The sequence below is a fragment of the Amycolatopsis camponoti genome, from assembly GCF_902497555.1.
GTDB classification, from domain to species: domain Bacteria; phylum Actinomycetota; class Actinomycetes; order Mycobacteriales; family Pseudonocardiaceae; genus Amycolatopsis; species Amycolatopsis camponoti.
The window spans coordinates 559,285-614,658 of sequence record NZ_CABVGP010000001.1 but is presented as its reverse complement, the minus strand read 5'-3'; the positions used below and the strand labels follow the sequence as shown (position 1 = coordinate 614,658).

Here is a 55,374-nt window from a genome sequence, read left to right as displayed (position 1 = left end):
CGGTCTTCTCCGACTTGTACAGCTCGGCGAGCTTGTCCAGCCGCGGGTCCGGCAGCGGGACCACGCCGACGTTCGGCTCGATCGTCGCGAACGGGTAGTTCGCGGCGAGCACGTCGTTGCGGGTCAGCGCGTTGAACAGGGTGGACTTGCCGACGTTGGGCAGGCCGACGATACCGAGGGTGAGACTCACGATCCCGCAGTCTACGTGTCTCGCCCGGTCGGGGGCCACGCGCCCAGCGCCGCGTCGGATTTCCGCCAGCGACGGCGCTGACCTGCTGGCATGCTCGAATCCATGGTCACGTCAACCGACGCTCCGGCGATCTGGCGGGACGCCGAACGCTGCTACCGGGTGGTCACCGCCCGCGACTCGCGCTTCGACGGCCAGTTCATCATGGCGGTGCGCACCACCGGCATCTACTGCCGGCCGTCCTGCCCGGCGTCGACGCCGAAGGTGCAGAACGTCCGCTTCTTCCCGACGTCGGCGGCCGCGCAGTCCAACGGCTTCCGCGCCTGCCGCCGCTGCCTGCCCGACGCCGTGCCGGGCTCGCCGGACTGGAACGTGCGCGCCGACCTCGCCGCGCGGGCGATGCGCCTGATCTCCGACGGGACCGTGGAGCGCGAAGGCGTCCCGGGTCTCGCGCGGCGGCTCGGCTACTCGGAACGCCAGCTCGGCCGGGTGCTGACCGCCGAGCTGGGCGCGGGCCCGCTCGCGCTGGCCCGGGCGCACCGCGCGCATTCGGCTCGGCTGCTGATCGAGGTATCGGGGCTGCCGCTGACGGACGTCGCGTTCGCGGCGGGCTTTTCCAGCGTCCGGCAGTTCAACGAGACGATCCGCGAGGTCTTCGCGACGACGCCGTCGCAGCTTCGCGCCTTCGCGGCTTCACGACGTGGACGTCAGGGCGACGTGGGTGGGACGCGCCTCAGCCTGCGGTTGCCGTTCAGGCCGCCTTTCGACGCTGCCGGGCTGCTTCGCTTCTTCGCAGCGCACGCGGTTCCGGGCGTCGAAGAGGTGACTTCGACGTCCTACGCACGGACGTTGCGGCTCGCACACGGCACCGGCATCGTCCGGCTGACGCCGGAGCCGGACCACGTGCGCTGCGAGCTGCTGCTGTCCGACCTGCGCGACCTCGGCAGCGCGGTCAGCCGCGTGCGCCGGCTGCTCGACCTCGACGCCGACCCGGCGGCGGTCACCCGGGTCCTCGCCGCCGATCCGGCGCTGGCCCCGGTGGTGGCGGCCGTGCCGGGGATGCGGGTCCCGGGCGCCGTCGACGGCGAAGAGCTGGTGGTTCGGGCCCTGCTCGGCGGCCGGGTTCCGGCTTCGTGCGGCGAAGAGGTGCCGGGCGAGTGGGGCGTGACCCGGCTCTTCCCGACGGCGGCCCAGGTCGCGACGGCCATGCCCGAGCACGCGGGAATCGTCGCGCTGGCCGAAGGGCGCCTGGACGTGCACGTCGGCCGTGACGCGGCGGAGCTGCGCGCCGAGCTGCGCGCGTGCCCCGGTATCGACAGCGCCACCGCGGACTACGTCCTGATGCGCGTTCTCGGCGCACCGGACATCCTCCTGGCAACGGACACCGCCGCTCTGCGTGGCGCCGAAGCACTGGGTATCTCGCCGGATTCGCTGCCGGAGCGAGTCCGGGAGTGGACTCCGTGGTGCTCCTACGCCGGGATGTACCTCCGGCGCGCCGCCTGACGCCGCGTCAGCCCTGCTCGCCGCGCCACAGGAGGGCCTGCGCGACGATCACCTGGGCGCCGTCGAAGGTTGCGGCCGGTGAGCCGTGCAAGTGGTAGCCCAGGTCGAGCGCCTCGCTGACTCGGTGGCAGAACTTCGCGTCGTCCGGGCCGGTGAGCAGGCGGTAGCGGGGCAGGCCGTTCGGAGGCTGGTCCGTCATGCCTTCATCTTGTCCTCAACCAGCACGCACCTCCACCGTCGAGCCCGTACGGGACTTCCGGACCCTCAGCCGCGTCGGGATGCGCTGCCGCAGCTCCTCGACGTGGGACACCAGGCCGACCACCCGGCCGCCCGCGCGGAGCTCGTCGAGGATGTTCATCACGACGTCGAGGGTTTCGGCGTCGAGCGTGCCGAACCCCTCGTCGACGAACAGCGTGTCCAGCAGCGCGCCGCCGGTCTCCCCCGCGACGACATCGGCCAGCCCCAACGCCAGGGCCAGCGACGCGAGGAACGACTCGCCGCCGGACAGCGTCTTCGCCGGGCGGATGGTGCCCGAGTAGTCGTCGAGCACGTCGATGCCGAGCCCCCCGCGGGTGCCGCGCGCCCCGGCCGCGTCCGAGTGCACGAACGAGTACCGCCCCTGGCTCATCGTCCGCAGCCGGTGGGTGGCGGCGACCGCCACCTCTTCGAGCCGCGCCGCCAGCACGTACGAACGCAGCGACATCTTCCGGCTGTTCTGCCCGCGCCCGTTGACGACATCCGCGAGCGCGCGCAGCTCGGCGTACGCCGCTTCGGCCGGTGCGAGGCCGGCGAGGGCCTTGTGCAGCAGGCCCGCCAGCCGGGTCAGCTCCTCGTGCTGAGCGGTCGCGACCCGCAGCGCCGCGTACGCGGAATCCGCGCGGGCTCGCGCGACCTCGGCCGCGTCGGCCGCGCGGTCGACGTCCGCGACGTCGTCCGGCGAGATGCCGAACAGGTCCGGCTCGGACAGCAACGCCCTGGCCCCCGCCGCGGCGGCCTCAGCCTCCGCGATGCCCTGTTCCAGCTTCTCGATCTGCTCGTCCGGCAGCATCGCGGCGCGCGCCTTCTTCAGCGACGTGAACCCCTTCGCCTCGACCGCCGCCTCGACCAGCGCGCGCTGCTGGGCGACGCGCTCGCGGGCGCCCGCGACGGCCGTCCGGGCCTCGGCGACCCCTTCGAGGGCCTCGGCCAGCCCGACCAGGTGTTCCCGCCGGGCACCGACGTCCGCGAACTCGCCGCGCCCGGCGACGAGCCGGCGTTCGCGCTCGGCCAGCCGCTCTTCCAGGGCCCGGACGTCGGTCGTGGCCTCGATCGCCGCCTGCTCGGCCCGGCGGCGACGTTCGGTCCGCAGCTCCAGGTCGCGTTCCAGGAGGACGACCTGATGGCCGAGCTTCGCCCTGCCGGCTGCCTGCTGCGTCAGCGACGTGACTGCCCCACGGGCTTCGGTCAGCTCGGCCGTGACCGATTCCGCGGTGCGCTCGCCCAGCCGTTCCAGCAAGCCCGCCAGCCGCGCCTTCGCTTCTTCGAGCGCGACGACGACCCGCTGCCGCACCGCGTCGGCCGCTTGCTCGGCCTCCTCGGCGGCGCGTTCCTCGGCGGGGTCGACGAGTTCGACGTCCCGGTTCGCCGGCGCCGGGTGCTCGGCCGAACCGCAGACCGGGCACGGCGCGCCGTCCGGCAGCGCGGCGGCCAGTTCGGCCGCCATCCCGTCGAGCCGCCGCTCACGAAGGTCGAGCCGGTGCTGCCGCGCCGCCTGGTGCGTGTCGACGACCTCGCGCAGCTTCGCCTCGCCTCGCGCGACTTTCGCGCGTGCCTCGGGCAGTTCGCTCGCGTCGCGCGCGAAGGCCCGCAGCTCCTCGACGCGCGCCTTCGCCCCGTCGAGCTTCGCCTCGGCTTCGGCCGCCTTGACGGCGTCATCCCGCAGCTTCGCCAGCTGGCCGGGAATGGCGGCCAGCTCGGCGGTCAGCTCTTCGACCTGCTGCCCGGCCGTGACGGCGGCCAACTTCCGGTCGTCCCGCCGCATGACGTCGAGCTGCTGCTGCTCGGCTTCGGCGACGAGCTCCGCGACCGCGCCGGCCTCTTCCCGCGCTGTGGCCGCGCGCGCCTTGAGGTCTCCGGTCGCCCGGGTGCCGAACTCCCGCAGCTCGGCGCCGCGTGCCTTCTCGGCCTGCTCGGCTTCGGCCAGCTCCGCCGCGCGCCGGTCCAGCAGGTCGGCCTCCACGGCGACCCCGGCGGCCCGCCTGGCGGCCGCCACCTCCTGGGCCCACTCGGCGCGTTGCGGCGCCTGCTCGGTGATCTCGAGGAGCCGCAGGTGCGCGGTGCGGACCCGGCGGATCTTCTCCACGTCGGCTCGCTCTTCCTGCAGGTGGACGTCCGCGCGCTGGGCCGCCGCGCGCGTGCGTTCCTCCTCGGCCGCGGCCTGTCCGGCGCGTTCGGCGGCCGCCGCCAGCACGGCGGCGACCCACTCGCCGACGCCGGTTTCGGGCGGGTCCTGCTGGGCCTCCTGGGCGTAGCGCGCCAGCAGCTCACGCACTTTTCCTTGCTGCTGCTCCAGTTCCCGGCCCCGCTCGGCCCGCAGGTCGGCGAACCAGCGTTCGACGTCGGCGAAGCGCTCGGTCCCGAAGAGCCGCTCCAGGAGCTTCTCGCGCTCGGCCGTGTCCGACCGCAGGAACCGGGCGAACTCGCCCTGCGGCAGCAGGACCACCTGGAAGAACTGGGCCGCGGTCATCCCGAGCAGCCGCTCGACGGTGCGCGCCACCTCCTCGATCCGGATCAGGCCCTCCGGCGCCAGCCCGGCCGGCGCGGTGCCGACCCAGCTCAGCGACACCCTCGCCTGCTGGGTGGTCGTGCCCTCGCCGCGCCGCTTCGGCCGCTGGTACTCCGGGTTCCGGACGATCTTCAGCCGGTGACCCTGCACGGTGAGCTCCAGCGCGACCTCGGTGACCTGGTCGGGCTCGGCCAGGTCGCAGCGCAGCCGCTTGGCCTCGTTGCGGGCACCGGGAACCACGCCGAACAGCGCGAACGCGATCGCGTCGAGCAACGTCGTCTTGCCCGCGCCGGTTTCGCCGTGCAGGAGGAAGAGACCGTCGGCGCCGAGCACGTCGAAGTCGACCACTTCGCGTGCGCAGTACGGCCCGAAGGCTTCGACCTCCAGCCTGTGCAGCCTCATTTCGCGAGCGCCCCCCGGTCGGCCGCTTCCAGGGCCTTGAACAGGAGCTGCTCTTCGCTCTCGGTCGGGGCGGCACCACGGCAGTCGTCGAGGAAGCTGCGCGAGATCTCGATGTCCGACCGGCCGCGCACGGCGTCGGAGTACCGCAGCGGGGCACCGCTGTAGCCGCCTTCGGGCTCCCACTCCAGGTGGACGGCGTGGGGGAACCGCTGCTTCAGCCGCCGCATCGCGTCCACCGGGCGGACCGGGTCGGTGACCGTGACCGACAGGAAGTGCTCGAGGAACTCGTCGTGCGCAGGGTCCGCGAGCAGGTCTTCGAGCGGACCGCGGAGCGTCGCCAGCGCCCTCGGCACCGGCAGTTCGTGCCGGCGGACCTCGCCGAGCCCGCTCGCGTCCAGGTCGACCAGCCAGACCGATTTGCGTTGCCGCGCCTCGGAAAACGAGTACGCCAGCGGACTGCCGGAGTACCGCAGGTGCTCGGCGAGCGCCTGCGGGCCGTGGAGGTGGCCGAGCGCCACGTAGTCGACGCCGTCGAAGACCGAGCCGGGCACCTGCTCGACGCCGCCGACCGCGATCGTGCGCTCGGAGTCGGTCGGCGCGCCACCGGTGACGAACGCGTGCGCGAGCACGACCGACCGCGTCCCCGGCCGGGTTTCGAGGTCCGCGCGGATCCGCCGCATGGCCTCGCTGAGCACGCCGGTGTGGCCGCGCGCGTCCGGCACGCCCAGCGCGTGACGCGCCGGTTCCGGCTCCAGGTAAGGCATTCCGTAGACGGCGACCGGGCCGTGGCCGTCCTCCAGGACCACCGGCTCGGCCAGCCCGCCGACGGTGGTCCGCAGGTGCAGCCCGCCCGCCGCCGCGAACTCGGCGAACGCGCCGAGCCGCGGCGCGGAGTCGTGGTTTCCCGGCGTGACCACCAGTTGCGCACCGGCGGCGCGGATCCGCGCGACCGCCGCGGTGGCCACCCGGACGGCCTCCGCTGACGGCACCGCGCGGTCGTAGATGTCGCCTGCCACCAGGACGGCGTCGATCGCCTCGCCGGCCACGAGGTCGGCGAGGTGTCCGAGCACCGCTTCCTGTTCCGCGAGCAGATCGGCGCCGTGGAACGTGCGGCCGACGTGCCAGTCGGAGGTGTGCAGGAATCTCACGAGGGCCAAGGTACGACCCGGCACCGACGAAACCGCGGCGACTCGCCGCTACCTCACTCGAACGTGTGTACGAACACTAGCAGGTGCCCAGTTCGAAGGCGAGGTCCCAGATCACCGCGGTGACGCCGAGATCCGCCGCCCGGCCGAGGTCCTTGACGGAGCACGCCATGACGTTCCCGCTCGTCGGCGTCGGCCTGCCGATCATCGAGCCGCTGGCCCGCCCCGGCGCGATCCGGCGGATCGCGCTCGCCGCCGGGGAACCCCGCGAGGGGGGCGGAGCACAGCGCCCGGATCGGACACGCCCCGCGAAAATCTCATTTGTTCGCAGGTCAGCTACCCAGAGCGACGGTTCGGCTGCGGTTTTTGTCGGTGCCGTCCGCCATGATGTCTGCGCGGTCCGGACCGGGCGGCCCGGAGGGAGGAGATGGACGTGGCGACAGTGCTGACCACCGCGGCGATCGTGCTCGCGGTCCTGTTGCTGTTCGCCGTCGCGGTGCTGTGGCGGCTCTACAACGACGGGATGCGCCGGGCGGACGCGGCGGCCCGGCAGGTGGCGGCCGAGCGGGCGAAGTCGGACCAGCAGCAGCTGGCGCTGCGCCGCTACGAGGTCGCGTTCGCCTCGATCAGCGGACGTGGCGAACTGGGCGAGCAGGTGCTGGTCGAAACCGCGCGGGCGCTCGGGCTGCGCGAGAATCTGCACTTCACCCTGCAGACGGACGTGGGCGGCGGCGGCTCGGCGAAACCGGACATGGTGCTGCGGGTGGGCGGCGACCGCACGGTGCCGGTGGACGCGAAGGCGAGCATGGCGATCTGGGCCGAGGCGGTCGAGACCGACGACCCGGCCGAGCGGATCGACGCGTTGCGCGCGCACGTCCGTCAGGTCCGCTCCCGGGCGGCCGAGCTGGCGGGCAAGGGCTACCAGCGCTGGGCCGACGCGATCTACGGAACGATCATGTTCGTGCCGTCCGACGCCGCCGTGGTCGCGGCTTTGGACACCGACCCGGAGCTGCTGCGCTGGCTCATCGACCGGCGGGTGTTCCTGTGCGGGCCGACCGGGTTCGGGGTGCTGGCCTCGGCGGCGCTGTTCGCGGCGAGCGACCGGACGCTGGAGGCCGACGTCGAACAGGTGCGGGCCGGGGCGGCGGCCGCGCACCGGGCGGCGGGCGGCGCGGTGGAGGCGCTGAACCTGTCGAGCACGCACCTCCAGCGGTTCCTCTCGGCGCGACGGCGGGAGGTGGAAGCGCTGGAGACGTTCCGGGCGACCGTGGCACCGCTGACGGACGCTTCGGGCAGCCCGTCGGCGGTTCCGCAGGTGCGGAAGGGGGACGAACTGGCAGCCAGCTGACCGTTCCTCGGGCTCGGGTCCCCGCGTTCGCCGGCGGGAAGCGCTCGCCGGCCGGCGAGAAGAGTCGGCGCAGTCACTCGTTTCGCTTTCGACGGCGGGCAGCGGTCGCGCGTCCGCCTGGTCCGTGCCCTCGACCGGCCGGCGGGGCGAACCGCGCGCAAGCCTCCGACCTGCGACGACCCTCGCGCCCCCTCGGTGAAAAGGCGACAAACCGGCAACGGCGGCAAAGGACTGGACCACACCACAGCAGCACCCGGCGGGCCACTCGGGTCACGCCGCCGGGTGGCGATACACCCACGTCGGCGGCGGTGCTGGCAAGATCTTCACAACCACGAGATACGGTGTTGTGCTGTGACCGCGATTCGCGATCGCCAGAGCGATCCAGATGCCGACGACGTCCCCGTACCGTGGGACGAGCGTCCAGTCGTCGGTTCGAGGCGCGGACTGCCGTGGTGGGCGGCGGTCCTGGTCGGCCTCGTCCTGGCGGTCGTGGGCGCCCTCATCGGCAAGCCGAGCCAGTCCAGCATCCCGGTGATCTTCACGGTCTGCTACATCGCCGGGGCCGTCATCGCGGTCTGCGCGGTGCGGCGCCGAGGGCTGTTCGGGCCGATGGTGATGCCACCGCTCGTGCTGGCCGTGACCGTGCCCGGCGTGATCCTGCTGACCTCGGGGTCGGCGGGCGACGACATGCTGTCGAAGGTGCTGAGCATCGGCACCCCGCTGATCAACGGCTTCCCGATCATGGCGATCACGACCGGGATCACGCTGCTGATCGGGTTCGTCCGGATCTTCCGCGAACGCGACCCGGACGCCCCCAAGAAGGGCAAAGCGGCCGACCGCCGCCGAGCGGACGAAGACGACGAGAAGCCGTCGACGCGCGCCGCGGCGACGTCGGCCGGTGGCCGTCCGCGGCCGCCGGGGTCGAACCGGACCGGCCAGACACCGCTGCCCTCGGACGCCCGTCGCGCCCGGGACGGCGAACCGCCGCGTCGCCCGCGCCCGCCCGCGGAGGGCGAGCGCCGGACCCCGCGCACCGGCGCCCCGGCCGAACGCGACCGCGGCGCACGCAAGCCACCGCCGGCGGGCCGCCGCACACCGCCCCCCGCGGACAGCGATCCCCGCCGACGCGGCGACGCCCCCCGGCGACGTCCGCGCCCCCCGTCGGAAGACGGCCGCGACACGCCCCCGCCTCGCCGCCCTTCCGGCGGCCGGAGCACCCCACCGCGCCGAAACCGTCCCTGGGACGACGAAGAGCGCTGATCACGACGGAAATGGCGGTCACCTTCCGCGGAAGGTGACCGCCATTTCGCGTACGCGGGTGCAGCGACTCGGTGGATCCGGAGAGACCGCGCGTGCTGCGGCCGCCCGCAACCGGCACCGGGGCGCGCGAGCGGCGGTGAGTCAGCGAGCAGCTGCGGAACGGCCGACGGCGAAGCTCATCGAGCCCGCAACGCAGTTCGGCGGCGAGCCGCAGCCGCGACCCACCGCCGAATCGGACCTGCGAACTCAGACCTTCCGAAGCTCCTTCGGCGGCGCGAAGGTGATCTTCTCGTTCGCCGTGGTCACCTCGTCGACGTCGCCGTAACCGCGCTCGGCCAGCCACGCCAGCAGCTCCATCACCAGCTCGTCCGGCACCGACGCCCCGGAGGTGACCCCGACCGTCGTCACCCCGGCCAGCCACGCCTCGTCGACCTCGTGCGCGAAGTCGACCAGGTACGACGCGCGCGCCCCGGCCTTCAGGGCCACCTCGACCAGGCGCTTCGAGTTGGACGAGTTCGTCGACCCGACCACCAGGACCAGGTCGCACTCCGCGGCCATCGCCTTGACCGCGACCTGGCGGTTCGTCGTCGCGTAGCAGATGTCGTCGCTCGGCGGGTCCGCCAAGCCCGGGAAACGCTCGCGGAGCTGGTCGACGCGCTCCATCGTCTCGTCGACCGACAGCGTCGTCTGGGAGAGCCAGATCACCTTCGACGGGTCGCGGACCTCGACCTTGTCGACGTCCTCCGCCTTGTCGACCAGCTGGACCTTGTCCGGCGCCTCGCCGGCCGTACCCTCGACCTCTTCGTGGCCCTCGTGGCCGATCAGCAGGATGTCGTAGTCGTCCTTGGCGAACCTGTTGACCTCCTTGTGCACCTTCGTCACCAGGGGGCAGGTCGCGTCGATCGTGCGCAGGTTCCGGTCCGCCGCCTCCGCGTGGACCATCGGCGACACGCCGTGGGCCGAAAACACCACCAGCGCGCCCTCGGGCACCTCGGACGTCTCGTCGACGAAGATCGCGCCGCGGTCGCGCAGCGTCTCGACCACGTGCTTGTTGTGGACGATCTCCTTGCGGACGTACACCGGGGCGCCGTAGACCTCGAGGGCCTTCTCGACGGCGATCACCGCGCGGTCGACGCCGGCGCAGTAACCACGGGGTTTGGCGAGCAGCACCCTCTTGCCGGAAGCGGTGCCGGTGATCGTCGGGGTACCCGCGGGCTCGATTCCGGGACTCGCTGAACTCATGGCACCCAGGGTACGGGCAGTCCCGAGACGAACTCGAAGTCCCTTTCGGGTGAGCTTCGTCCCTCTACCGAGCTGTGCCCGGGGTCACGCAACGCGCCCGAACCCACTCTTTCGGTTGGGCAGGATGGCGGATATGCGGCAGGCTGGACGCATGAAGCCATTCCCGCTCCCCCTCCGGGTCGCCGCGGGCCTCGCCGTCAGCACCGCCGAGCGGGTTCGCGAGCTTCCCCGGCAGCTCGCCGGGCTTCCGGTGACCGTCGTCAGCCAGGTGCTGCAGGCCTCCATGCGCGTCCAGCAGCACGTCACCGAGCTGGCGATCAAGGGCGACAACGCCCTGTCCAGCCTGCGGCCCGTCGAAGACGCCCCGAGCTGGGCGACCTTCGACGAAGACCTCGACGTCGCGCCGCGGCCGAACCTCACGCCGGTCGCCGACGTGCCCGAGCCCCGTTCGGAAATCAACGGTCACATTCCGTCAGCGGCCGAACTCGAAGCGGAACTGGGCGACCCCTGGGCCGAGGAGGAGCGCGCGCTCGCCGAGGACCACGCCGACGGCGAGAACGACGCACCGGAAGCCGAGAACAAGCCGCAGCCCGGCACGCCCAAGATCGACAAGAAGGCCAAGAGCGACATCCCCCGGACCAGCGCCGGCGGGTACGACGGCCCGGCCGGGCTCACCGGCTACGACCAGCTCACGCTCCCGCAGCTGCGGGCCCGCCTGCGCCAGCTGTCGATCCCCCAGCTCGAGACGATCCTCGAGTACGAGCGCGCGCACGCCGACCGCTCGTCCTTCACCGGGATGCTGTCCCGCCGGATCGCCAACGCGCGCAAGACCGAGCAGGCCAAGGACAGCGGCGAAGAAAACGACGCGGAAGGCCAGTGACCGAAACCGAAACGAGCACCGCCGAAAAGCCCTGGCCGGTCCGCACGGTCGCGCGCAAGATCGGCGACTGGATCCACCGGCTCGGCAGCGTCTGGGTCGAAGGCCAGGTCACGCAGGTCAACTCGCGGCCGAACACGCAGACCGCGTTCCTCACCTTGCGCGACCCGTCGGCGGACGTCTCGATGTCCGTGACCTGCCCCAACTGGCTGATCCGCGAGATGGAACCACCGCTGCGCGAAGGCGCCAGCGTGGTGGTGCACGCGAAGCCGTCGTTCTTCTTCGGCCGCGGCACGATCAGCCTGCGCGCCGACCAGATCCGCGCCGTCGGCATCGGTGAGCTGCTCGCCCGGATCGAACGCCTGAAGAAGCTGCTGACCGCCGAAGGGCTCTTCTCGGCGCAACGAAAGCGGCCGATCCCGTTCCTGCCGCAGGGCGTCGGGCTGATCACCGGCCGCGCGTCGGCGGCCGAACGCGACGTCCTGGTCAACGCCCAGACCCGGTGGCCGCACGTCCGGTTCAAGGTCATCAACACCGCGGTCCAGGGCTCGCAGGCCGTCCCGCAGGTCATGCGCGCGCTGCGCATCCTGGACGCCGACCCCGAGATCGACGTCATCGTCATCGCCCGCGGCGGCGGCAGCGTCGAGGACCTGCTGCCGTTCTCCGACGAGGCGTTGTGCCGCGCGGTGTCCGCGGCCGGGACGCCGGTGGTCAGCGCGATCGGGCACGAGCCCGACACGCCGCTGCTGGACTACGTCGCCGACCTGCGGTGTTCGACGCCGACCGACGCCGGCAAGCGCATCGTCCCGGACCTCCGCGAGGAGACCGAGCGCGTCCGGCAGATGCGCGACCGCGGCCGGCGCGCGCTGCACGGCTGGGTCGACACCCAGACGCGGCTGCTGAACCAGCTGCGCAGCCGCCCGTCGCTGGCCGACCCGCTGGGCCCGGTCCAGCGGCGCCAGGACGACGTCGACGTCCACCGTGAACGCGCGCGCCGCGCCATGCTGACGCTGCTCGCCAAGGACCAGGCCGAGCTGGCGAGCTCCCGGGCCCGGCTGACCGCGCTCGGCCCGGCCGCGACGCTGGCCCGCGGGTACGCGGTCGTGCAGTTCCTCGACGCCGAAGGCAACCTCCAGGTACTCCGCTCCGTCTCCGAAGTCGAGGCCGGTGCCCAGCTGCGCGTGCGCGTGGCCGATGGCGCGATCGGCGCGGTGGCGGAAGGAGAACAGGGGTGACGCTGAAGGCGGCGACGTTCCTCCCCCTCACCTTGGACGCGGCCCGGCGCTGGGGCTCGCGTCCCCTGCTGGACCAGGCGATCCGCACCGACCGGGCGGCCGCCGAGTGTTGGACGGCGCTGCTCGCCGGCTGCGGGGGCGCCGCCCGGCGCGACCTGGGCCCGCAGCTGCGTCGGCTGTCCGAAGCGACCTCGACGCAAGTCGGCTCGCGCTGGTGGTTCGCCGAGGGTGCCGGGCACCGCAAACGGGTGGCGGGCGCCCAGGAGAACCTCGAAGAGGCGATCGCGGAGGGTGACGGCCAGGAGTTCGCGCTGGCGTTCGTCGGGTACGACCACGCGATGGCGAGCGCGGTAGTGTGCGCCACCAGCAGCGCAAGCCGGAAGGTCGGAGAACGTCCAGCGTGAGTGAAGCAGCCAGCGAGGAACTCGGCTACGAGCAGGCCCGTGACCGCCTCGTCGAGGTCGTCCGGGAGCTCGAGGCCGGTGGCCTGTCCCTCGAGCAGTCGCTCGCGTTGTGGGAGAAGGGCGAGAAGCTCGCGAAGGTCTGTGAGCGCCATCTCGAAGGCGCGCGCGAACGCATCGAGGCTGCTCTGGCGTCCGTCGAAGACGAAACCGGCGACGGTCAGTGACGTTTGCCATGCTTTCGGCATCGGGAAACCGGACAGGGATCTGACAGACTGTTCACCCGTCAGTTCCACGATCCGGGAGGCCTGATGTCCACCGAGCCGCGACGCCGTGAAGCGCCCGACCGCAACCTGGCGATGGAGCTGGTCCGCGTGACCGAGGCCGCCGCGATGGCGGCCGGCCGCTGGGTCGGCCGCGGCGACAAGATCGGCGGGGACGGCGCGGCCGTCGACGCGATGCGCCAGCTCGTCTCGACGGTGTCGATGCGCGGGGTGGTGGTGATCGGCGAGGGCGAGAAGGACGAAGCGCCCATGCTGTTCAACGGCGAAGAGGTCGGCAACGGCGACGGGCCGGACTGCGACGTCGCGGTCGACCCGGTCGACGGCACGACGCTGATGGCGAAGGGCATGCCGAACGCCCTCGCGGTGCTCGCGGTCGCCGAGCGCGGCGCGATGTTCGACCCGTCCGCGGTGTTCTACATGGAGAAGCTGGCCGTCGGGCCGGAGGCGGCGGGCAAGGTCGAGCTGGGCGCGCCGATCGCCGAGAACATCCGGCGCGTCGCCAAGGCGAAGAACAGCAGCGTCGGCGACGTCACCGTGTGCATCCTCGACCGCCCGCGCCACGAGCAGCTCATCAAGGAGGTCCGCGACGCCGGCGCGCGGATCCGGTTCATCTCCGACGGCGACGTCGCGGGCGCGATCGCCGCGGCCCGCCCGACCACCGGCGTCGACATGCTGGTCGGCATCGGCGGCACCCCAGAAGGCATCATCGCGGCCTGCGCGATGAAATGCCTCGGCGGTGAGCTGCAGGGCCGCCTGTGGCCGAAGGACGACGCCGAGCGCGAGAAGGCCATCGCCGCCGGTCACGACCTCGACCGCGTGCTGCTGAACGACGACCTCGTGCGCGGCGACAACGTCTTCTTCTGCGCCACCGGCGTCACCGACGGCGACCTGCTGCGCGGGGTCCACTACCGCGAGGGCGGCGCGACGACGCAGTCCATCGTGATGCGGTCCAAGTCCGGGACCGTCAGAATGATCGACGGCTACCACCGGCTCACCAAGCTGCGGGCGTACTCCTCGGTCAACTTCGACGGCCACCTGGACGCGCCCGACGACGACGTCGTTCCCCCGCTGCCGTAGAAGGAGATCCGTGACCAGGCGCGTACTGGCCCTGCTGGTCCTGATGTTCGCCCTGGTCCCCGCCACCGCGTCGGCCGAACCGGCCATCGTCGGGGGCGCCGCCGCCGACCAGCCGTACCCGTTCGCGGTGTCGCTGCACTCGTCGACCGGCAAGCTGTTCTGCGCCGGGGCGCTGATCGCCCCCACGTGGGTGGTGACGGCCGCGCACTGCGCGTTCGACAAGGCCCCGGCCGGGATTTCCGTGCGGACGGGAACGAACGACGTGGGCCAGGGCGGTGAGGTCGACCAGGTCGCCGACGTCGTCGTGAACCCGGCCTTCAACACGCAGAGCCCGGCGGGCGACATCGCGCTGCTGCGGCTGGTCACCCCGGTCAAGGCGGCACCGGTCGCGCTGGCCACGTCGGCGGCACCGGGCACGGCCACCCGGATCCTCGGCTGGGGCCAGACCTGCCCGAAGATCAACTGCGGCCAGATCCCCACGACGCTGCAGCAGCTCGACACGCACATCGTCGAGGGAGCGAAGTGCACGTCGGTGTTCGACGGCACGGCCGAGCTGTGCACCGACAACCCCGGTGGCAAGGCCGGAGCGTGCTTCGGCGACTCGGGCGGCCCCGAGGTCGTCCGCGACGGCGACCAGTGGCTGCTCGTGGGCGTCACCAGCCGGCCGGGCAACAACGACCCGGTGTGCGCGTCGGCGCCGTCGATCTACACGTCGGTCGTCGCGTACGCGCCCTGGATCGCGGAGAAGACGAAAGCCTGACTTACTCGGCGTTGCTCGAGTGGCCTGGGAACAGGTGGGCGTCCGGGTCGAGGGCGACGGCGATGTTGTTGACGGCCGTCGCGGCCTCGCCGAAGCCGGTCGCGATCAGCTTGACCTTCCCCGGGTACGCGGCGACGTCGCCGGCGGCGTAGACGCGTTCGCGCGCGGTGGCCATCGTCGAGTCGACCGCGATGGCCCGGTGGTCGATCTCCAGGCCCCAGCTCTCGATCGGGCCGAGGTCGGCGGTGAACCCGAGGGCCGCGACGACGGCGTTGGCCGGCAGCCGTTCGTCACCGGCGCCCTTGATCGAGAGGTCGACGGCTTCGAGCGCACCGCTCTCGTTTTCGACGAACCGCGTGACCTCGGCGTCGGTGATGATCCGGGTACCGAGCTCGCGCGCCTGCCGGACGATCGACTCGGCGGCCCGGAACTTGGCGCGGCGGTGGACGAGCGTCACGCTCGCCGCGACCGGGTGCAGGGCGAGGATCCAGTCGAAGGCGGAGTCGCCCCCGCCGACGACCACGACGTGCTGCCCGGCGTGCACCTGCAGCGACGGCACGAAGTGGACCATGCCGCGGCCGAGCCAGCCGTCGCCGGCCGGCAGCGGGCGCGGGGTGAACTCGCCGATGCCCGCGGTGACGAGCACCGCGCGGGCCTTGAGGGTTTCGCCGCCGTCGAGGGTCAGCTCGACCCCGGTTTCCGTCGACTCCAGCTTTTCGGCCTTGCGCCCCAGCAGGTACTTCGGCTTGAACGGCGCGGCCTGCTTCACCAGGCCGTCGATGAGGTCGCGGCCGCGGACCTCGGCGAACCCGCCGACGTCGTAGATCATCTTCTCGGGGTACATCGCCGTCACCTGGCCGCCGGGCTCGGGCAGCGAGTCGACCACCGCCATCGAAAGGCCGCGGAACCCGGCGTAGTAGGCGGCGAAGAGGCCGGTCGGGCCCGCGCCGATGATCACGAGGTCGTAGGAGTCCCCAGAAACGTCAGTCATGCTCGCTCCAGCCAGTGGTGGATGGCGGTGATCGAGAACACATCCGATCCTAGCGGGATCGGAGTTCACTCGACGGCGTGCGACACAGGCGCCCCGACGACCGGCGGCCACCGTGGGGTGCGCGGCGGACGGCGCTGAGCGGAGCGGCGGCGGTCGTGGCGCTGCTCGGCTGGTTGGTGCTCGCGGTGTGGCTGGGACTGCCGTCGGCCGAACCGGTGGGCTTCCTCCCGTTCGTCTTCGGCGCGTTCGCGGCTCTGGTCGTGGTCGGCCGCTGGCTGGCGCGGACGGGCCTCCTGCTCGCGCTCCTCGCGCTGCTGCCGGTGCTCGCCGCGGTGCTCGGCGGCTGGACGGCGATCGGCGACGAGGTCCTGCTCGCGCGGGGAAAGCCGGTCGACGTGCTGGTGACCGCCGAACACGCGCACCGGCTGCGGGGTGGCCCCGCTTACACCTACGACGTGCGGAACCCGGACGGCAGCCCGGAATCGCTCGACCCGGGCGCCGGGACACGGCTGGCGGTGGGCGGCCGGGTGGACGTCGTCGAGGATCCGGCCGGGCTCGTCGCGACGCAGCTCGCCGGGCGGCAAGCGCCGGCGGTGCCGCTGGTGTCGGGGTCTCTGGGCGCGGCGTGCCTGGTGGCGGCGGTCGCCGTCACGGCGGTGGCCGGCGAACGGCGCAGGGTGCGCAACGCCACCACGCGGTGACTCGCGAACAGGTCCAGAATCGGTGTCATGGCTGACCAGGAATACCGGATCGAACACGACACCATGGGCGAGGTCCGCGTGCCGGTCGACGCGCTCTACCGGGCGCAGACCCAGCGGGCCGTCGAGAACTTCCCCATCTCCGGCCGGGGCCTGGAGCGCGCCCAGATCCGCGCGCTCGGCCTGCTCAAGGCCGCTGCCGCGCGCGTGAACCTCAAGCTCGGCGTGCTCGACGCCGACGTCGCGAACGCCATCGCCGAAGCCGCCGACGAGGTCGCCGAAGGTGCCCACGACGCGCACTTCCCGATCGACGTCTTCCAGACCGGCTCGGGGACGTCGTCGAACATGAACGCCAACGAGGTGATCGCCACCCTCGCCACCCGGGCCCTCGGCAAGGACGTGCACCCGAACGACCACGTCAACGCCTCGCAGTCGTCGAACGACACCTTTCCCACGACCATCCACGTCGCCGCGACCGAAGCCGTCCTCAAGGACGTCATCCCGGCGCTTGAGTACCTCGCCGGCGCCATCGAGGTCCGCGCCGCGGAGTGGACCGATGTCGTGAAGTCCGGTCGCACGCACCTCATGGACGCCGTCCCGATCACCCTCGGCCAGGAAGCCGGCGCGTGGGCCTCGCAGGTCCGCTTCGGCATCGAACGGCTGAAGTCGGGCCTGCCGCGGCTGGGCGAGCTGCCGATCGGCGGCACGGCCGTCGGCTCGGGCCTCAACGCGCCGGACGGCTTCGGCTCGAGCGTGGCGACCGAGCTCGCCACCGTCACCGGCCTGCCGCTGACCGAGGCCCGCGACCACTTCGAGGCGCAGGCGACGCAGGACAGCGTCGTCGAGACGTCCGGGCACCTGCGCACCGTCGCCGTGTCGCTCAACAAGATCGCCAACGACCTGCGCTGGCTGGGTTCCGGCCCGCGCACCGGCCTGGCCGAGCTGGCGCTGCCGGACCTGCAGCCGGGCTCGTCGATCATGCCGGGCAAGGTCAACCCGGTCATCCCGGAGGCGACGCTGCAGGTGGTCGCGCAGGTGATCGGAAACGACGCGGCCGTCGCCTTCGCCGGAGCCGCGGGCAACTTCCAGCTGAACGTCAACCTGCCGGTGATCGCCCGCAACGTCCTCGAGTCGGCGCGCCTGCTCGCCGCCGTCTCGCGGCTGCTGGCGGACAAGGTGTTCGACGGCGTCAAGGCCAACGTCGACCGCGCCCGCCAGTACGCCGAGGGTTCGCCGTCGATCGTGACGCCGTTGAACAAGTACATCGGCTACGAAGAAGCGGCTGCGGTGGCGAAGCAGGCGTTGAAGGAGCTGAAGACGATCCGCGAAGTCGTCATCGAACGCGGGTACGTGAAGGACGGCAAGCTCACCGAAGAGCAGCTCGACGAAGCGCTCGACGTCCTCCGCATGGCCCGCGGCGGCAAGTGACCCGCTACCGCCGGCGCAGGCGCGCGTCCGCCAGCGCCGGCGGGGTGTAGTCCTTCTCGGCCGGGTTCAGGTCCGTGCCCGGCGGGACGATCTCGTCGATGCGGTCCAGCACCTCGTCGTCCAGCACCAGGTCCGCGCCCGCCAGCAGGTCGTCGAGCTGTGACGGCGTGCGGGGGCCGATGATCGCCGACGTCACGCCCGGGTGGGCCCGGACGAACGCCGTCGCCAGGTGCGTGAGCGGCCGGCCCAGGTCGTCGGCGATCTTCTTCAGCTGCGCGATCGCCTCGAACTTGACGGCGTTCTCCGGCAGCGCCGGGTCGAACTTGTGCGCCTGCAACGTCCGGCGGCCTTCGGAAAGGTCCACATCGGACGGTTTCAGGTACTTTCCCGACAGCCAGCCGCTGGCCAGCGGGCTCCAGGTCAGCACGCCCATGCCGTACTTCCGCGCGGTCGGCAGCACGGCGGCCTCGATCGCCCGGTTGAAGATCGAGTACGGCGGCTGCTCGGCGCGGAACCGTGCCAGGCCGCGCTTTTCCGCCACCCACTGGGCTTCCACGATCTGCTCGGCCGGGAAGTCCGACGACCCGATCGCGCGGACCTTGCCCTGCCGCACGAAATCCGTCAGCACCGACAGGGTTTCCTCGATGTCGGTGGCCGGGTCCGGCCGGTGGACTTGGTAGAGGTCGACGTAGTCGGTGTCGAGCCGCCGGAGACTGTCGTCCAGGGCCCGGGTCAGCCAACGCCTCGAGAGCCCGCCCTGGTTGGGGTCGGCACCCATCTGGAAGAAGCCCTTGGTGGCCAGCACGACGTCGTCGCGGCGGCCCTTCAGCGCCTGGCCGACGATCCGCTCGTTCTCGCCGTCGCTGTACATGTCCGCGGTGTCCCAGAAGTTGACCCCCGCGTCGAGCGCGGTGTGCAGCATCCGGACGCCTTCCTCGTGGTCCGGATTGCCCCACTTGCCCAGCATCATCGCGCCGAACGCGTATTCGCTGACCGAGATGCCCGTGCCGCCCAAAGTTCGTCGTTTCATGCCACCACTCTGGAAGCGGCGAAGCGGACGGACCAGGTCACGCTCGACCTGGGTCTGGCAGTACCAGGCGGGAAACCGCCAGCCGGGAATACTGGAGGCATGAGTGACGCAGCCGAGCTGGGCGCCTTCCTGAAGGCGCGCCGCGCCGCACTGGACCCCGCCGACCTGGGCCTCCCGCCCGGGATCACGCAGCGGCGGGTCAAGGGCCTGCGGCGCGAGGAGCTGGCGCAGCTGTCCGGCATCAGCGTCGACTACTACACGCGGCTGGAGCAGGGCCGCGCGAAGAACGTCTCGGACGCGATCCTCGACGCGCTGGCCCGCGCGCTGCGGCTCAACGCCGGTGAGGAGTCCTACCTGCGCAACCTCGCCGCGCCCAAGCGCCGTGACGAGCGCGCGCCGCAGCGGGTCCGGCCCGAGCTGCAGCAGCTCCTGGACGCGATCCAGGCGCCGGCGTTCGTCTTCGGCCGGTACATGGACGTGCTGGCGTGGAACGCGCTCGGCGGCGCGGTCGCGTTCGCCTTCGCCGACCTGGACGAGCGCAACATGCCGAAGCTGATCTTCCTCGACGAGCGCGCGAAGCAGCTGCACCCGGAGTACGACGCGGTGTGCCGCGAGCTGGTCGCGAACCTGCGCGCGGAGAGCGGACGGCATCCCGGCGACCCGCGGTTCGCCCAGCTGATCGGTGAGCTGTCCCTGGCCAGCGAACAGTTCCGGAAGCTGTGGGCCGAGCACGCGGTGCTGGAGAAGGCGCAGGGGTGGAAGGTGCTGCGCAACCCCGTCGTCGGCGAGCTGCGGCTGCGCTACGAGACGCTCCGCCTGCCCCAGGACCCCGACCAGGGCATGGTCGTCTACCACGCCGAACCCGGGTCGGAGACCGAACGCGCGCTCGGCCTGCTGGCCAGCTGGGTCGCCGATGAACGACCGGTGAACACTCGGTCGTCGGAACCCCACGCCGGGTGAGCGCTCCTTAGGCTGCTTCACCTGGGGAGTCAGGGGTAGAGGAGCAGCACGGTGGGCGTCGGCGCGACGATGCAGTCACTCGCCGAAATCCTGAGCTCGGACTCCGGCAGCCTCGTCCTGGGCCTCGCCGCGCTGGTCGCGATCGCCGCGCCGTTCATCGACCGCTACTTCATCCGGCGGCGCCGGCTGACGTTCCGGGTGCTCTACAACTCCAAGATCGGGCTGTCCCCGATCGACCTGCACGACGGCGAAAACGGCTCCGCGCAGGCGGCCCCGCAGCTGGAGCAGGTCGCGCGGCTGCTCGACCGGATGAGCATCGTCGTCATCCGGGTGCACAACACCGGCAGCTTCGACATCGCGCCGGGCGACTTCGAAATCCCGCTCTCGTTCACCTTCGGCAGCCGGATCGTCTGGGACGCGCGCGTGTCCGACGCGACCGACGACGGCCTGCGCCAGCACGTCCGCGACGGCCTCGAGTTCTTCACCCGCGAGACGCCGCAGAAGCCGGTCGAAGCGGTGAAGCTCTCTCGCGTACGCGCGCTGCTGCCGAAACGGCTGGCCGGGCTCGCCGCGGCTGAGGCACCGCCCGAGGCGCCCGAGTGGCACGGCGTGCGGTTCGCGCGGCTTTCCTTGAAGCGCAAGGAAAAGTTCAAGCTGGTCGTCGTCCTGCGGGAGTCCGACGGGTACGAAGGCGAGATCAGCAAGGAGATCGACCACCACGCGCGGCTCGCCGCCGGCCGGATCAAGGACGACCGCAAGCAGCGCCGGTTCGGCTGGCCGGTCATCACGACGGCGGTCGGCGTGCTGCTGACCGGCGCCCTGCTCGCGACACTGCTGGTCTCGTGGTCCCGGCCGGGCGACTCCGCGCAGTGCGCCACCGGCAAGCTGTCGGTCGAGGGGTCGAGCGCGTTCGTCCCGATCATCGACAGCATCGCCGCCGAGTACCACGGCCAGTGCGACGGCGCGGCGATCACGACCCGCGCGACCGGCAGCGTCACCGGCGTTCGCGCGCTCGCCCCGGTCGACGCCGCCGGCAAGGACGAGCTGGCGGTGCTCTCGGACGGCCGGTCCGGCGAAGCAGGCCCGGACCTGGAGGCGAAGGCCGTCGCGGTGGTCGTCTACACGCTGGTCGTCAACCGCGGCGCCGGGGTCGACAATCTGACGATCCAGCAGGTCAAGGACATCTTCAGCGGCCGGGTGCGGAACTGGGACCAGCTGCGGCCGGGGCCGTCGGTGCCGATCGGGATCGTCGGGCGCGGGCAGGAGTCGGGCACGCGCAAGACCTTCGAGCAGAAGGTGCTCGGCGGCGCGGAGGACCGGCTGACGTCGGACTCGTGCCGCAAGCCCGAGCGCGACCCGGCTGCGGCGACCACGCGCTGCGAGCGCGGCACGACCGCCGAGGTGCTCACCGAAGTCGCCGCCGTGCCGGGCGCGATCGGGTACGCCGACGTCCCCGCGGCGAAAGCAGCAGCGGCCCGCAACCAGCTCGGCATCGTGCAGCTCGACGGCCACTACCCCGACGTCACGACCATCGACGCCGGGTATCGGTTCTGGACCGTCGAGTACCTCTACACCAAGGGCGTGCCGTCGAACGGGAGCGTGCTGAAGCGGTTCCTCGACTACCTGGCGAGCCCGACCGCGCGGGCGGAGCTGCAGGACGCCGGGTACACCCCTTGCGTGGCCAAGGACGGCCTGCTCGACCCCCTCTGCACCAGGCCGGACATCTGACCGTCCTGAAATTGTCGGTGGTCCGGGTCATGATGTCCGGGTGTTGCTGAGCGAGATAGTCCGGGCGTCCGCCGAGCTGGCGGCGACGAGGTCCAGGAAGGCGAAGATCGCCATCCTGGCCGCACTGCTGCGCGCGGCCGAGTTCACCGAGCTGGCCACGGTCATCGCCTACCTGACCGGGCAGACGGCGCAGGACCGGCTGGGTGCGGGCTGGCGCACCCTGGCCGGGCTCGGCGCGTCACCCGCCGCGTCGCCGGTGATCACGGTGCTGGAGGTGGACGCGGCCTTGACAGAGGCCGCCGGCGTAGCCGCGGGCACGGGCTCTTCGACACGACGGCAGGACGTGCTGCGGGAACTGTTCGCCCGGCTCACCGAGGAGGAGCAGCAGTTCCTGTTCCGGCTGGTCACCGGCGAGCTGCGGCAGGGTGCGCTCGAGGGCGTGATGATCGACGCGATCGCGGCGGCGGCCGAGGTGCCGGCCGTCGACGTGCGGCGCGCGTTCATGCTGTCCGGGAAGCTCGGCGTCACCGGCGTCGCGGCGCTGACCGGTGGGCAGGAAGCGCTGGCGGAGTTCCGGCTGACGCTGGGCACGCCGATCAAGCCCATGCTCGCGTCGCCGGCGGAGTCGCTGGACGAAGCCGTCGCCGAGCACGCCGAGGCGATCGTCGAGTACAAGATGGACGGTGCGCGGATCCAGGTGCACCGCCAGGGTGACGAGGTGCACGTCTGGACGCGGACGCTGCGCGAGATCACCGGGAGCGTGCAGGAGCTGGTCGAGCTCGTGCGGGCGCTGCCGTGCGAGTCCGTGGTCCTCGACGGCGAAACGCTGGCGCTGACCGACGCCGGGCGGCCGCGGCCGTTCCAGGACACGATGAGCCGGTTCGGCAGCACGCGCGACGAGCAGGTGAAGGCGCTGCTGCTGCGGCCGTACTTCTTCGACTGCCTGCACCTCGACGGCGTCGACCTGCTGGACGCGCCGCTGTCCGAACGCAACGCGGCCCTGCGCAAGGTCGCCGGAGCGCACGTGATCCCCGGCGAGGTGGGTGTGGCGGGAGCGGCCGCCGTGCTGGAGGCGGCGATGGAGGCCGGGCACGAAGGGGTGATGGTCAAGGACCTGGCGTCACCGTACGCGGCCGGGCGGCGCGGGCGGGCGTGGCTCAAGGTCAAGCCGGTGCACACGATCGACCTCGTGGTGCTCGCGGCCGAGTGGGGCCACGGGCGGCGCACGGGCTCGCTGTCGAACCTGCACCTGGGCGCACGCGACCCGGACGGCGGCCCGCCGATCATGGTGGGCAAGACGTTCAAGGGCATGACCGACGAGATCCTCGCGTGGCAGACGAGGACGTTCCAGGAGATCGAGACCCACCGCGACGACTGGACGGTGTACGTCCGCCCGGAGGTCGTGGTGGAGATCGAGCTGGACAGCGCCCAGGTTTCGACGCGTTACCCGGGCGGGCTGGCGCTGCGGTTCGCGCGGGTGGTCCGCTACCGCCCGGACAAAGACCCGGCGGAGGCGGACACGATCGACACCGTCCGCGGATTGCTGCACGGCGACCGCTCGGAAGGGAGCTGACGACGAAAGTATCGATCACGACATCGGGCGTCTCCGCGGTGCTTTCCTCGTAAAAGGAAAGACGAAAGTCGATGTTGCCCTCTCCCGCTCCTGAGCAGAGTGGCTGACGGAGTTTCCTTCAGCCAAGGGAGAAAGCATGAGAGTGCGCGCTGTGTCCGGTTTGCTCGCGAGCACCACCCTGCTCGTGACCGCGTTCGCCGTTCCGGCGTCGGCCACGCCGGTGCCGAGCACGCCGAACACCGGGCACCAGCCGTCGAAGCACCACTTCTCGGCGGCCGCGCAGTCGTTCGTCGGCGCCGACACCGTGCAGAAGCGCGTCGCCAAGCTGGAAGCGGCGATGGCGTCGCTGCCCAAGGAGAGCACCGCGTACAACGCGACGAAGCTGTGGAACGCCGGGATCACCGGCGCGGGCAGCACCGTCGCGACACTGGTGTCCTTCGGCGACGACCAGGTCAAGCAGGTTCTCGACACGTACTCGAAGAACCACGGCCTGCCGCCGGCGAACGTCGAGGTCATCGAGCCGTCCGGCGCGGTGCCCGCGTGCACCGACCCCGGCGTCGACACCGCGACCTGCCAGGGCTGGGGCGGCGAGACCGACCTCGACGTCACGATGATGCACGCCATGGCGCCGAACGCGAAGATCATCGTCGCGGCGACGCCCGTCGCGGAGACGCAGGGCTTCACCGGCCTGCCCGAGATGATGCACGCCGTCGACTACATGACCGAGCACAAGCTGGCCGACGTCATCTCGATGAGCTTCGGCACCACCGAAGAGAACTTCCCGTCGTTCGACTCGATCAAGACGCTCGACCCGGCGCTCGACCGCGCGAGCAAGGCCGGGGTCACGATGGTCGCCTCCTCCGGTGACGACGGCCCGACCGGCGGGTACCTCTACGGCCCGGGCAACTACCCGTACCGCGTCGCGAGCTGGCCGGCGTCCGACCCGCGCGTCACGACGCTCGGCGGCACGCAGCTGCACCTCGACGCGAACGGCGCGCGCACCAAGGCGGACGACGTCGTGAACGTCGCCGACAACGGTTTCTCCGAAGGCGCCGGGCTGTCGAAGACGTACGCGCGGCCGAACTGGCAGGACGGCGTCAAGAAGATCACCGGCAGCAAGATGCGCTCGTTCCCGGACATCAGCATGGAAGGCGTGTACGGGACGTCGCAGTCCGCGCCGCTGTTCGCCGGCGTGCTCGCGCTCGCGGTGCAGGCCAAGCACGGCAGGCTCGGCCAGATCAACCCGGCGCTGTACACGAAGCTCGGCCCGGCGGGCACGAAGGCGGGCATCGTCGACGTCACCGAAGGTGACAACAGCCAAGACGGTGTCACCGGTTTCACCGCGGCGAAAGGCTTCGACATCGCCAGTGGCTGGGGCACGGTCGACGCGTCGGTTTTCGTTCCCGCACTGGTGAAAGCACTGCGTTGACAAACACTGCGCTGACAATTTAACCGGAATCAGCGATATTCGGTTTATTCGACGCGGGAAATGACAGGAATTTTACCCACAGGACGCGGACCCGGTCGTCAGTACGATGCTGCTCCCTGAAGACCCGCTCAGTCCCCGAGCGGTCATGGAGGAGTACAAGTGGCAAGCAAGGAAGAGCTGAAAACGGCGATCCACGCCGCTTTCGACGGGGCCGTCGCCGACGGGACGAGCTACACCAAGGTGTACGCCGCGGAAATCAAGCAAAAGAACTTCATCGTTTTCCGCACCACCACCGTCAGCAATTTCGCGGTGGGTTTCCGGCCGGGGCAGACCGACCTCGTGATCGTGCCGCTCGAAGAAAAGAGCGGCACGGTCACGGCGGGCACCCCGCTGACGATCACGGACGCGAACCGGGCCTCGGTCAAGAAGCGTGACCTGCAGGGCCGGTTCGTGATCAAGACGACGGAAGGGCAGAGCTTCAAGCTCAGCATCCTCCCCTCCGTGCCGAAGCTGCTCGCCGCCAGTTACCAGCTGCCGGTGGACCAGAAGGCCGAGTACGAAGCGTTCACCGCGCTCCGGGACTCGCTCACCACGGCTTGACGACCGGGCGCCCCGGTGCCGCACAGCACCGGGGCGCGTCCGGCAACAGGCGCATTCGTCCACAGTGGAACTATCCTCCGGGGATGCGCAGCGAAAAGCTCACCCGCGCCTGGTTCGCGGTCACCGCCGTGGTGGCGCTGACCGGCCTCGTCTCCCAGGTGGTCGCGTCCGCGACGGATCCCGGCGGCCGGGTCGCGAACCTGCTCTGCTTCTTCACCATCGACTCGAACCTGCTGGTCACCGCCGCCTCGGTGCTCGTCGCGCTGGGTGCCATCCGCACGAAGCTGTTCGCCGTGCTCTGGCTCGACGCGCTCGTCGGCATCATCGTGACGGGCATCGTCTACCAGGTGGCCCTCGCCGGCCTGTCCGAGCTGCACGGCCTTTCGCTGTTCGCCGACACCATGCTGCACAAGGTCACGCCGATCCTGTTCGTGCTCGGCTGGCTCTTCGCGGGCCCGCGCGGCGTGCTGACCTGGCGCGCGGTCGGGTGGTCCCTGCTCTACCCGCTGGCCTGGCTCGCCTTCACGCTGCCGCGCGGCGCGATCACCGGCTTCTACCCGTACCCGTTCGTCGACGCCGGCGCGCTCGGCTACGGCCAAGTCACCCTGAACTGCGTCTTCATCGGCCTCTTCTTCACGGCCCTCGCCGCCGGCGCGTTCCTGTACGAGCGCCGGGTGCGACCCGTTTAGACCTGGTCTCAAAACTTAAGGGTGTGTCACTGCGTAACCCGCCGAGGGAGATCGATCTCCTGGAGGAGGCTGCAGCCGCGTTGCCGACGGCACCATCGACGGGGATGGACGAGCACTCTCGTCGGGAAGTGATCAGCCATCGGTGGGGCCGCCTCTTCAGAGGCGTTCGACGCGGTCGGCCTGCGGGCCCCGGTCGCTCTGACGCACCGCGTACCGGACCCGGTCACCCTTCTGCAGCGGCTCCGACCCCATGATCACGGACGCGTGGGCGAAGAGATCGTCGCCGCCGGCGTCCGGGGTGATGAAGCCGAAGCCGCGGTCGTCGTCGTAGCGCGCGACGACGCCCTCGCCGCCTCGTGCGGGCACGTCCCGCGCCGCCGGCCCCGCGGCCGCAGCAGGTGCCGACCGCTGCGGCGCCGTCTGGGGCTCGGCGCCCCGGACCAGGTGCACGTCGCGGGCCTGCGGGCCCTTGTCTCCACTGGCCACCTCGTAGGCGACGCGGTCGCCCTCCGCGAGCCACGTCAGCCCCTCGGCCAGGGCCCGGGCGTGTACGAAGACGTCCCCGGCGCCGGAGTCGGGGTTGATGAAGCCGAAGCCCTTGTCCTCGTCGTACCAGGCCACCGTGCCGTCGGCACCGTCCGCGATACCGGCCGCGGCGGGTGAGCCGGCCCCGGCTCCCAGCGGGATCACGTGCCCGGCCTGCGGGCCGCGCTCGCCTTCGACGATCAGGAAGGCCACCCGCTGCCCCTCGGTGACCACGCCGCCGGTCACGATGGCGGAGCTGTGCACGAAGATGTCGGCGCCGCCGCCGTCCGGCGACGCGAAGCCGTACCCCTTGCCCGGCTCGTACCAGTTGATGGTGCCGAGCAGGCCCACGGCGCTGCCGGTGGCCGCATCGGCGGTGACGCGAACGCGCAGCGCCTGGGGCCCGCGGTCGTTCTCGCCGACCTCGAACACGACGGCCTGACCCTCGCGGAGCATTTTCGCGCCGCCGTCCCCGACGATCTCGGAGGCGTGCACGAACACGTCCGGCGAGCCGTCCTCGGGCGCGAGGAAGCCGAAACCACGTTCGGCGTCGAACCAACGGACGGTCCCTTGCGGCATCAACGGCTCCAGGTCGAGAGGGCGGGCACTGGCCCCCAGTCTCTCTGACAGACCTCCGGTCCGTCTGGCCGGGCCCACAGGCGGGCGGTGCGGAGCCAGGGGCGGGCCGTTGGTTCACCTGGCGACACGCCGAGTTTCGGGACCAGGTCTCAGGCCCGGACGCGGCGGAACGCGTTGAGCCCGTCGGTCACCCCGGCCCGCACCAGCGTCGGCAGCGCGCCGCGCCGGTCGACCGGCTTGCCCGCGGCGATCCGGTGCATCTGCCGGGTGTGCCACTGGATCTCCAGCAGGCTGTCGGCCAGCCGGATCCCGGTCTTCGGGCACCGCCGTTCGGCGCGGACGTCGTCGCCGCGCAGCAGCCGCTCCGGCAGATCGGGAGCGACGACGAGCGGACGGCCGAGCCCGATGACGTCGAGTTCGCCGGAGCGCAGCGCCGCCGTCATGCCGTCCGGAGTCGCGAAGCCGCCGGTGACCATCAGCGCGACGTCGGAGACCGAACGCGCCTTCGCGGCGTAGTCCAGGAAGTACGCTTCGCGCGCTAAGGTGCTCGCCCGGCCCGAACCCATCATCGCGGCCTTCTCGTACGTACCGCCGGAGACTTCCAGCAGGTCGAGCCCGGCTTCCCCCAGCTCGCGCACGACTTCGAGGGACTCGTCCTCGGTGAAGCCGCCACGCTGGAAGTCCGCGCTGTTGAGCTTGACCGATAATGGCACGTCGTCGCCGACCGCCGTACGCACCCGCCGCACCACTTCGAGGAGGAACCGGCGGCGGCGGACGGCGTCGCCGCCCCAGGCGTCGGAGCGCAGGTTCGTCAGCGGGGAAAGGAACTGCGAGACGAGGTAGCCGTGCGCGCCGTGGATCTGTACGCCCGCGAAGCCCGCTTCGACGAACGTGCGCGCCGCGACGCCGAAGCGTTCGATGATCGCTTCGATCTCTTCGCTCGTGAGAGCGCGCGGAGCAGCGAAGGCGGTACGCACGCCTCGATCGCCGAAGGGCACGGCGGACGGCGCGACCGGCTGCCGGGACAGGTACCGCGGGCTCTGCCGGCCCGGGTGGTTCAGCTGCACCCACAGCCGCGTGTCCGTGCCGTCGACAGCCCGCGCCCACGGCCGGTAGACCACGGGATCGGGGGTCGCCGCGACGTTGCGCGGCTCGCCGAGCGCGGCGGGATCGACCATGACGTTCCCGGTGATCAGCGCCCCGGCGCCGCCGCGGGCCCAGGTCCGGTACAGCTCGAAGAGCTCGGGGGTGGGGGCGTTCCGGCGGTCGCCGAGCTGCTCGCTCAGCGCCGATTTCACCAGGCGGTTGGGCAGGACGGCGCCGCAGCGCAGCTTGAGCGGCTCGGCCAGCAGAGCACGGGACATCGCGCGGCACCCTTCGAACTTACCGTCAGTAAGATTACCCGAAAGTAGCATACCGTCGGTATGTCGTCGACCCGCACGATGACCATTAGGGTCGGGCGCATGACGGCGATCGTGCAGAACCTGGTGACTTCCGGTGTCTTCGAGCTCGACGGAGGCAGCTGGGACGTCGACAACAACGTGTGGATCGTGGGCGACGACACGGCGGTGATCGTGGTCGACGCGGCCCACGACGCGAAGGCGATCGAGAACGTCGTCGGCGAGCGGAAGCTGGCCGCGATCGTCTGCACCCACGCGCACAACGACCACGTCAACGCGGCCCCGGAGCTCGCCGCGGCCACCGGCGCGCCGATCCTGCTGCACCCGGACGACCGCGTCCTCTGGGACCAGACGCACCCGGACCGCGCGCCGGACGGCGAGCTGGCGGACGGCCAGACGATCACGATCGCGGGCACGGCGCTGCGCGTCATCCACACGCCAGGGCACGCGCCGGGCGCGGTGTGCCTGTACGCGGAGGACCTGGGCGTGCTGTTCACCGGCGACACGCTGTTCCACGGCGGCCCCGGTGCCACCGGACGGTCCTATTCGGACTACCCGACGATCGTGAAGTCGATCCGCGAGAAGCTGTTCACGCTCCCGGAGGCGACGAAGGTCCACACGGGCCACGGCGACGGCACGACGTTGGCCGCGGAGAAGGCGGCTTCGAGCGGCTGGGACGAGGCTTAGGACGTGTGCTTCCGGGCGACGAGGGCGAACTCCTCGATCGCCCGGTCGAACGCGGCGCTGGCTTGCCGGACCGGCGCCGGCAGGAACTCCCGGTCGAACTTCTCGTCGGCGTCGAGCTCCCACCGCGTGCGGTGGAGTTCCATCTCCTTCTTGCGGAGCAGGTTCGCCTGCTCCACCAGCTCGTCCGGCCCGCTCATCACGAGCAGCCCGTAGAACGCGCGTATTTCGGTGCGGGCCGTGTAGTAGCCGTCTTCGAACTCGACCTCCCGCTGCGCGTCCGTCTCCCGTTCCTTGCCGAGCGTCCGGCGGCGGTGGACCACGTTGATGTCGATGATGTGCTTGCGCGCCCGCGTCGCGGCCTCGATCAGTCCGGCGCAGCGGTCGGCGCGGTCCTGCCGCAGCTTCGCGCGTCGCGCCGCGTTGAGCTTCAGCGGTTCGAGCAGCGCGCCGAGCGTCACGCCGATCAGCGACGCCACCGCGGCGATGCCCGCGGCCCCGGCCGCGGTCAGCACGTCAACCGCGGCGACGTCGGCGACACCCGCACCCGCCTCTTCGCCTCTTCGGCCAGTGTGAGCGCCCACTCCTGCAGCCCGGCGACGTCGATGCCGTGCGGCGGCTCACGCCGGAACGGCTCGATGTTCGCCGCCCCGCGCTCCAGCAGTGACGCCGCCCCGGCCGTGTTGCCGCGCGCCGCGTGCGTCAGGCCGACCGCGAGCTGGGCCATCCCGCGCCACAGCTCGCGGTCGGGCCCGTCGGTCGTCTTCCACGCGTCCTCGAAGACCTCGTGCGCGTGGAACGGCTTGCCGTCGTCGAGGAGCTGCTGGGCCTCCGCAAGCGTTTGCGCCGGGGTCCTCGCGATGCCTTCCGGCTGGCGCTCGACGCCGTCGGCGCCGTAGGGCAGCGGCCGGCCGAGGCCATCGCGCGGCCGGGCGTTGCGGGCCCGTCCCTCGGTGTCGCGGTCGCGGCGGCTCATGCTCCGATCCTCCCACGTTCGCCGTCCGCGCCCGGGCCACGTAGCCTGGGGACTCGTGCGTTTCCTCGACGGCCACCGGCCCGCCCACGACCTGACCTACGACGACGTGTTCCTGCTGCCGAACCGTTCGGACGTGGAGTCCCGCTTCGACGTCGACCTCTCCACCGCGGACGGTACCGGCGCGACCATCCCGATCGTCGTCGCCAACATGACCGCGGTCGCCGGCCGCCGGATGGCCGAGACCGTCGCCCGACGCGGGGGCCTGGTGGTGCTCCCTCAAGACGTGGACAGTGACGCCGTCGCCGAGATCGTCGGCTGGGTCAAGAGCCGGCACACGGTGTGGGACACGCCGCTGGTGCTGACCGGCGGCGACGCCGTGGCCGACGCCCTCAACCTCGTCCACAAGCGTGCTCACGGCGCCGTCGTGGTCGTCGACGGCGAAGGCCGCCCGGTCGGCATCGTCGACGAAGCGGCCTGCGCGGGTGTCGACCGCTTCGCGCGTCTCGGCGACGTCGCGCAGCCGGCCGCTGTCGCGGTGCCGCTGACCACGCCGGCGCGCGAGGTCTTCGAGCGGCTGCACAGCAACGGCGCGACACTGGCGCTCGGCCTGGACGCCGACGGCCGCCTCGCGGGCGTGCTGACCGCCGTCGGCGCGCTGCGCGCGGACATCTACACCCCGGCGGTCGATGGCGACGGCAAGCTGCGCGTCGCCGCCGCGGTCGGTGTCAACGGCGACGTCGCGGCGAAGGCCGAAGCCGTGCTCGGCTCCGGCGTCGACGTGCTGGTCGTCGACACCGCGCACGGGCACCAGGAGAAGATGATCGCCGCGCTGAAGGCTGTGCGGTCGGTGTCGCCGCAGGTCCCGGTGGTCGCCGGGAACGTTGTCACGGCCGAAGGCACGCGCGACCTGATCCAGGCCGGCGCCGACGTCGTCAAGGTCGGCGTCGGGCCGGGCGCGATGTGCACCACGCGGATGATGACCGGCGTGGGCCGCCCGCAGTTCTCGGCCGTCGCGGACTGCGCGGCCGCGGCGCGTGAGCTGGGCAAGCACGTCTGGGCCGACGGCGGCGTCCGCCACCCCCGCGACGTCGCGCTGGCGCTGGCCGCGGGCGCGTCCGCCGCCATGGTCGGCTCGTGGTTCGCCGGCACCTACGAATCCCCCGGTGACCTGCGGTTCGACGAGCAGGGCCGGCCGTACAAGGAGTCGTTCGGCATGGCGTCGAAGCGCGCGGTGGGCGCGCGGACGCGCACCGACAACGTCTTCGAACGCGCGCGCAAGGCGCTGTTCGAGGAGGGCATCTCGTCGTCGCGGATGTCCCTCGACCCGGCCCGGCCGGGCGTCGAGGACCTGCTGGACTCGATCGGCTCGGGCGTCCGCTCGTCGTGCACGTACGCGGGCGCGCGCACCCTGGAGGAGTTCCACGAGCGCGCGCTGCTGGGCGTCCAGTCGGCGGCCGGCTTCGCCGAAGGCCGCCCCCTTCCTTCCGGCTGGTAAAAGCCGTGAAGGCCACCTCGAGCCGAGGTGGCCTTCACCGACTTCAAGCTCAGCCGTGGTCCTCCAGCATCTCGGTGACCAGGGCGGCGATCGGCGAGCGCTCCGAGCGCGTCAGCGTGACGTGCGCGAACAGCGGGTGGCCCTTCAGCTTCTCGATCACCGCCGAGACGCCGTCGTGCCGGCCGACGCGCAGGTTGTCGCGCTGGGCGACGTCGTGCGTGAGCACCACCCGCGACGCCGTGCCGAGCCGCGAAAGCACCGTGAGCAGGACGTTCCGTTCCAGTGACTGCGCCTCGTCGACGATGACGAACGTGTCGTGCAGCGACCGGCCGCGGATGTGCGTCAGCGGGAGCACCTCGAGCATGCCGCGGTCGAAGACCTCGTCGAGGACGTCCTGGCTGACCAGCGCGCCGAGCGTGTCGAACACCGCCTGCGCCCACGGCTGCATCTTCTCGCTCTCGGAGCCGGGCAGGTACCCGAGGTCCTGGCCGCCGACCGCGTAGACCGGCCGGAACACCACGACCTTGCGGTGCTGACGGCGTTCCATCACGGCTTCGAGGCCGGCGCACAGCGCGAGCGCCGACTTGCCGGTGCCGGCGCGGCCGCCGAGGGAGACGATGCCGACGTCGGAGTCGAGCAGCAGGTCGAGCGCGACGCGCTGCTCGGCGCTGCGGCCGTGCAGGCCGAACGCCTCGCGGTCGCCGCGCACCAGCCGGATGCGCTTGTCCGCCGTGACCCGCCCCAGCGCGCTGGACGTGCCCGCGAGCAGCCGCAGCCCGGTGTGGCAGGGCATCTCGGTGAGCTCGTCCAGGCCGTACTCGAGCGGATCGACGGTGCCGCCGCCGAACAGCGTGTCGAGCACTTCCTGCTCGACGTCCACGTCCGCCATGCCGGTCCAGCCCGAAGGCGTGACCTCCTGCGCGCGGTACTCGTCGGCCTCCAACCCGACCGCACCCGCCTTGACCCGCAGCGGGATGTCCTTCGTCACCAGCGTGACCGCCGGGAACTCCGCCGCCAGGTTGAGCGCGCAGGCGAGGATCCGGTGGTCGTTGGAGTCGGTGCGGAACCCGACCGGGAGCACCGTCGGGTCCGAGTGGTTCAGCTCCACCTGCAGCGTGCCGCCGTGGTCCCCGATGGGGAGCGGCGCGTCGAGCCTGCCGTGCTGCCGGCGCAGGTCGTCGAGCATGCGCAGGGATTCCCTGGCGAACCAGCCGAGCTCCGGGTGGTGGCGCTTCGCCTCCAGTTCACTGATGACGACCAGCGGAAGCACGACGGCATGCTCGGCGAAGCGGGTGACCGCCCACGGGTCCGAAAGGAGGACCGACGTGTCGAGCACGTACATGTGCTGCTGGGATTCGGGCGAGGTCGAGGCTTTCTCCGGGCCAGGAACGGCACCGGTCGAAGAACGGCCAGAGGCCTTACGGGGCAAACGCTGCGCAGTCACGACGGCATCTCCCTCGAGGGCGTGTGCACCTCACGCCCGCACTCGCTGGGCCGGGCACCTCCCTGGCTGGACCGCTCCTCCTGACCGGTGGGTCAGGCGGCTCGGCCACGAGGGCCGGGTGCCGGCCCCCTCGTGCGTCTCGTGGGCGGCTGCGCCGCCCCCTCGATCACCGTCACGACCAGGGCCTCCCGCGAGGACCCGCACGGATCGCGTGCCCTCACCTCGGAAGGTACCCACGAATGCGGGATCGCGCAGGGAGCCAACACGGTGATTCGCCAGATCGTCACCTCACTGTCGGTCGTCCGACATCAACGGCCAGTGATGGTCACCGTGGGTAACCAGGGTCTCGTTCGATGCACACTCGCCGGAATGATCTTGGTGAAATTGCTGACCGGTTGTATTCACAAGATCGACTGAACGGCTTTTACCACGTCGGGTTGCGCTGCGCATTTTGCGCCGCGCACAAAGAACCGGTCCGAGTGAAAGCACCCGCAGCAGGCTCACACAATGGGCGTACAAGCCGTACGAGGCGCCTGATAGACGGGTAATTTTCTCACTGCGGGACACACCACCGGTTCTCCGGTGCCCCGGACCCCAACAGTTCTACCTAGGAGTGTGCGAAGTGCTGAAGAAGGCTGGATTCGTGGCCGCCACCGCTGCGGGCCTCATGATGATCGGCAGCACCGCGTTCGCCGCGACGGGCGACACGACGGGTACCCCGGACCCGACGTTCGGCGACGCGTACGCCACGTTCATCGAGGGCGGCGGCGCGCTGGGCTACGGTGCGGCCTCCCTGGTCGCCGGCGCCTACACGGGCATCGCCACCACCCCGGCGCTGATCCTCCACTCGCTGGAGCACCACCACCACTGAGTGCTGGCTTGCGAAGGGCCCCGGAGCACGCTCCGGGGCCCTTCGGCGTTTCCGCGGTTTCAGGAACCGAACCGGCGGTGGCGCCAGGCGTAGTCACGGATGGCGCGCAGGAAGTCGACGCGACGAAATGCCGGCCAATACGCTTCGGTGAACCAGAATTCCGAATGCGCGGACTGCCAGAGCAGAAATCCGGAAAGCCGTTGTTCACCGGAAGTTCGGATGATGAGGTCCGGATCCGGCTGTCCCGAGGTGTAGAGGTGCTCGGAGATGTGGTCGACGTCGAGGATCTTCGCCAGCTCGTGAATCGTCCGGCCTTCGTCGGCGTGCTGGAGCAGCAACTTGCGGACTGCATCGGCGATCTCCTGCCGCCCGCCGTAACCGACCGCGACGTTGACCTCCATGCCGGTGCGGCCCTCGGTGCGCGCGGCGGCTTCGCTGAGTCGCTTCGCGACTTCGGCGGGTAGCAGGTCGAGGGCGCCGACGATCCGCAGCTGCCAGCTCTTGCCGGGCGCGGCGAGCTCGTCGGTGACGTCGGTGATGATCTTCAGCAGCGGCGTGAGCTCGTCCGGGTCGCGGTTGAGGTTGTCGGTCGAGAGCAGCCACATGGTGACGACCTCGACGTCGGCCTCCTGGCACCAGCTCAGGAAGTCCGCGATCTTCTTCGCCCCGGCGCGGTGGCCGTCCGCCACGTCCGAGAAGCCCGCTTCACGGGCCCAGCGGCGGTTGCCGTCGAGCATGATGGCGATGTGCCGGGGATGCCGGCCGGCGGCCTGCTGGATGAGGCGCCGGCCGTAGGCGCTGTACACGACGTCGGACAAGAAGGAGCGCACACTCACGTCGAGGAAGCCTACGCACCCGGTGTGAGGCGCGTGACTTGACCGCTGCCAGGGAACCTACGGTCCCGTAACCTGGAAGGGTGAGCGTGACGACGGAACCACCCGAGCCCGTAGCGGACCTCCGCCCCCGACTGCGCGGGCACATTCACTTTTGGACGTTCTTCGGTGCCCTCGCCGCAGCGGCGGCACTGATCAGCCTGGCCGCGTCCACGGTGTCCTCGACCGCGGCACTGGCGACGTCGGTGTACGGACTGACGGTCCTGGGACTGTTCGGCGTGAGTGCGCTGTACCACCGCCGCTTCTGGAGCCCCCGCGCGTACAAGTGGATGAAGCGCGCGGACCACTCGATGATCTTCTTGTTCATCGCGGGGACGTATACGCCGTTCACGCTGCTGGCGATGTCCAAGCCGACCGGGTACGTGATTCTGGCGATCGTCTGGGGTGGGGCTGTCGCCGGTGTGGCCCTCAAGATGCTGTGGCCGCATGCTCCGCGGTGGCTCGGGGTGCCGATCTACATCGCGCTGGGCTGGGTTGCGGTGTTCGTGTTCCCGGAGTTGCTGTCGCATGCCGGAGTCGCGGCTTTGGTCCTGCTTTGCGTGGGTGGGTTGTTCTACACGCTCGGGGCGGCTTTTTACGGGTTCAAGTGGCCCAACCACTGGCCGGATACCTTTGGGTACCACGAGTTCTTCCACGCCTGCACTGTGCTTGCCGCCGTTTCGCACTACATCGCGATCTGGCTGGCCATGTACGCCTAGCTGCGGTTTTACCCTTGTGGATCTTCCTCAGGCCGCCGCCAGGCCGTCCCTGAACAGGGCGTCGACGGCGTTGCGGGTCCGCTCGTGACTGGTCGGCAGCAGGTGCGTGTAGACGCGCAGCGTGAAGCCCGGGTCCGAGTGACCGAGGTAGCTGGACAGCGCCTTGATGGATTCGCCGGCGTCGAGCAGCACCGAGGCGTAGAGGTGCCGGAGCGCGTGCATCCCGTCCGCTCGGGTCGGCTTCTCGATGCCAGCCTTCTTGAGCGCAGGTAGCCAAACGCTCAACCGAAAGCCGCCGCGCCGGAACGGCAACCCGTCGTAGTCGACCATGAGCAGCTTCACGGCGACCGGCTTGCCCTCGGGGTGGACCCACGGAAGCGTGATCTCGGTCGCCGGAAACTGCTCGGCGTACTCGTCCAGGGCGGACAACAGCTCACCACCGATCGGCACCTCTCGCGTCTTGCCCCGCTTCGGCGGCGCGAAGCACAGGACGTTGTCGACGATCCGGACCTGCCGCTCGACCTGGGCGACGTTCCGGTCCCGGTCGACGTCGTCCAGGGAGAACCCGAACACCTCACCCTGCCGCAGCCCGATCCCGGCAGGAACCCGGACGACCGGCTTGAACCGGATCGGCAGCGCGTTCAAGACGGCTTGCGCCCGCTCCGGCCGCCAGGGTTGTACCTGCCGCAGACCCGCCCGGGGCCGAGTCACGCTCGACGCCTGGGCCGGGTTGCTCACGATGAGTTTGTCCTCCTTCGCGAAGCTGAGGATGGACACGAGGTGGGTGAAGTACAGGACTCGCGAGCGCGTGCTCACCCTGCGATCCTGGAGCCAGCGGAGCCACGCTTGGACGTCGCTGGGCTTGATCGCCCCGACGGTCTTCGCCTTGAAGAACGGCTTGAGGTGATTGGCGAGACGGCTGATCACCCGCTCCCGGGTCGTGTGGTCGAAGGTCTGCGCAGCAACCCACCGATCCGCGACGACGGAGAACAGCACGCGGCCGGCCTGCGGGTCGACGTACTTGCCCTCCCGCTTGTCCGACTCGACCTCGATGAGGAAGTCTTCGGCGCGCTTCTTCTGCTTGTCCGCGAACGACTTCGAACGTTCGTTGTTGTCCGGATCGAGGTACCGCACCTTGTACCGCAGCCCGATGCCGTACAGCTCGGACCGCTCCATGACCGGCTTGTCCTTGTCGTTGAAGAGCAGCCGTCCGGTTTCCGGGTGCCGCGCCTGGCGGTACCACCGGTCCTGAATGTGTCCCATGTGGACTCTCCTTTCTCGAAACTGGTTACGCGGCTTCGGTGGCCCAGGCCCGCACGGAGGCCGGGTTATAGCGCAGGTGCCGGCCGATCTTCTTCACCGGCGGACCCTCGCCACGCCATTTCCACTGGTAGAGCGTTTTCACCGGGACGCCGAGGTAGTCCGAGACGTCTTCGACGGACCAGAGGCGTTCGATGCTGTGGACGTTGTTCATGTGCTCCCCCTTGTCACGCTGCGAGCTGAGTTGCCGAAGTTTCTGGATCACTCCCCGGTGGCCCAGCGGCCGCGAGTAGCGCCCGGTCGTACTCGGCCCTCCACGTGATCCGCTCCGCGATCGCCCGCATGACCAGGTGCGACCGGGGCGGGACCTGCGGATCTCCTGGTTCGACCTTCCGCCAGACCAGCCGGGCCGGGTCCGGTTGTGGCTTCTCGATCCCGATCGCCGCCAACGCCTGCCGGACGAAGGCTTTCCGGTCGGCTTTGTGGTCGTCGAGGGTCTTGCCCGACCACTTTCGCGACACCAGCACCCGACGTCCCGGCAGCCCGAGCGTGGTCCGCCGATGCGCCCGTCCCTTGCAGTGCCCCGGGGTGGTCTTGCTGCCTGCTCCCTTGGGCTGGACCCCGTACAACAGCCAGACCGCGCAGCGCGGCGAGCACGGCGTGACCGACAGTTCGGCGTGCAGCCGGTCGTGGTGATCCCGCAGCCGCGCGGTGTCCGCTTCGACGACCTCGCCGGTGGACTTGGTGAGGTACTTGGTCAGGTAGCCGATGTGGCGGCCGGCCTCCTCGGTTCCGCCGAGGATGCCCTTCGAGTGCACCTGCCGCCCGAACGTGACGACATGCGCCGGATCCTCGACCTGGTCCACGGCGTCATCCCAGGCGGTTAGCGGTTCCCGGGTGTCCGGGTCGAGGAACGCCCGGGTGTCCGGGTCCCAGACCGGCAGCCGCTCGGTGTAGACGAGCTGGTCGTGGCAGGGCCACCAGACCTGGTGATACGTAGCCTCCGTGACCTGCCGGATCACATCGTGCGGGATCGCACCGCGGATCGCCGCGTGCAGGTGCGGAGCCGTGCGCTTCTGCGGCTCGACGGTGGCGAAGTACTGCGCGTCCCAGCCCACGACCCGGCGCAGGTTCTGCCACCACCGGTCCACCAGCGCAGAGAAGTGCACCGCGTCCCGAGCGGCCCGCCGGTAGTCGTACCGGGCCGGGTCGACCGGAGCCCCATCACGGACGGGGCCGTAGGTGTCGCAGGTCAGCGTGACGAACATCGACGGCCGGAACTTCCCCGCGTACTCCCGACCAACCGTGGTCTTCGCGACCTTCTGCCGGGGCAGGTTCGGCGCGTCCTGCCGACGCCGGGTCGAGCGCTTCACGGCTCGCTTGGTTGGCACGTCGAGGGCGGGCAGCCGGCCCCGCATCCCGAGTTGCCGAAGTTCCGCGTCGACCCCGGCGATCTCCTCCCGCAGCTCCTCGGCCTCGGCCTGGTCGTGCTCGACGACGTCCCGATAGGCCGCGATCAGGTCCGCGCGGTAGGTCAGCAGCTCTTTGTGATCCTCCGAGGGCGGTTCGGCGGCGAGGACGGGCTCTTCGGTCATATGCCAGCCCTCGCGGCACTGGGCTTGCCGAAGTACCTTTGCCTTCCGGGCGCAGGGCAGGCATACCGATTCCACGGTGGAGCCGCAGGGCACGGGGACATACCGGAGTTCGCCGGTCTGGGTGTCGCCGACTTCCATCGTGAACGGGCGGACGCAGACGCCGTGCTTCTCCGCCGTCGCCCGGATCACGTCGGCTGCCAGCGGTGTCCGCATCCGCTCGGCGCGTGTCTCGCTCATCAGGCCGCCACCTCCCCAGGCGATGACCAGCCACGAAGCAGATAGACAGGCATGTCCTGCTTCGCTCCGGCCGGGAGGTCGGGGAAGGTGCTCGGCTCGAACCGGACCACCCCGAACACCACAACGGGGATGCCGCACGGCGTCCGGCCACTGATCGACAGGTGCACCCACCGCCCGTCGACCAGCCGCCACAGCCGAGCCGAGACGTCCTCGAGCGTCTGCGTCCACACCAGCAACGCCCGCGACACCTCTGGCAGGCCATCGACGTCGAGCTGAACCGTGATCGGGCTCGACCAGGCGTTGACGTCGACCGACGCGGCCGGCGGCAACTGATACGAGTCCAGGTGATCGCGGATGGCGTCGAGGAAGATCATCAGCCGGTTCACGCGGCCACCCCCTCACCGCCGTGCCGCAGATCCGCGACACCCCCGTTGGTCACGTACTCCTCCAGCGCCTTCACGGTGCCGTCGGACACCCACCCGGCCCGGATGCGCAGCGGCTCGCGGATGCCTTCGCCCCACACGTAGCCCACACCGGCCTCCGAGTCACCAATCCGGTTCGCCCACGCACCGCGCTCGTACGCCCCATCACCGAGCACCATCCCGACGTGCGTCTTCGACGTGACCCGCAGACACACCCTCCGGGTGAACAGCTCCCGGACCGGCACGGTGTCCTTGGTGGGCTCCTGGACATAGCCACGGACCGAGATCCCCAACGCCCGGCCTTGCGTCGTCAGCAGCGCGACCCGTTCCACAATGGCCTCACGGGTCTTGCGGTCGGTGTACTTCGTCAGCGCGCCGATCTCGTCGAACTCCAGCAGCTCCAACGGATACTCCGTCGACACCGGAATGGTCCGCAGCCGACCGGCGAACGCGCGCTTGCGGGATTCCATCTCCTCGACCAGGCCGTCGAGGACTTCAACGGCGTCCTTGCCGCCGACCGCGTAGCGGGAGAAGATCCCACGTCCGTACGCCAGTTCCATGCCCTTTGGATCGATGCCGGACATGCGCACCACCCCAGCCCGAATCGCCGAGGCCGCCGCGACCAGCGGGCACCACATCACCGAGTTCTTGCCCGCGCCCGAGGCACCAGCGGTCAAGCAATGTGCACCCGAGCCCAGCAGCGGAACACGCCAGTCACGCCCGTACTCGGTCCGGCCCGCCCAGACGTTGCGCAAGTCCACACCGGACGAGTCGATGCCTTCCGGGACCTGCGGGCCGGCCACACCTCCGCCGAGCAGGTCACGACGCTGGAAGTCGATCGACACGACGTTCGGGGCCAGCTCACGGACCTGACACCGGGCGACCTTCCGCGCGACGGCCAAGGCACGAGCGGCGTCGTCGAAGTCCTCCGGCTTCTGCCCGGCCACCAGCTCCACCCGCACCTCATCCCACGAGGCACCGGAACGGACGCCGAGAACCTTGGGCAGCCGCGCGTTCGCCCGGTTCGACGTCGATCGGGACAGCGCGCGTCGACGGCCGACGAGGTTCACGTTCACCACCACCGGCAGCGCCTCGTCCCGCACCGACAGGCCGCAGGCGTGCAGCCACTCCGGCAGCTTCCGCCCATAGATCGCCCACCGAGCCCACCAGGAGCGTAGGAACCTCCAGCACCACTGATCGAACGAGACAGCGTCGATCGCCCACCATGTCACCAGGACCACCGCGATACTGGCCGCGACGAGCACCAGGGAGAGCCAGCCGAACAGCTCACACCACACGACCACTGCGATCACGGCGAGACTGGTCCGCCACCGGGTCACGACCTGCGCGATCATCCACACCACGGCTTTGCACAGCCACCACAGGGCCACGAACACCACAGCCGCCGCAGCCAGAGCTTCCAGAATCGAGGCCAGGGCACGGCCGACCTTGTGCAGCACCCACACACCAAGCCCCAGGCCAGCCAGGGCCACTACCGCGAAGCCGGGAGACATCACCGACCACCCCGCTTCACCCGCAGATCCAGCGGCAGCATTCCCAAGCACGGAGCGCACTGGGTCTCGCCGGGAAGGAGTTTGGCGAAGCGTTTGCAGGAAGCGCAGCGCGTTCGGGTGACCCCCGTTGACGCTCGCCCGTTGTCATCGTTTAGCGTTGTCATTGTTCACTTCCGCTGGTTGTGGACAGCGCAGGAGCGGCAAGGTTGGTAGCCAGGTTCCGCTTCTGCGCCTTACGGATCACACGCACCCACATCAGGACGTGCTTCAACGCCGCACGTCATAGTGTGCGTTTTTCGCTGATACTATTGACTTTCCGGTCGTCTACATGCGACTAATCAGCGGACTTCCCTTCCGCCTGAAGTTCGGCCGAGATCTCACCTGCCTGCCGCTCCTCGTACCCGGCCCAGTACAGCGCCTCGTGGTGATGACCCCGGTCGACGTCCGCAATTGCCTTGTACAACCGTGCGTTGCCGAGCCGGAACGCCAGCCAGACCGACGGGTTCGCGTTGTTCGGCGGCCGGCGGTCCATCACAACCTCGTGCGCCTCCCGCAGTGTCTTCGGCTCAGCCTTCCGCACCGTCACGCCTCTCCGCGCGGGCTTCCAGCAGCGCCGCCAGGTCCTCGGCGTGGTCGCGCAGCTGGCGCAGGAACACCACGCAATCCGGCCACGCTTCCCGGTCCTGCGGCGGCACCAACGTCAGCACGAAGGGCGCGCCGGCCAACACCAGAACCGGCGGAGCCGACCGATCCGGACCGGTCTCCTCCACCGTCACCTCGATACCCGGACCCACCGCCCAGCGGACGCCCAGCCCGTCCATCACCGCCGTGTCCTGCTTCAATCGCCCAATCCCTTGCCAACTCGGCGAACCCCTCGGCCGCCGACTCCAACGCGGCCACACACCACCACGGCAACCCACGCGCCTGCGCCAGCTCGTGCCACGCCCGCGACACCCGCCGCGCAGAATTCGCCGTGTTCGTCGCACTCACCGGCGACAAAACCGCACGACCGTGCTCCCACGCGGCCATGTAGTCCCGATACGCCCGCTCCCACGCCTCGACCCGCTCGCGGAAGCCCATCCCTGTCACGCGGCCTTTGCCGTCTCACCGGACCCACCGGACCGGGACGGCTTGCTCGCGGCCTGCTTGAAGCCGGTCGCGCGGAACACGTAGGACTGGTACTTGAACTCACCCTGCCCAGCCACGCGCGGTTCCGCCGTCAGGCCGTCCAGCTCGATCGGCCGCATCCCGGGCAGCGCCTCCGAGGTGGTCGGCACCGGCTGGACGTCGGCGAGAAGCGTGATCTCGAACGACGCCCGCTTCGCGCGGGTCTCCGCCGGGTCGGTGACCATGACCTTCCACTGGCGCTTCCCGGTCACCTCGTCAACCCGCTGCCGCACCGGGCGATTGGCAGCCCGGTCCTCACGCGATTGGTATTCGTTATCGGGCGAGACTTCGCCCACCATGACGAGGCCCTGGGTGAACGCGTCGTCGAAGTCGATGCCGAACCGGTGTCCCTTGTCGATAGCCATGCTGAATCCCTTGTGTCGTCTGCTAGTTGGTAGTTTCTGGCGGCTCTCCGCCTCGTGCCGCTGCGGCGTCCAATGCCGCGCTCGCCTTATCCAGTTCCCTCCGGAGTACGGCAATGGCGTCGGAGTCCACGAGCAGGACCACCGGGAACGCCTTGCCGAACCGGACTTCGGCGCGGTTTGCGTACGTCAGCGCGCGGGCACGAATCGGCAGATCAGCCGTGACGTGGATCTGAACCGTGTCGCGCATGCCACGCCGCGCTTACGCCGCACGTCGGCGAGGGACCGCCCGCTTGTCCGAGCCAGCCGGCCGAACGGCGGTTTCAGTAGTCACGCCTACCTCCTCGGTGTCCTGGCACCGGGCCTGCCCCGGCAACCTGACACCCAATCTCCGCCAAAACGCGGGACGTGATCACCACGTGGCAGGACATCTCGGGACGTCCCTGGTACCGTCGAAGACGTCCCTACACGTCCCGAGGGGTGCAGATGCCGAATGAACGCCTGCGTGACGCGCTGCTGCGCAATGGCCTGGCGTTGGAGCAGGTCGCGAAGGCGGTCGGCGTCGATCAGAAGACCGTCGAGCGCTGGATCACCAAGAACCGGACGCCCTACCCCAAGCACCGGCACAAGATCGCCGCCATGGCGCGCGAGTCAGAGACCTACTTGTGGCCGGACTCCGTGGCCCCGGAACGCAAGGCCGAGACGGCTGCCGCCGAGCTGGTGCAGGTCTTCCCGCACCGCAACGCCGTCCCCGTCGAACTGTGGGACCGGTTGATCAAGGATGCATCGGAGACCGTCGAGATCCTGGTACACGCGGCGTTGTTCCTGGTCGAACGCCCGCGGTTCATCAAGGACCTGACTGCCAAGGCAGCGGCCGGCGCTCGAATCCGGCTCGTGTTCGGAGACCCCGAGGGTGACAGCGTCGCCCTGCGTGGCGAGGAAGAGCAGCTCGGCGACGGGACGCTTGCGGCACGCATCCGCAACGCGCTGGCGTCCTACCGGCCGCTGGTCGGCGTCGACGGGGTGGAGATGCGGTTCCACAACACGACGCTCTACAACTCGATCTTCCGTTTCGACGATGAGATGATCATCAACACGCACGTGTACGGATTCCAGGGAGCCCACGCCCCGTCCCTCCACCTGCGAAGACTGTCCGCCGGGGACCTTTTCGAGACGTACTCGGAGAGCTTCGAGTCAGTCTGGAACCTCGCCAAGCCAGCCACCTTCTAGGAGGCAGCATGACCCGAGTCGACTACTACAACGACCCGAACGCACCCAAGGCAAACAGCATCGCCGTAGCGGTCTCGGCGTTCATCCAGGACGACGAAGGCCGAATTTTGATGATCAGGCGCACGGACAACGACCTGTACTCGATACCAGGTGGCCAGCTTGAACTCGGCGAGACGTTGGCCGAGGCGGCGGTTCGGGAGGTCCGCGAGGAGACCGGCATCGAATGCGAGGTCACGGGAGTGATCGGCCTGTACTCGGACCCTAAGCACGTGATCGCCTACGACGATGGCGAGGTCAGGCAAGAGTTCTCAATCTGCTTTCGAGCGACTCCTAGAGGCGGAACACTGCAGACCAGCGAAGAGAGCAAAGTTGTCGATTGGGTAATGCCATCCTCGCTCGAATCAATGAGCATTCATTCCTCGATCGAGATGCGAATTAGGCACGCGCTCACCCGTAATCGAGATCCTTTTTTCACCTAGCAACAAGACATCTTTCGGGTCACATTAATACATCGATTACATAACGATATTCTTTGTTTCAATTGAATTACGTGCGTAACTAGCCGACAAGGCGGAGCGATTTGGTGATCAGACTGACTTGATCAGGGGAGCGTCCATGCCGGCTGATACGCAGAAACTTAAGTCCATCGCCCTAACTCTGTATCCAGACGCAGAGGTGACACACCTGGGGACTGGTGGCTTTGCCAGCACGTTCAAAGTACAGCGCGGGAGCGACGTCTTCGCAGTCAAGATTCTTGACCCAGAACGGACCGATGTCGTCAGAACCGAGCGAGAGTTCGCGGCCCTGCGACGCGTCAGCCACAAAAACGTGGTCGCATACCGAGCGATCGATGCGATCACAATCGACGACACCTCATTTCAATATGTTGAAATGGACTACATCGACGGTGCACCACTGAGCAAGTCGTTGAAGTTCAACGACGAATTCGACCTTAAGACTGCCGCATCTATTATGATGCAGGTTGTTGAAGGCGCGGCGGCATTGTGGCGCGAACAGACAGCACACCGCGATCTCTCTCCGAGCAATGTGATGCTTACAGAGTCGGGGCAGGTTGTAATCGTTGATCTCGGAATGGCCCGTCACGTAGATGACGAGACACACACGCTGCTACCCACCCCAGGGACGCCTGGATGGATGAGTCCGGAGCAGGTTAGCAAGTCACCGCAGCGTGGAGATTGGCGATCTGATCAGTTTGTCATTGGTCTTCTAGCATGGAGGCTAGTCACAAATTCCAAGCCCTTTGGGAAGGTCACAGGCGTCGAACTTTGGTCAGCCCCAGGTGTAATCGCTATCCCTAAAGCGAAGGATGTGAACGCGCGCGTTCCAGCCAAGCTCTCGAATGTTCTCGAGAAAATGACCCAGCAACAGCCATTCAAGCGATACCTCGATCCCGAGAAGCTGCTTGAAGACGTTGGGAACGCGGTCGCCGCCCTGGAGGGAGACGGCTCAGACGACAACTCCAACTCCTTATGCTTCTACCTAGCGGTTGGCCAAATAAAAAATGTCGCCACTTCGGAATTCGTCACCGAACTCGGAACAGACGGCTTAATTCTCGACGCCGCCGGCTGCAGCGCACGGATAGACGTAATGACCCAGGTAGCAGCCAGCAGTAAAGTCAACCTCGCGATCGATCCCGTTTCATATTTGGATCGATCGCCGATCGAAGCTCGATCCTCATCCTACAAAAAGCTGCCATATGGCCAACGAGCGAGAATATTAGAAGTTCCAAAATCGGAATCCGCCCGCGCCGACTACTGCCGCAGCATAGTCGAGCACCAGATCGACAATAAAACCGACATCGTGATCTCACCCTACTTTCTCGCAGATTCCGGGGAGCTGGAATGGATCGACGAAAGCCTCTCTTGCGCAGAGACCTGCCGCGACATCCTTCAGCAGGCAGGACACAAGAACGAGGTCTGGTCAGCGGTCGCTGTCGGCTCGGGCGTACTCAGCGGCGGCGCAGGACTTGAGCACCTACTGAATGCACTCACGGCAACACGATTGCCGGCAGTCTACCTGCTGGTGCATACGGCACAGGTACCATTTGCCCCTCTTGCCGACGAGGGAACCCTTAGGGGAATTCGTGACGTGATCGCCGTCTGCCGAGAGATCGAATCCCCCATAATAATTGGACGGCGGGACGTTTCTGGCTTGCTAGCCCTGGGCCTGGGCGCATCGGGATGGTCAACTGGCGTATCCGCGAACCTTGAGAATCTTCCGCGCCACTTGGAAGAGGTAGAAGATACGCGCGGTGGTCAAGCCGCCGATCGTTACTACGTGCCCGATCTTCTGAACTCCCTTAAGATCGAAACGCATGCTCGCTTGCGACGTGCCGGACTTCTAACAAGAACTTACACAAAGTACGATCGCGATCTATTTTCTTCAGGCAGGCCCATCGCGCAGATCTCAACGACCGAACAGCGGATCACTCTGCGCCAACACAATATGCAAGCAAAGAGCGATCAAGTAGCTGAGTTGTCGAGCCTCGAACCTAGCAAGCGTCGCGAATGGATGAAAACCAAGATTCAAGAGGCTCAGGGTCTTTACTCAAAGCTGCGCGGGATTGTCGACCCAGCTGAACTCGGAACATTCCTGGAGGTTTGGAAAAAGATCATCTAAGAGAGGAGCCGCCGACTCGCTTAACAGTCGCCCATCCCGTCGCAACAGATCGTTCCGCAGCCAGTCTTCGAGACGAATCATCCATGGGCTGATTCGGCACTGCCGCAGCCAGTTCGCGCACGATATGATCGTCATCGATTCCGAGGACGCCGATCCCAAGCTCTCCGGCGGCCGTGATAGATTTTTCAGCAGCAGCCATCGGGAGCGCGATATAAACTTCATGAGCAAACAAGTGATATCGAGCCGCTTGGCCGACAGCTCGACGCCAGTCTCGCAGTTTTAATTCAACTGCAGTTATGTTTGTTCCCGGGTCGGGTATCTTCTCCACAATTTCATATTTCCCAGACGAGCATCGAATCAGACCCCTATCAAGTAGCGGTGCCATAGCGTTCTCGCGAAGAGATTTCCATCCCCATGGCGCCCATTCGCGCAGCTCTAGCTCTGTTCTAGCCTTAACGAGGAACCGGAAAAGTTCAACTTCATTTCTCGATGTGAGACTCACGTATCGATAACGATAGCTGTTAGCGCGTTCGCTAGCGGTCCTGCCATAGGTTGCAACTAGGTCCGCGATGCCGGCGCCTGCATCGATCTCGTCAGCTACGCAACCTTTTTCACAACGCGACTCCAGCCATGCAGCTACCGGGTCCCGCAAGTCGACCTCACGTCGCAAAACTGGTTTTTCCGCCAGCGCCGTACCGGTAGTCATCACTCGTTCACTCGCTTCCCGCTGCGTCCGTACCTCCATCCTCGGTCATACAGACACTGCACGCGAGGTCCGATGGAGGGTATCTAGAGACAAGAAGGCCATGGATCGTGGGTGATAACGCACACCATGTGAGCTTCTCGGATACTGCCGAACTTGGCTCTATGGGATCAAGGGCGCGCCGCCGCTGGCGGCGCGCCTGTCGCCTACGTGGCCCCTCACCTGGGCGCCCGCATCCGCTTCCGGCACGGCGGGCTGCCGCTCCGCTTCGCCCGCCGGCCGGGCGGTGCGGCCGCCAGCGGGTCACCCGGCGAAGCGCCGCACGGCGGCGGGACACTTCTCCCCTGGGGCATCCTCGGCCTCCTCGACGAGCTACGAGCGGTGGTAACAGTCGGGTCGTTTGGGAGTCGATCTCTGTTACGCACCGTCGTTGGGGACCTCCATCCCGACGCCTGATCGTGACAACGGCCGGTAGCACCGCGTCAAGACGATGAAGCGTGTCTTGACCCGGCACCACCGGCCGCGTGCTGGCTTCATATCGGGATGCAGAGCAGGTTGTGGCGTCGGTCGCCAGGCCGTCTCCAGGCCGTCAGAGGTCAGGAAGAGGCAAGCACCCGCGAGAACTGATGACAGGTAAAACCGCAGCTCAGCGCACCTAAGAGGCAGAGACGCCGAGGTGCAGAAGAGGCCCGGAGCAGATCATCGCGATCTGGCTGGCCATGTACGCCTGAGCACTGCTGGGGACCTCCCCCTTGGAAGTCCCCAGCGATGCGCGTCAGCCGAACATTCCCGGCTGGTACTCGCCTGCCGGGTTGCGGACGATCACGTTCAGGCGGTTCCACGTGTTGATCTCCGCCACCAGGCAGACCAGTGCGCCGATCTGCTCCTCGTCGAAGTTCTTGCGGACTGCCGCCCAGGTCTCGTCCGACACGCCCTCGTGGTTGTCCGCCAGGCGGGTTCCCTCCTCGGCCAGGGCCAGGGCCGCTCGCTCCGCCTCCGTGAACACCACCGCCTCGCGCCACGCTGCCACCAGGGCCAGGCGGACCGCCGTCTCGCCCGCCGCCGCCGCGTCCTTCGTGTGCATGTCCAGGCACATTCCGCAGCCGTTGATCTGGCTCGCGCGGATCTTCACCAGCTCCTGCGTCGCCTTCGGCAGCGAGGACTCCTCGATCGGGCGGGAGGCCGCGATCAGGCGCTTGAAGAACTTGGTCGTGACTTCGTTCTCGAACATGTTGAGCCGCGCTTCCATCGTGCTTTCCTTCCGTCGTCCGCTTTCACCCCCCTTGACGACGCGCGCGGCCGGGTTGTGACAGCCGGATTCGTGGTGCCGGTCACATGTACACCTTCGCGCCATCCCCCACGCCGTCTTTCACGGCCGGTACAGCCCGTGCGACCTGCTGGAACACGCCGGACCTCGCCAACGAGCCGCGCTTCAAACCACCACTTTCCGGGGTCACCCACGGGAGCACCACGACGGTTGCCGTGATCAACAGCGCGCTCCACGGTTGCTCCTACAGACACCGACGCGCGAAAGGAGCAGTACCGCGATGGCCAAGACCATGCAGCCCCAGGAGCTCATCGACAGTGCCGTGGTCGACCCGGCCGGCAACAAGCTCGGGAAGGTCGGCAACGTCTACCTCGCCGACACGACGCACCAGCCGGAGTGGATCACCGTCAAGACCGGTCTCTTCGGCACCAAGGAGAGCTTCGTCCCGCTCTCGGGGGCGCACACCGACAAGGACGGCGTGCACGTCCGGGTCGACAAGGACGCCGTCTCCGACGCACCGCGCATCGACGCCGACGGGCACCTCTCGCCCGAGGAGAGCGCCCAGCTCTACCAGCACTACGGCCTGCCGATGCCGCGGACCTCGCCCGATGGCCGGATGGACGGCCGGACGGGTGACCGGACGCAGGGCCGGAACCCGGCGATGGGCGGCGCCGACGGCCGCGGACGGTCCGAAATGGACGCCGCCGGGAAGTCCGGAATGGACAAGGGCCAGCGCGCGAAGTCCGGCCAGGACGGCATGACGCGGTCCGAGGAACGGCTGAACGTCGGCACCGAGCAGGTCGAGACCGGGCACGTGCGGCTGCGCAAGTACGTCGTCACCGAAGAGCAGCAGGTCACGGTCCCGGTGCGGCACGAAGAGGTGCGCATCGAGCGGGAGCCGATCAAGGACGGCCAGGCCGGGGGCGAGATCGGCGAGGCCGAGCAGGACGTCGTCCTCCACGCCGAGAAGCCCGTGGTGCGCAAGGAAACCGTGCCGGTCGAGCGGGTGCGCCTGCGGACCGAGACCGTCACCGACGAGCAGACGGTCTCGGGCAAGGTCCGCAAGGAGCAGTTCGAGGTCACCGACGACGAAGGCAAGCACCGCAAGTAGGACCCCCGGTGGGTGGCCGGCCCCCGACGCCGGCCACCCACCGGTCACGCCACCGCGGCCTGGACGCGCGGCAAGCCGGCGACCAGGCGCAGGCCCTTCTTCCGCAACGACGGCGGGATCGGCGGCATCGACAGCGTCATGGCCTGGTCCCAGCCGTGGATGTAGAGCTCGAACTTCACCAGGAAGCCCTTCTTGGGCTCGGTGATCGCGACGTGCGTGCGCGGCACGGCGAACAGCGCCTTGCCCGGGCCGCCCGTGTACGCGTCGGCTTCGAAGAACAGCAGCTGACGGTCGGTCAGCAGCAAGTAGAGCTCCCGCTGGGTCGTGAGCGAGAACATCGTGCCGCCGCTGAGCACCGCGGTCGCGATGCTCAGCGCGAAGTGCTCACCCAGCACCTTCCGCAGCGAGCCCACCTTGGCCATGGCGATCACTTCGGGCGTTTCGCCCGGTTGCATCATCGGTGCGGCGGTTTCGAGCAAGCGTCTTTCGCGGCGTGCGCCCATGGGAAGACCTTCGGGGAGAGGGAAATCGGACGCGCCACGCTAGACGACCCGTGCGGCCCGCTCTCCGCTACCCCACCGAAGCAGACCGTCCGGTCAGGACCGCAGCATCGGCGCCGCGAGGAACTGCTCCGGGATCGCGAACGCGTCCACCAGCGTTCGCGCGTGGGGGCGCAGCTGGGCGCACAGGCCGTTCACCGCCGCGGTGACGGCCTTTCCGCGGGACGCCGTCAAGCGGCCGTGACCCAGGAACCACGCCAGGTCCTCTTCGATCGCCGACAACGCGTACAGGTCGCAGACGCGGTCGAGCAGCGTGCGGGCGTCCGGGTCTTCACACCTCGGAATGGCCGCCGCGAACGCTTCCAGCACCAGGCGCTCCATGTGGACGCGGCCCGCGCGCAGCACGTGGTCCTGGGCCGCGTTGAACACCCCGAACGGGTCCGATGCCGCCTTGCGAAGGCGCTTCGCCACCCCTTCGACGACGTGCTCCTCGCGGTCTTCGAACAGCCTCAGCTGCCACTCGCGGCTGAAGAAGACATCCGCGTCCGACCCCTCGGTGAGCGACTCGAGCGCCTTGCGCACGGACGTCCGCTCCAGGATCGCGCTCACCACCTGGTCGGTGAAGAACCGGGCGGTGGCCAGCGGCGACAGGTCCTCGAAGTCCTGCTTGTAGCTGGTCAGCAGGCCCTTCGCGACCAGCTGCAGCAGCACCGTGTTGTCGCCCTCGAACGTCGTGAAGACGTCGGTGTCGGCCTTCAGACCCGGCAGGATGTTCTCCGCCAGATACCCCGAGCCACCGCACGCCTCGCGCGCCGCTTGGATCGTCGCCGTCGCGTGCCACGTGTTGAGCGCCTTCAGGCCGGCCGCGCGCGACTCCAGCTCGCGCTGCTCCTCCTCCGGCGCCGAGGAGTCGATGTCGTGCAGCTTCGCCACCAGCTCTTCCTGCGCGAAGGACAGCGCGTACGTCTTCGCCAGCGCCGGCAGCAGCTTCCGCTGGTGCCCGAGGTAGTCGAGGATGACGACCTCCTCGCCCTCCGGCGTCATGAATTGGCGGCGCTGCTCGCCGTAGCGGATCGCCAGGGCCAGAGCGCGTTTCGTGGCGGCGCCCGCGCTGCCGCCGACGCTCACCCGGCCGCGGATCAGCGTGCCCAGCATCGTGAAGAACCGGCGGCTGTCGCTCTCGATCGGGCTCGAATACGTCCCGTCCTCGGCGACGTCGCCGAAGCGGTTCAGCAGGGCCTCGCGCGGGATCCGGACGTTGTCGAAGCTCAACCGTCCGTTGTCGACGCCGTTGAGGCCCGCCTTCGGACCACAGTCCTCGATGGACACTCCCGGCATCGGTGCGCCGGACTCGTCCCGGATCGGCACCAGGAACGCGTGCACACCGCGGGATTCGCCGCCGGTGACGAGCTGGGCGAACACCACCGCCATCCGGCCGTCGCGGGCCGCGTTGCCGATGTACTCCTTGGTGGCCATGGCGTCCGGCGTGTGGACGACGAACCCACCGTCCACGAAGGTCGCCGTCGTGCGCAGGTGCTGGACGTCGGAGCCGTGGCCGTGCTCGGTCATCGCGAAGCAGCCCAGCAGGTCCAGGTTCATGATCGCGCGCAGGTGCGCGGCGTGGTGGCGCTCGGTGCCGAGCAGCTGGACGGCGCCGCCGAAGAGTCCCCATTGGACACCGGCCTTCACCATCAGCGACAGGTCGCCGTAGCCGAGCAGCTCGAACGACGTCACCGAGCCGCCGACGTCGCCACCGCCGCCGTAGGCCGGGTCGAAACCCAGGCCGGGGCGGTCGCTCTCGGCCAGGGCGCGCAGCTGGTCGAGCACCTGGGCGCGGTGGTCCTCGATGCCGAGGTCCACCGGGTCCCGGAACTCCGCCTCGCTCATCTGCGCGCGGACCCCGCGGCGCACCTCGGCCCAGCGCCCGTCGAGGACGGTGGTCAACGCGTCCGGATCCACCTTCGATGGCACTTCGGGGACGTCCACGGCTACCTCCGGAAAGGACTGACGGCAGGCTTCCTACTCGTTGGTAGTAAGCCTGCCGCAGCCGCGCCGATCCCGCAGGTTCAGATCGGCTTGCCGTTGACCGTCACGTTCGTGAACTTGGCGTTGTCCACGTACTTCAGCGTGTTCGACGTGTCGGACACGCCTTCAAACGTGGAGTTCGCCACGGTGAACCCGTGCACGTGAGCCTGCGAAAGCCCGCTGACGTCGAAGGCCTTGCCCGCGATCTTCGTGCTCGAGCAGTTGCCGATCGTGAACGGCCCGAACGACGGGACGTTGCTCCCGGTCTGGCTGTTGTAGGTGGACGTCACGTACACGAAGTTGCGCGCGAAGGTGCCGGAGACACTGTCGAGGTTGATGTTCTCCGAGAACCCGCCACGCAGCGTGTTCGACTTCACGTACAGCGCGAACTTCGTGTCACCCTTCACGGTGAGCTGGTACGCGTAGACGTTGCGGATCCCGCCGGTCTGCTCGCTGCCGCAGGTGATCGCGCCCCAGTTGCCGTTCATCACGCAGTTCACGACGACGAGGTTCTGGCACGGGACGTTCACGCGGCGCCCGTCGGCGTCGCGGCCGGACTTGATCGCGATGTTGTCGTCGTGCGCGCCGAGACTGCAGTTCGCGATGACGACGTGGTCGCACGACTCGGGGTCGCAGCCGTCGGTGTTGGAGTGCGCGGTGCTGGGGTCGGTGCTGACGCCGTCGACCGTGACGTTGCGGCACAGCGTCGGGTGCAGCTGCCAGAACATCGAGTTCTTCAGCGTGATGCCCTGGATCAGGACGTTTTCGCAGGCGTACGGCTCGACGAACGCCGACCGCATCGTGTGCCCGGACCCCGGCACCACGCGCTTCTCGGGCGGGGTTCCCTTGGCCACCAACGTTTCCAGGTACGCACGGTCACTGCCCTTGTTCCACGACGACGTCGCCGCCGCGTCGAGCGTGCCGCTGCCGGTGAGACCGATGTTCTTTTCCCGGTACGCGTAGATCATCGGCGAGTGGTTGACGCACTCGATTCCTTCGTAGCGCGTCAGGACGTTCGGGAACTTCGACGCGTCACCGCCGAACTTGAGCACCGCGCCCTTTTCCAGGTGCAGGTCGACGTTGCTCTTGAGGTAGATCGCGCCGGTGAGGAAAGTCCCGGACGGCACGACGACGTGACCGCCACCGGCCGCGGTGCAGGCCTCGATCGCCTTCTTGATCGCCGCGGTGTTGTCGGTCTTGCCGTCGTTCTTCGCGCCGTAACCGGTGATCGGGAAGCTCCGGTCCGGGAACTGCGGGATCGTGGTGTTCGCGACGATGTCGTTGGCCGCCGGCCACGGGAGCGCGGGGACGTCGACGCGGTAGCGGTGCGGGGCCGGGACCGGGATTCCGGGCACCAGTGCGACCGCCATCGTGCCCTTGATCAGCTGCCGGCGGGTGAACCTGCCGTCCATGGACGCCATCCTTCGGGGGAAGACCCTGTGCGACGGCGGAACCACGGCACGGACCGTGGGCACGACGCACTCTAGGCGTCAACGCGGCCCCAGGTCCAGGCTTGCGCGAGCGGCGAAAGTGCTGTCATGATCGGATCATGTCGATTCGAAAGGGCGTGCGCGCCCTCGCGCGTTGAACGCCTCGCGACGGCCCGGCCGTCGCTTCCCCGGCCCCGAACTGTGGTCACGGGCCCTCGAAATCCGGAACTCCTGGCTGAGCCACGCGCTGAGCACCGAGCCGGCCGATCGTCCGGCCGCCGAAGCGGCCATCACCCGCCTTTACGAGCTGGCCGGCGCGTCGCCGCCGTCCTTCGAGTGGGTGCCTTCCCCGGCCGCGGCGACCGAGGTGGTGACACCTGGGCAAGCGCTTTCCCTCGGCGGTGACCTCCCGGTCGAAGCCCGCCTGGCGACGCTGGTGACCTCCCTGCGCGAGCGGCTCGACCAGCGGATCGGTCCCTGGCACGACCGGCGCCGGCGGGTGGACCGGCCACCGCCGGACCCGCTGGGGTTCTCCTTGCGGACGTTGCTGAACAACGGCCTGGGGCCCGCGCTGCGGCGGTCGATCCGGGACTCCGTCGCCGGTGCCCTCCGTGGTGAGCTCACGACGCGGGCCGGGCTGCACTGGGACGGCCAGCAGGAGGCGCATTGGATCGCGCTGTACGACCTGCACCGGCAGGTCGACGGCGTGCGGTTCGAGCCGGCCGACGGCGTCCAGCTCGATCTGTGGGTCACCCTCGCGCGGTCGTGCGGCTGGTGGTGGCCGCGCGAGGACGTCTGCGTGGTCGCGGAACGGCCGCTCGTCGTGCGCACCGAACGCGTCGACGACGACTACGGCCTGGTCCGGCTGCACCACGAGACCGGGCCCGCGGTGGCGTTCCCCGACGGCTGGACCGTGCACGCGTGGCACGGGACGCGGGTGCCGTCCTGGGTGATCGATGCGCCGGCGGCCGAGCGGATCATCGCGGAGCGCAACGTCGAGGTGCGCCGCTGCGCGATCGAGCGCGTCGGCTGGCCGGCGTTCGTGGCGGAGGCGGGGTTCGAGCTCCTCGACCGCGCCGACGACCCCGGCAACCCCGGGTACGAGCTCCGGCTCTACGACGGCCCGTCGGCCCGGCTGCTGCTGGTGGTCAACGGTTCCGTCGAACGCGATGGCACGCGCCGGCACTACGGGCTGCGCGTGCCCGCCGAAATCGACCATTCCCTCGACGCCGCCGGCTGGACGTACGGGCTCAGCGGAGCCCAGTACGCGCGGCTGCGGCGCCGGACCTGAACTCTTCGAGGTGATCCCATGTATTTGGCAGAACTGCTCGACAAGACCGGGCTCGACGTCCTCGCCCACCTGGACCGGCAGGTCGACGTCCCGGTGATCGACGGGCTCCAGGCCCAGGGCGACCTGATCGTGATCCCGGACGACATGACCGGCTCCGCGTACTTCCGGGCCGGTTGGCGCCCGCTGCCCGCGGAGGGGGTGGAACTCGTCCGCGGCGGCGACGGGAACAACCCGCACACCCTCGTCGGGCGGTGCGAGCTGACGACCCAGGTCTTCGACCCCGAGGGCCTCTCGGTCGCGATGCTGCACATCGAAGTGCCGGTGTACCTGGTACACCCGGAGCACGGCGCGACGGGCATCGCCCCGGGGCGCTGGCTCGTGCGACGGCAACGTGAGGCCGGCGGCTTCCGGCGCGCCGGGGCGAGCTTCTACCAGGGCGGGCCGGTGCTGGTCGCCGACTGAGGGACCCGTGGGGTGCCACCGAGGGGGCGGCACCCCACGGCACCGGTCGTGAGTGGGAAACCGTGTTCTAACCCTGTTTCCCACTCACGACCGGTCTTGGTCAGGCCAGGTCCGGGCCCTTCGAACGCAGGTCGTCGACCTTGCTCATCGCTTCCCGCAGCTCGCCCAGCCAGCTGTCGGCGTGCTCGCCCACCAGGCGGACCGCCCACGCCAGCGCGTCCGACCTCGACCGAGCCACTCCCGCGTCCACCAAGGTGTCCAGGACCAACCTCTCCGGCTGGCGCAGCCGGGTCATCACCGGGGCCGAATGCGTCGTGAACAGCGCCGTCGTTCCGCCCAGCTTCGCGCCCCAGGCCACCTTGCGCTGGTAGCGGTGCTCCGCCTGGCGTGCGATCTCGATGCGCTCATCGCGCGTCTCCTCGCGGTGGCGGCTGATGCGGCCCTCCTCGGCCGCCGCACGCGCGGCGTCGTCCGCGTACTCCTCCGTCAACGCCGGCAGCTCGCCCACCACGATGATCTCTTCGCGGTCGACCGTGATCCGCGGCGCCCCGGTGAACCAGCCGTCGGGCAGGCGCCCGCCGAACCACGCCGCCGCGTCGCTCGCCGACGGCACCTCCGCCTGCTGCCAGCCGCTGCTGCCCTTCCAGCCTCGTCCCATCTCCGCCACCTCCACGATTACATGATTACAACGCTACTCACGCTACGCCGAACGCAGGTGGAAGAGCAGGTCGTTCACTCAGAGCTGAGCCGTCAGCTCCTCGGCGGTGGTCACCGGCCGGTCGCAGACGTACCCGCGGCAGACGTAGGCCGCCGCGGCACCGTCGACCAGCGGACGGTCCGCCAGCAGCGGGACGCCCGGCGCGTCCGGCTCGCCGGCCAGCACGATGCCGCCGCCGTGCACGCCCCGCGCCGCGGCCAGGCGCAACGCCGGATCCGCGCCGACCACCGCGACCTGCACCGGGCCGGCCTGCAGCGCCTCCGC

58 protein-coding genes (2 of these 58 cut by a window edge) are annotated in these 55,374 nt (G+C 69.5%); 28 read left to right on the top strand and 30 right to left on the bottom strand.

Going from position 1 to position 55,374, the window contains the following annotated elements; all coding sequences use genetic code 11:
* On the bottom strand, positions 1-190 hold the 5' end (the start) of the coding sequence (gene ychF / locus AA23TX_RS03015; RefSeq protein ID WP_155541061.1) for a redox-regulated ATPase YchF. It extends 893 nt beyond the left edge of the window; the window shows 190 of its 1,083 coding nt (coding positions 1-190); its start codon is at positions 188-190; its stop codon lies off the left edge, out of view.
* 102 nt (positions 191-292) lie between these two features.
* Here ychF and AA23TX_RS03010 point away from each other — a divergent pair, with 102 nt between their 5' ends.
* A complete protein-coding gene (locus tag AA23TX_RS03010) occupies positions 293-1,690 on the top strand; it encodes an AlkA N-terminal domain-containing protein (RefSeq protein WP_155541060.1) in 1,398 nt (465 codons plus the stop codon).
* Between the two features lie 7 nt (positions 1,691-1,697).
* Here the strand turns inward: AA23TX_RS03010 and AA23TX_RS03005 are convergent, their stop codons facing one another.
* The 4 genes from AA23TX_RS03005 to AA23TX_RS50695 all read right to left on the bottom strand — a co-directional run bounded on the left by AA23TX_RS03005 (position 1,698) and on the right by AA23TX_RS50695 (position 6,209).
* Positions 1,698-1,889, bottom strand: coding sequence for a DUF1737 domain-containing protein (locus AA23TX_RS03005; RefSeq protein ID WP_155541059.1), 192 nt, complete (start codon positions 1,887-1,889; stop codon positions 1,698-1,700).
* Positions 1,890-1,904: 15 nt separating this feature from the next.
* Complete coding sequence (locus tag AA23TX_RS03000) at positions 1,905-4,856, bottom strand: AAA family ATPase (RefSeq protein WP_155541058.1); 2,952 nt, start codon at positions 4,854-4,856, stop codon at positions 1,905-1,907.
* Positions 4,853-6,004, bottom strand: coding sequence for an exonuclease SbcCD subunit D (locus AA23TX_RS02995; protein WP_196425164.1), 1,152 nt, complete (start codon positions 6,002-6,004; stop codon positions 4,853-4,855). Before AA23TX_RS02995 ends, AA23TX_RS03000 begins: the two co-directional genes overlap by 4 nt.
* Positions 6,005-6,080: 76 nt before the next feature.
* The gene (locus tag AA23TX_RS50695) at positions 6,081-6,209 is read right to left on the bottom strand and encodes a hypothetical protein (protein WP_277875370.1); all 129 of its coding nucleotides are present in this window, start codon (positions 6,207-6,209) and stop codon (positions 6,081-6,083) included.
* 225 nt (positions 6,210-6,434) lie between these two features.
* On the opposite strand from AA23TX_RS50695, the gene AA23TX_RS02990 reads away from it, so the two are divergent.
* Together AA23TX_RS02990 and AA23TX_RS02985 are read left to right on the top strand one after the other, a co-directional pair.
* A complete protein-coding gene (locus tag AA23TX_RS02990) occupies positions 6,435-7,349 on the top strand; it encodes a DNA recombination protein RmuC (RefSeq protein ID WP_155541056.1) in 915 nt (304 codons plus the stop codon).
* Positions 7,350-7,700: 351 nt separating this feature from the next.
* A complete protein-coding gene (locus AA23TX_RS02985) occupies positions 7,701-8,609 on the top strand; it encodes a DUF6542 domain-containing protein (RefSeq protein WP_196425163.1) in 909 nt (302 codons plus the stop codon).
* Between the two features lie 246 nt (positions 8,610-8,855).
* Here the strand turns inward: AA23TX_RS02985 and AA23TX_RS02980 are convergent, their stop codons facing one another.
* Positions 8,856-9,851, bottom strand: a complete 996-nt coding sequence (locus AA23TX_RS02980; protein WP_196425162.1) for a 4-hydroxy-3-methylbut-2-enyl diphosphate reductase — start codon at positions 9,849-9,851, stop codon at positions 8,856-8,858.
* 151 nt (positions 9,852-10,002) lie between these two features.
* On the opposite strand from AA23TX_RS02980, the gene AA23TX_RS02975 reads away from it, so the two are divergent.
* From AA23TX_RS02975 to AA23TX_RS02950, 6 genes are all read left to right on the top strand, one after another.
* Entirely contained in the window at positions 10,003-10,731 is a 729-nt protein-coding gene (locus AA23TX_RS02975) for a lipid droplet-associated protein (RefSeq protein WP_155541055.1), read from the top strand.
* Positions 10,728-11,963 (top strand): exodeoxyribonuclease VII large subunit, encoded by a 1,236-nt coding sequence (gene xseA / locus AA23TX_RS02970; RefSeq protein ID WP_155541054.1) that lies wholly within the window; start codon positions 10,728-10,730, stop codon positions 11,961-11,963. Before AA23TX_RS02975 ends, xseA begins: the two co-directional genes overlap by 4 nt.
* On the top strand, positions 11,960-12,367 hold the full coding sequence (locus tag AA23TX_RS02965) for a hypothetical protein (protein WP_196425161.1): 408 nt from the start codon (positions 11,960-11,962) through the stop codon (positions 12,365-12,367). Before xseA ends, AA23TX_RS02965 begins: the two co-directional genes overlap by 4 nt.
* Positions 12,364-12,591: an exodeoxyribonuclease VII small subunit gene (locus tag AA23TX_RS02960; protein ID WP_155541053.1), complete on the top strand. Its 228-nt coding sequence runs from the start codon at positions 12,364-12,366 to the stop codon at positions 12,589-12,591. Before AA23TX_RS02965 ends, AA23TX_RS02960 begins: the two co-directional genes overlap by 4 nt.
* Positions 12,592-12,675: 84 nt before the next feature.
* Positions 12,676-13,725 carry a class II fructose-bisphosphatase gene (gene glpX / locus AA23TX_RS02955; protein ID WP_196425160.1) on the top strand — a complete coding sequence of 350 codons (1,050 nt, stop codon included), beginning with the start codon at positions 12,676-12,678 and terminating at the stop codon, positions 13,723-13,725.
* 10 nt (positions 13,726-13,735) lie between these two features.
* The gene (locus AA23TX_RS02950; RefSeq protein ID WP_230862319.1) at positions 13,736-14,485 is read left to right on the top strand and encodes a S1 family peptidase; all 750 of its coding nucleotides are present in this window, start codon (positions 13,736-13,738) and stop codon (positions 14,483-14,485) included.
* A 1-nt stretch (position 14,486) separates the two neighbouring features.
* Here the strand turns inward: AA23TX_RS02950 and AA23TX_RS02945 are convergent, their stop codons facing one another.
* Positions 14,487-15,476, bottom strand: coding sequence for an NAD(P)/FAD-dependent oxidoreductase (locus AA23TX_RS02945; protein WP_196425159.1), 990 nt, complete (start codon positions 15,474-15,476; stop codon positions 14,487-14,489).
* A gap of 77 nt (positions 15,477-15,553) precedes the next feature.
* Here AA23TX_RS02945 and AA23TX_RS02940 point away from each other — a divergent pair, with 77 nt between their 5' ends.
* Together AA23TX_RS02940 and AA23TX_RS02935 are read left to right on the top strand one after the other, a co-directional pair.
* Positions 15,554-16,177 carry a hypothetical protein gene (locus AA23TX_RS02940; RefSeq protein WP_155541052.1) on the top strand — a complete coding sequence of 208 codons (624 nt, stop codon included), beginning with the start codon at positions 15,554-15,556 and terminating at the stop codon, positions 16,175-16,177.
* 27 nt (positions 16,178-16,204) lie between these two features.
* Positions 16,205-17,602: a class II fumarate hydratase gene (locus AA23TX_RS02935; RefSeq protein ID WP_155541051.1), complete on the top strand. Its 1,398-nt coding sequence runs from the start codon at positions 16,205-16,207 to the stop codon at positions 17,600-17,602.
* Between the two features lie 4 nt (positions 17,603-17,606).
* Here AA23TX_RS02935 and AA23TX_RS02930 read toward each other — a convergent pair whose 3' ends face one another.
* Positions 17,607-18,632 carry an aldo/keto reductase gene (locus tag AA23TX_RS02930; RefSeq protein ID WP_155541050.1) on the bottom strand — a complete coding sequence of 342 codons (1,026 nt, stop codon included), beginning with the start codon at positions 18,630-18,632 and terminating at the stop codon, positions 17,607-17,609.
* A gap of 99 nt (positions 18,633-18,731) precedes the next feature.
* Here AA23TX_RS02930 and AA23TX_RS02925 point away from each other — a divergent pair, with 99 nt between their 5' ends.
* The 6 genes from AA23TX_RS02925 to AA23TX_RS02900 all read left to right on the top strand — a co-directional run bounded on the left by AA23TX_RS02925 (position 18,732) and on the right by AA23TX_RS02900 (position 25,611).
* Positions 18,732-19,592, top strand: coding sequence for a helix-turn-helix domain-containing protein (locus tag AA23TX_RS02925; RefSeq protein WP_155541049.1), 861 nt, complete (start codon positions 18,732-18,734; stop codon positions 19,590-19,592).
* Between the two features lie 51 nt (positions 19,593-19,643).
* A complete protein-coding gene (locus AA23TX_RS02920; protein WP_155541048.1) occupies positions 19,644-21,320 on the top strand; it encodes a PstS family phosphate ABC transporter substrate-binding protein in 1,677 nt (558 codons plus the stop codon).
* Between the two features lie 40 nt (positions 21,321-21,360).
* Positions 21,361-22,893, top strand: coding sequence for an ATP-dependent DNA ligase (locus AA23TX_RS02915; RefSeq protein ID WP_155541047.1), 1,533 nt, complete (start codon positions 21,361-21,363; stop codon positions 22,891-22,893).
* Positions 22,894-23,029: 136 nt separating this feature from the next.
* Positions 23,030-24,322, top strand: a complete 1,293-nt coding sequence (locus AA23TX_RS02910) for a S53 family peptidase (RefSeq protein WP_196425158.1) — start codon at positions 23,030-23,032, stop codon at positions 24,320-24,322.
* A 159-nt stretch (positions 24,323-24,481) separates the two neighbouring features.
* On the top strand, positions 24,482-24,922 hold the full coding sequence (locus tag AA23TX_RS02905) for a hypothetical protein (protein ID WP_155541046.1): 441 nt from the start codon (positions 24,482-24,484) through the stop codon (positions 24,920-24,922).
* Between the two features lie 83 nt (positions 24,923-25,005).
* Positions 25,006-25,611, top strand: a complete 606-nt coding sequence (locus AA23TX_RS02900; RefSeq protein ID WP_155541045.1) for a Pr6Pr family membrane protein — start codon at positions 25,006-25,008, stop codon at positions 25,609-25,611.
* A gap of 156 nt (positions 25,612-25,767) precedes the next feature.
* Here AA23TX_RS02900 and AA23TX_RS50690 read toward each other — a convergent pair whose 3' ends face one another.
* Entirely contained in the window at positions 25,768-26,715 is a 948-nt protein-coding gene (locus tag AA23TX_RS50690; protein ID WP_155541044.1) for a cold-shock protein, read from the bottom strand.
* Positions 26,716-26,864: 149 nt separating this feature from the next.
* Positions 26,865-28,079 carry an NADH:flavin oxidoreductase/NADH oxidase family protein gene (locus tag AA23TX_RS02890; RefSeq protein WP_155541043.1) on the bottom strand — a complete coding sequence of 405 codons (1,215 nt, stop codon included), beginning with the start codon at positions 28,077-28,079 and terminating at the stop codon, positions 26,865-26,867.
* A gap of 99 nt (positions 28,080-28,178) precedes the next feature.
* On the opposite strand from AA23TX_RS02890, the gene AA23TX_RS02885 reads away from it, so the two are divergent.
* Positions 28,179-28,802, top strand: a complete 624-nt coding sequence (locus AA23TX_RS02885; RefSeq protein WP_155541042.1) for an MBL fold metallo-hydrolase — start codon at positions 28,179-28,181, stop codon at positions 28,800-28,802.
* Here AA23TX_RS02885 and AA23TX_RS02880 read toward each other — a convergent pair.
* Positions 28,799-29,383, bottom strand: a complete 585-nt coding sequence (locus AA23TX_RS02880) for a hypothetical protein (protein ID WP_230862318.1) — start codon at positions 29,381-29,383, stop codon at positions 28,799-28,801. The genes AA23TX_RS02885 and AA23TX_RS02880 overlap by 4 nt on opposite strands.
* Positions 29,308-29,775, bottom strand: coding sequence for a DUF309 domain-containing protein (locus tag AA23TX_RS02875; RefSeq protein WP_155541041.1), 468 nt, complete (start codon positions 29,773-29,775; stop codon positions 29,308-29,310). Before AA23TX_RS02875 ends, AA23TX_RS02880 begins: the two co-directional genes overlap by 76 nt.
* Before the next feature lie 55 nt (positions 29,776-29,830).
* Between AA23TX_RS02875 and guaB1 the strand changes: the two genes are divergently transcribed.
* Positions 29,831-31,270, top strand: a complete 1,440-nt coding sequence (gene guaB1 / locus AA23TX_RS02870) for a GMP reductase (RefSeq protein ID WP_155541040.1) — start codon at positions 29,831-29,833, stop codon at positions 31,268-31,270.
* A 49-nt stretch (positions 31,271-31,319) separates the two neighbouring features.
* Here guaB1 and phoH2 read toward each other — a convergent pair whose 3' ends face one another.
* The gene (gene phoH2 / locus AA23TX_RS02865) at positions 31,320-32,612 is read right to left on the bottom strand and encodes an RNA 5'-3' helicase PhoH2 (protein ID WP_155541039.1); all 1,293 of its coding nucleotides are present in this window, start codon (positions 32,610-32,612) and stop codon (positions 31,320-31,322) included.
* Positions 32,613-32,846: 234 nt separating this feature from the next.
* Here phoH2 and AA23TX_RS02860 point away from each other — a divergent pair, with 234 nt between their 5' ends.
* Complete coding sequence (locus tag AA23TX_RS02860; RefSeq protein WP_155541038.1) at positions 32,847-33,131, top strand: hypothetical protein; 285 nt, start codon at positions 32,847-32,849, stop codon at positions 33,129-33,131.
* Positions 33,132-33,357: 226 nt separating this feature from the next.
* Positions 33,358-33,585 carry a hypothetical protein gene (locus tag AA23TX_RS02855; protein WP_230862316.1) on the top strand — a complete coding sequence of 76 codons (228 nt, stop codon included), beginning with the start codon at positions 33,358-33,360 and terminating at the stop codon, positions 33,583-33,585.
* A gap of 59 nt (positions 33,586-33,644) precedes the next feature.
* On the opposite strand, the gene AA23TX_RS02850 is transcribed toward AA23TX_RS02855, so the two are convergent.
* Complete coding sequence (locus AA23TX_RS02850; RefSeq protein WP_196425157.1) at positions 33,645-34,421, bottom strand: isoprenyl transferase; 777 nt, start codon at positions 34,419-34,421, stop codon at positions 33,645-33,647.
* An 80-nt stretch (positions 34,422-34,501) separates the two neighbouring features.
* On the opposite strand from AA23TX_RS02850, the gene trhA reads away from it, so the two are divergent.
* Positions 34,502-35,176 (top strand): PAQR family membrane homeostasis protein TrhA, encoded by a 675-nt coding sequence (gene trhA, locus AA23TX_RS02845; RefSeq protein ID WP_196425156.1) that lies wholly within the window; start codon positions 34,502-34,504, stop codon positions 35,174-35,176.
* A gap of 27 nt (positions 35,177-35,203) precedes the next feature.
* On the opposite strand, the gene AA23TX_RS02840 is transcribed toward trhA, so the two are convergent.
* The 9 genes from AA23TX_RS02840 to AA23TX_RS02800 form a co-directional block, all read right to left on the bottom strand.
* Positions 35,204-36,439, bottom strand: coding sequence for a tyrosine-type recombinase/integrase (locus AA23TX_RS02840; protein WP_155541037.1), 1,236 nt, complete (start codon positions 36,437-36,439; stop codon positions 35,204-35,206).
* 25 nt (positions 36,440-36,464) lie between these two features.
* Positions 36,465-36,650, bottom strand: coding sequence for a helix-turn-helix domain-containing protein (locus tag AA23TX_RS02835; protein WP_155541036.1), 186 nt, complete (start codon positions 36,648-36,650; stop codon positions 36,465-36,467).
* A 13-nt stretch (positions 36,651-36,663) separates the two neighbouring features.
* Positions 36,664-38,268: a replication initiator gene (locus AA23TX_RS02830; protein ID WP_155541035.1), complete on the bottom strand. Its 1,605-nt coding sequence runs from the start codon at positions 38,266-38,268 to the stop codon at positions 36,664-36,666.
* Entirely contained in the window at positions 38,268-38,654 is a 387-nt protein-coding gene (locus AA23TX_RS02825; RefSeq protein WP_155541034.1) for a hypothetical protein, read from the bottom strand. Before AA23TX_RS02825 ends, AA23TX_RS02830 begins: the two co-directional genes overlap by 1 nt.
* Positions 38,651-40,204 (bottom strand): FtsK/SpoIIIE domain-containing protein, encoded by a 1,554-nt coding sequence (locus AA23TX_RS02820; RefSeq protein ID WP_155541033.1) that lies wholly within the window; start codon positions 40,202-40,204, stop codon positions 38,651-38,653. The genes AA23TX_RS02825 and AA23TX_RS02820 overlap by 4 nt, the downstream gene beginning before the upstream one ends.
* A gap of 334 nt (positions 40,205-40,538) precedes the next feature.
* Positions 40,539-40,784 carry an AMED_5909 family protein gene (locus AA23TX_RS02815; RefSeq protein WP_155544209.1) on the bottom strand — a complete coding sequence of 82 codons (246 nt, stop codon included), beginning with the start codon at positions 40,782-40,784 and terminating at the stop codon, positions 40,539-40,541.
* A complete protein-coding gene (locus AA23TX_RS02810; RefSeq protein ID WP_230862315.1) occupies positions 40,771-41,046 on the bottom strand; it encodes a hypothetical protein in 276 nt (91 codons plus the stop codon). Before AA23TX_RS02810 ends, AA23TX_RS02815 begins: the two co-directional genes overlap by 14 nt.
* Positions 41,047-41,289: 243 nt before the next feature.
* Positions 41,290-41,736: a hypothetical protein gene (locus tag AA23TX_RS02805; RefSeq protein WP_155541032.1), complete on the bottom strand. Its 447-nt coding sequence runs from the start codon at positions 41,734-41,736 to the stop codon at positions 41,290-41,292.
* A gap of 22 nt (positions 41,737-41,758) precedes the next feature.
* Positions 41,759-41,983: a hypothetical protein gene (locus AA23TX_RS02800; protein ID WP_155541031.1), complete on the bottom strand. Its 225-nt coding sequence runs from the start codon at positions 41,981-41,983 to the stop codon at positions 41,759-41,761.
* 236 nt (positions 41,984-42,219) lie between these two features.
* Here AA23TX_RS02800 and AA23TX_RS02795 point away from each other — a divergent pair, with 236 nt between their 5' ends.
* The 3 genes from AA23TX_RS02795 (at position 42,220) to AA23TX_RS02785 (ending at position 45,603) form a co-directional block, all read left to right on the top strand.
* Complete coding sequence (locus AA23TX_RS02795) at positions 42,220-42,963, top strand: DUF5919 domain-containing protein (RefSeq protein WP_155541030.1); 744 nt, start codon at positions 42,220-42,222, stop codon at positions 42,961-42,963.
* An 8-nt stretch (positions 42,964-42,971) separates the two neighbouring features.
* A complete protein-coding gene (locus AA23TX_RS02790) occupies positions 42,972-43,442 on the top strand; it encodes an NUDIX hydrolase (protein WP_155541029.1) in 471 nt (156 codons plus the stop codon).
* A 136-nt stretch (positions 43,443-43,578) separates the two neighbouring features.
* Entirely contained in the window at positions 43,579-45,603 is a 2,025-nt protein-coding gene (locus tag AA23TX_RS02785) for a serine/threonine-protein kinase (RefSeq protein ID WP_155541028.1), read from the top strand.
* Here the strand turns inward: AA23TX_RS02785 and AA23TX_RS02780 are convergent.
* Together AA23TX_RS02780 and AA23TX_RS02775 are read right to left on the bottom strand one after the other, a co-directional pair.
* Positions 45,596-46,309, bottom strand: coding sequence for a hypothetical protein (locus AA23TX_RS02780; RefSeq protein ID WP_155541027.1), 714 nt, complete (start codon positions 46,307-46,309; stop codon positions 45,596-45,598). The two genes, AA23TX_RS02785 and AA23TX_RS02780, sit on opposite strands and share 8 nt — an antisense overlap.
* Before the next feature lie 772 nt (positions 46,310-47,081).
* A complete protein-coding gene (locus AA23TX_RS02775; protein WP_155541026.1) occupies positions 47,082-47,555 on the bottom strand; it encodes a carboxymuconolactone decarboxylase family protein in 474 nt (157 codons plus the stop codon).
* Positions 47,556-47,853: 298 nt separating this feature from the next.
* On the opposite strand from AA23TX_RS02775, the gene AA23TX_RS02770 reads away from it, so the two are divergent.
* Positions 47,854-48,684 carry a PRC and DUF2382 domain-containing protein gene (locus AA23TX_RS02770; RefSeq protein WP_155541025.1) on the top strand — a complete coding sequence of 277 codons (831 nt, stop codon included), beginning with the start codon at positions 47,854-47,856 and terminating at the stop codon, positions 48,682-48,684.
* A 44-nt stretch (positions 48,685-48,728) separates the two neighbouring features.
* On the opposite strand, the gene AA23TX_RS02765 is transcribed toward AA23TX_RS02770, so the two are convergent.
* The 3 genes from AA23TX_RS02765 to AA23TX_RS02755 form a co-directional block, all read right to left on the bottom strand.
* Positions 48,729-49,187 carry a hypothetical protein gene (locus AA23TX_RS02765; protein ID WP_155541024.1) on the bottom strand — a complete coding sequence of 153 codons (459 nt, stop codon included), beginning with the start codon at positions 49,185-49,187 and terminating at the stop codon, positions 48,729-48,731.
* 93 nt (positions 49,188-49,280) lie between these two features.
* The gene (locus AA23TX_RS02760; protein ID WP_155541023.1) at positions 49,281-51,170 is read right to left on the bottom strand and encodes an acyl-CoA dehydrogenase family protein; all 1,890 of its coding nucleotides are present in this window, start codon (positions 51,168-51,170) and stop codon (positions 49,281-49,283) included.
* An 80-nt stretch (positions 51,171-51,250) separates the two neighbouring features.
* A complete protein-coding gene (locus AA23TX_RS02755) occupies positions 51,251-52,621 on the bottom strand; it encodes a glycoside hydrolase family 28 protein (protein ID WP_155541022.1) in 1,371 nt (456 codons plus the stop codon).
* Between the two features lie 172 nt (positions 52,622-52,793).
* On the opposite strand from AA23TX_RS02755, the gene AA23TX_RS02750 reads away from it, so the two are divergent.
* Together AA23TX_RS02750 and AA23TX_RS02745 are read left to right on the top strand one after the other, a co-directional pair.
* Positions 52,794-53,930, top strand: a complete 1,137-nt coding sequence (locus AA23TX_RS02750) for a DUF6745 domain-containing protein (RefSeq protein WP_155541021.1) — start codon at positions 52,794-52,796, stop codon at positions 53,928-53,930.
* An 18-nt stretch (positions 53,931-53,948) separates the two neighbouring features.
* Entirely contained in the window at positions 53,949-54,392 is a 444-nt protein-coding gene (locus tag AA23TX_RS02745) for a DUF8820 family protein (protein ID WP_155541020.1), read from the top strand.
* A gap of 100 nt (positions 54,393-54,492) precedes the next feature.
* Here AA23TX_RS02745 and abmR read toward each other — a convergent pair whose 3' ends face one another.
* On the bottom strand, positions 54,493-55,050 hold the full coding sequence (gene abmR / locus AA23TX_RS02740) for an ATP-binding transcription factor AbmR (protein WP_155541019.1): 558 nt from the start codon (positions 55,048-55,050) through the stop codon (positions 54,493-54,495).
* A 78-nt stretch (positions 55,051-55,128) separates the two neighbouring features.
* A protein-coding gene (locus tag AA23TX_RS02735; protein WP_155541018.1) for a thioredoxin domain-containing protein crosses the window boundary here: on the bottom strand, positions 55,129-55,374 show its final stretch. 1,722 nt of this gene lie beyond the right edge of the window; 246 of the gene's 1,968 nt are visible here — the last part of the coding sequence; its start codon lies beyond the right edge, outside the window; it ends in the stop codon at positions 55,129-55,131.

Excerpts from the sequence above, each read along its gene's own strand:
- AA23TX_RS02875 (WP_155541041.1), bottom strand. The coding sequence starts at position 29,775 with ATGAGCCGCCGCGACCGCGACACCGAGGGACGGGCCCGCAACGCCCGG.
- AA23TX_RS02775 (WP_155541026.1), bottom strand. The coding sequence starts at position 47,555 with ATGGAAGCGCGGCTCAACATGTTCGAGAACGAAGTCACGACCAAGTTC.
- AA23TX_RS02805 (WP_155541032.1), bottom strand. The coding sequence starts at position 41,736 with ATGGCTATCGACAAGGGACACCGGTTCGGCATCGACTTCGACGACGCG.
- AA23TX_RS02975 (WP_155541055.1), top strand. The coding sequence starts at position 10,003 with ATGAAGCCATTCCCGCTCCCCCTCCGGGTCGCCGCGGGCCTCGCCGTC.
- AA23TX_RS50695 (WP_277875370.1), bottom strand. The coding sequence starts at position 6,209 with ATGATCGGCAGGCCGACGCCGACGAGCGGGAACGTCATGGCGTGCTCC.
- glpX (WP_196425160.1), top strand. The coding sequence starts at position 12,676 with ATGTCCACCGAGCCGCGACGCCGTGAAGCGCCCGACCGCAACCTGGCG.
- AA23TX_RS02930 (WP_155541050.1), bottom strand. The coding sequence starts at position 18,632 with ATGAAACGACGAACTTTGGGCGGCACGGGCATCTCGGTCAGCGAATAC.
- phoH2 (WP_155541039.1), bottom strand. The coding sequence starts at position 32,612 with ATGTACGTGCTCGACACGTCGGTCCTCCTTTCGGACCCGTGGGCGGTC.
- AA23TX_RS02980 (WP_196425162.1), bottom strand. The coding sequence starts at position 9,851 with ATGAGTTCAGCGAGTCCCGGAATCGAGCCCGCGGGTACCCCGACGATC.
- AA23TX_RS02745 (WP_155541020.1), top strand. The coding sequence starts at position 53,949 with ATGTATTTGGCAGAACTGCTCGACAAGACCGGGCTCGACGTCCTCGCC.
- AA23TX_RS02935 (WP_155541051.1), top strand. The coding sequence starts at position 16,205 with ATGGCTGACCAGGAATACCGGATCGAACACGACACCATGGGCGAGGTC.
- abmR (WP_155541019.1), bottom strand. The coding sequence starts at position 55,050 with ATGGGACGAGGCTGGAAGGGCAGCAGCGGCTGGCAGCAGGCGGAGGTG.
- AA23TX_RS03005 (WP_155541059.1), bottom strand. The coding sequence starts at position 1,889 with ATGACGGACCAGCCTCCGAACGGCCTGCCCCGCTACCGCCTGCTCACC.
- AA23TX_RS02795 (WP_155541030.1), top strand. The coding sequence starts at position 42,220 with ATGCCGAATGAACGCCTGCGTGACGCGCTGCTGCGCAATGGCCTGGCG.
- AA23TX_RS50690 (WP_155541044.1), bottom strand. The coding sequence starts at position 26,715 with ATGCCGCAAGGGACCGTCCGTTGGTTCGACGCCGAACGTGGTTTCGGC.
- AA23TX_RS02820 (WP_155541033.1), bottom strand. The coding sequence starts at position 40,204 with ATGTCTCCCGGCTTCGCGGTAGTGGCCCTGGCTGGCCTGGGGCTTGGT.
- AA23TX_RS02790 (WP_155541029.1), top strand. The coding sequence starts at position 42,972 with ATGACCCGAGTCGACTACTACAACGACCCGAACGCACCCAAGGCAAAC.
- AA23TX_RS02840 (WP_155541037.1), bottom strand. The coding sequence starts at position 36,439 with ATGGGACACATTCAGGACCGGTGGTACCGCCAGGCGCGGCACCCGGAA.
- AA23TX_RS02890 (WP_155541043.1), bottom strand. The coding sequence starts at position 28,079 with ATGTCCCGTGCTCTGCTGGCCGAGCCGCTCAAGCTGCGCTGCGGCGCC.
- AA23TX_RS02910 (WP_196425158.1), top strand. The coding sequence starts at position 23,030 with ATGAGAGTGCGCGCTGTGTCCGGTTTGCTCGCGAGCACCACCCTGCTC.
- AA23TX_RS02755 (WP_155541022.1), bottom strand. The coding sequence starts at position 52,621 with ATGGACGGCAGGTTCACCCGCCGGCAGCTGATCAAGGGCACGATGGCG.
- AA23TX_RS03000 (WP_155541058.1), bottom strand. The coding sequence starts at position 4,856 with ATGAGGCTGCACAGGCTGGAGGTCGAAGCCTTCGGGCCGTACTGCGCA.
- AA23TX_RS02925 (WP_155541049.1), top strand. The coding sequence starts at position 18,732 with ATGAGTGACGCAGCCGAGCTGGGCGCCTTCCTGAAGGCGCGCCGCGCC.
- AA23TX_RS02885 (WP_155541042.1), top strand. The coding sequence starts at position 28,179 with ATGACGGCGATCGTGCAGAACCTGGTGACTTCCGGTGTCTTCGAGCTC.
- AA23TX_RS03010 (WP_155541060.1), top strand. The coding sequence starts at position 293 with ATGGTCACGTCAACCGACGCTCCGGCGATCTGGCGGGACGCCGAACGC.
- AA23TX_RS02785 (WP_155541028.1), top strand. The coding sequence starts at position 43,579 with ATGCCGGCTGATACGCAGAAACTTAAGTCCATCGCCCTAACTCTGTAT.
- AA23TX_RS02945 (WP_196425159.1), bottom strand. The coding sequence starts at position 15,476 with ATGACTGACGTTTCTGGGGACTCCTACGACCTCGTGATCATCGGCGCG.
- AA23TX_RS02830 (WP_155541035.1), bottom strand. The coding sequence starts at position 38,268 with ATGAGCGAGACACGCGCCGAGCGGATGCGGACACCGCTGGCAGCCGAC.
- AA23TX_RS02765 (WP_155541024.1), bottom strand. The coding sequence starts at position 49,187 with ATGGGCGCACGCCGCGAAAGACGCTTGCTCGAAACCGCCGCACCGATG.
- AA23TX_RS02800 (WP_155541031.1), bottom strand. The coding sequence starts at position 41,983 with ATGCGCGACACGGTTCAGATCCACGTCACGGCTGATCTGCCGATTCGT.
- AA23TX_RS02900 (WP_155541045.1), top strand. The coding sequence starts at position 25,006 with ATGCGCAGCGAAAAGCTCACCCGCGCCTGGTTCGCGGTCACCGCCGTG.
- AA23TX_RS02835 (WP_155541036.1), bottom strand. The coding sequence starts at position 36,650 with ATGAACAACGTCCACAGCATCGAACGCCTCTGGTCCGTCGAAGACGTC.
- AA23TX_RS02770 (WP_155541025.1), top strand. The coding sequence starts at position 47,854 with ATGGCCAAGACCATGCAGCCCCAGGAGCTCATCGACAGTGCCGTGGTC.
- AA23TX_RS02780 (WP_155541027.1), bottom strand. The coding sequence starts at position 46,309 with ATGACTACCGGTACGGCGCTGGCGGAAAAACCAGTTTTGCGACGTGAG.